This window comes from [Lactobacillus] rogosae (assembly GCA_900112995.1).
Classification (GTDB): Bacteria; Bacillota; Clostridia; order Lachnospirales; family Lachnospiraceae; genus Lachnospira; species Lachnospira rogosae.
Genome location: FONU01000013.1, coordinates 57,672 through 112,370 on the forward strand (window position 1 = coordinate 57,672; position 54,699 = coordinate 112,370).

General features: G+C 38.1%; 49 protein-coding genes, 1 tRNA gene, 1 rRNA gene, 2 pseudogenes and 2 riboswitches (1 of these 55 cut by a window edge). Of the genes and pseudogenes, 44 read left to right on the forward strand and 9 right to left on the reverse strand.

Features of this window, described 5'->3' with window-relative positions; translation table 11 throughout:
• Positions 1 to 175, forward strand: the 3' portion of a protein-coding gene (locus BM157_RS06855) for a hypothetical protein (protein ID WP_287711283.1). The gene continues 236 nt to the left of window position 1, outside the view; only the last 175 of its 411 coding nucleotides appear in the window; its start codon lies off the left edge, out of view; the stop codon is at positions 173 to 175.
• Here the strand turns inward: BM157_RS06855 and BM157_RS12990 are convergent.
• Positions 120 to 632, reverse strand: a complete 513-nt coding sequence (locus BM157_RS12990; RefSeq protein ID WP_270187184.1) for a hypothetical protein — start codon at positions 630 to 632, stop codon at positions 120 to 122. The two genes, BM157_RS06855 and BM157_RS12990, sit on opposite strands and share 56 nt — an antisense overlap.
• A gap of 73 nt (positions 633 to 705) precedes the next feature.
• Here BM157_RS12990 and BM157_RS06865 point away from each other — a divergent pair, with 73 nt between their 5' ends.
• From BM157_RS06865 to BM157_RS13215, 8 genes and pseudogenes are all read left to right on the forward strand, one after another.
• Entirely contained in the window at positions 706 to 1,104 is a 399-nt protein-coding gene (locus BM157_RS06865) for a plasmid mobilization protein (RefSeq protein ID WP_015527902.1), read from the forward strand.
• Positions 1,076 to 2,698, forward strand: a complete 1,623-nt coding sequence (locus BM157_RS06870; protein WP_090140473.1) for a relaxase/mobilization nuclease domain-containing protein — start codon at positions 1,076 to 1,078, stop codon at positions 2,696 to 2,698. The genes BM157_RS06865 and BM157_RS06870 overlap by 29 nt, the downstream gene beginning before the upstream one ends.
• 184 nt (positions 2,699 to 2,882) lie before the next feature.
• Positions 2,883 to 3,095 carry a hypothetical protein gene (locus tag BM157_RS06880; RefSeq protein WP_005927784.1) on the forward strand — a complete coding sequence of 71 codons (213 nt, stop codon included), beginning with the start codon at positions 2,883 to 2,885 and terminating at the stop codon, positions 3,093 to 3,095.
• The gene (locus tag BM157_RS06885) at positions 3,085 to 3,834 is read left to right on the forward strand and encodes a phage replisome organizer N-terminal domain-containing protein (RefSeq protein WP_005921277.1); all 750 of its coding nucleotides are present in this window, start codon (positions 3,085 to 3,087) and stop codon (positions 3,832 to 3,834) included. Before BM157_RS06880 ends, BM157_RS06885 begins: the two co-directional genes overlap by 11 nt.
• On the forward strand, positions 3,831 to 4,688 hold the full coding sequence (locus tag BM157_RS06890; RefSeq protein ID WP_055650756.1) for an ATP-binding protein: 858 nt from the start codon (positions 3,831 to 3,833) through the stop codon (positions 4,686 to 4,688). Before BM157_RS06885 ends, BM157_RS06890 begins: the two co-directional genes overlap by 4 nt.
• Positions 4,685 to 4,873, forward strand: coding sequence for a transposon-encoded TnpW family protein (locus tag BM157_RS06895; RefSeq protein WP_002569233.1), 189 nt, complete (start codon positions 4,685 to 4,687; stop codon positions 4,871 to 4,873). The genes BM157_RS06890 and BM157_RS06895 overlap by 4 nt, the downstream gene beginning before the upstream one ends.
• 111 nt (positions 4,874 to 4,984) lie before the next feature.
• Entirely contained in the window at positions 4,985 to 6,595 is a 1,611-nt protein-coding gene (locus BM157_RS06900; protein WP_090140438.1) for a recombinase family protein, read from the forward strand.
• A gap of 21 nt (positions 6,596 to 6,616) precedes the next feature.
• Positions 6,617 to 6,688 (forward strand): annotated as a pseudogene (locus tag BM157_RS13215) (Maff2 family mobile element protein); the annotation flags it as partial.
• Here the strand turns inward: BM157_RS13215 and BM157_RS12995 are convergent.
• Complete coding sequence (locus tag BM157_RS12995; RefSeq protein ID WP_318255847.1) at positions 6,680 to 6,913, reverse strand: hypothetical protein; 234 nt, start codon at positions 6,911 to 6,913, stop codon at positions 6,680 to 6,682. The pseudogene BM157_RS13215 and the gene BM157_RS12995 sit on opposite strands and share 9 nt — an antisense overlap.
• Before the next feature lie 154 nt (positions 6,914 to 7,067).
• On the opposite strand from BM157_RS12995, the gene BM157_RS06905 reads away from it, so the two are divergent.
• Positions 7,068 to 7,379, forward strand: a complete 312-nt coding sequence (locus tag BM157_RS06905; RefSeq protein ID WP_090140439.1) for a hypothetical protein — start codon at positions 7,068 to 7,070, stop codon at positions 7,377 to 7,379.
• 483 nt (positions 7,380 to 7,862) lie between these two features.
• Here the strand turns inward: BM157_RS06905 and BM157_RS13220 are convergent, their stop codons facing one another.
• Both BM157_RS13220 and BM157_RS06915 read right to left on the reverse strand, forming a co-directional pair.
• Entirely contained in the window at positions 7,863 to 7,973 is a 111-nt protein-coding gene (locus tag BM157_RS13220) for a helix-turn-helix transcriptional regulator (RefSeq protein ID WP_090140441.1), read from the reverse strand.
• Positions 7,974 to 8,248: 275 nt separating this feature from the next.
• Positions 8,249 to 9,226: an AEC family transporter gene (locus BM157_RS06915; protein ID WP_318255848.1), complete on the reverse strand. Its 978-nt coding sequence runs from the start codon at positions 9,224 to 9,226 to the stop codon at positions 8,249 to 8,251.
• Between the two features lie 275 nt (positions 9,227 to 9,501).
• Between BM157_RS06915 and BM157_RS13225 the strand changes: the two genes are divergently transcribed.
• On the forward strand, positions 9,502 to 9,666 hold the full coding sequence (locus BM157_RS13225) for a DUF7724 family protein (protein WP_456361688.1): 165 nt from the start codon (positions 9,502 to 9,504) through the stop codon (positions 9,664 to 9,666).
• Between the two features lie 105 nt (positions 9,667 to 9,771).
• Here BM157_RS13225 and BM157_RS06920 read toward each other — a convergent pair whose 3' ends face one another.
• On the reverse strand, positions 9,772 to 10,212 hold the full coding sequence (locus tag BM157_RS06920) for an Hsp20/alpha crystallin family protein (RefSeq protein ID WP_055177205.1): 441 nt from the start codon (positions 10,210 to 10,212) through the stop codon (positions 9,772 to 9,774).
• A 628-nt stretch (positions 10,213 to 10,840) separates the two neighbouring features.
• On the opposite strand from BM157_RS06920, the gene BM157_RS06925 reads away from it, so the two are divergent.
• The 7 genes and pseudogenes from BM157_RS06925 to BM157_RS06955 all read left to right on the forward strand — a co-directional run bounded on the left by BM157_RS06925 (position 10,841) and on the right by BM157_RS06955 (position 21,167).
• Complete coding sequence (locus BM157_RS06925) at positions 10,841 to 12,103, forward strand: extracellular solute-binding protein (RefSeq protein ID WP_022503067.1); 1,263 nt, start codon at positions 10,841 to 10,843, stop codon at positions 12,101 to 12,103.
• 54 nt (positions 12,104 to 12,157) lie between these two features.
• Positions 12,158 to 13,891, forward strand: coding sequence for a methyl-accepting chemotaxis protein (locus BM157_RS06930; protein WP_090140445.1), 1,734 nt, complete (start codon positions 12,158 to 12,160; stop codon positions 13,889 to 13,891).
• A gap of 228 nt (positions 13,892 to 14,119) precedes the next feature.
• Positions 14,120 to 14,219, forward strand: a riboswitch (Fluoride riboswitch).
• Between the two features lie 155 nt (positions 14,220 to 14,374).
• A pseudogene (locus tag BM157_RS06935) lies at positions 14,375 to 14,644 on the forward strand (cation:proton antiporter); the annotation flags it as partial.
• 101 nt (positions 14,645 to 14,745) lie between these two features.
• Entirely contained in the window at positions 14,746 to 15,933 is a 1,188-nt protein-coding gene (locus BM157_RS06940) for an MFS transporter (RefSeq protein WP_090140447.1), read from the forward strand.
• Positions 15,934 to 16,052: 119 nt separating this feature from the next.
• Positions 16,053 to 18,329: a GGDEF domain-containing protein gene (locus BM157_RS06945; RefSeq protein ID WP_055306830.1), complete on the forward strand. Its 2,277-nt coding sequence runs from the start codon at positions 16,053 to 16,055 to the stop codon at positions 18,327 to 18,329.
• A 125-nt stretch (positions 18,330 to 18,454) separates the two neighbouring features.
• The gene (locus tag BM157_RS06950) at positions 18,455 to 19,720 is read left to right on the forward strand and encodes a M26 family metallopeptidase (RefSeq protein WP_022503062.1); all 1,266 of its coding nucleotides are present in this window, start codon (positions 18,455 to 18,457) and stop codon (positions 19,718 to 19,720) included.
• A gap of 118 nt (positions 19,721 to 19,838) precedes the next feature.
• Positions 19,839 to 21,167: a M18 family aminopeptidase gene (locus BM157_RS06955; protein ID WP_055177225.1), complete on the forward strand. Its 1,329-nt coding sequence runs from the start codon at positions 19,839 to 19,841 to the stop codon at positions 21,165 to 21,167.
• A gap of 72 nt (positions 21,168 to 21,239) precedes the next feature.
• Here the strand turns inward: BM157_RS06955 and BM157_RS06960 are convergent, their stop codons facing one another.
• Positions 21,240 to 22,289 (reverse strand): tRNA-dihydrouridine synthase family protein, encoded by a 1,050-nt coding sequence (locus BM157_RS06960; protein WP_090140450.1) that lies wholly within the window; start codon positions 22,287 to 22,289, stop codon positions 21,240 to 21,242.
• A gap of 20 nt (positions 22,290 to 22,309) precedes the next feature.
• Positions 22,310 to 23,101: an SDR family NAD(P)-dependent oxidoreductase gene (locus BM157_RS06965; protein ID WP_090140452.1), complete on the reverse strand. Its 792-nt coding sequence runs from the start codon at positions 23,099 to 23,101 to the stop codon at positions 22,310 to 22,312.
• 139 nt (positions 23,102 to 23,240) lie between these two features.
• Between BM157_RS06965 and BM157_RS06970 the strand changes: the two genes are divergently transcribed.
• From BM157_RS06970 to BM157_RS06990, 5 genes are all read left to right on the forward strand, one after another.
• Entirely contained in the window at positions 23,241 to 23,786 is a 546-nt protein-coding gene (locus BM157_RS06970; protein ID WP_090140454.1) for a YcxB family protein, read from the forward strand.
• A complete protein-coding gene (locus BM157_RS06975; protein WP_318255850.1) occupies positions 23,779 to 24,402 on the forward strand; it encodes a GNAT family N-acetyltransferase in 624 nt (207 codons plus the stop codon). The genes BM157_RS06970 and BM157_RS06975 overlap by 8 nt, the downstream gene beginning before the upstream one ends.
• Positions 24,403 to 24,617: 215 nt before the next feature.
• Complete coding sequence (locus tag BM157_RS06980; protein ID WP_022503056.1) at positions 24,618 to 25,994, forward strand: citrate/2-methylcitrate synthase; 1,377 nt, start codon at positions 24,618 to 24,620, stop codon at positions 25,992 to 25,994.
• Between the two features lie 30 nt (positions 25,995 to 26,024).
• Positions 26,025 to 27,320, forward strand: coding sequence for a 3-phosphoshikimate 1-carboxyvinyltransferase (gene aroA, locus BM157_RS06985; protein ID WP_090140458.1), 1,296 nt, complete (start codon positions 26,025 to 26,027; stop codon positions 27,318 to 27,320).
• Positions 27,321 to 28,023: 703 nt separating this feature from the next.
• The gene (locus BM157_RS06990; RefSeq protein ID WP_318255851.1) at positions 28,024 to 29,193 is read left to right on the forward strand and encodes a DUF3880 domain-containing protein; all 1,170 of its coding nucleotides are present in this window, start codon (positions 28,024 to 28,026) and stop codon (positions 29,191 to 29,193) included.
• A gap of 209 nt (positions 29,194 to 29,402) precedes the next feature.
• Here BM157_RS06990 and BM157_RS06995 read toward each other — a convergent pair whose 3' ends face one another.
• On the reverse strand, positions 29,403 to 30,893 hold the full coding sequence (locus BM157_RS06995; RefSeq protein ID WP_090140462.1) for a serine hydrolase domain-containing protein: 1,491 nt from the start codon (positions 30,891 to 30,893) through the stop codon (positions 29,403 to 29,405).
• Positions 30,894 to 31,206: 313 nt separating this feature from the next.
• Between BM157_RS06995 and BM157_RS07000 the strand changes: the two genes are divergently transcribed.
• Entirely contained in the window at positions 31,207 to 32,373 is a 1,167-nt protein-coding gene (locus BM157_RS07000; RefSeq protein WP_318255852.1) for a cation diffusion facilitator family transporter, read from the forward strand.
• 21 nt (positions 32,374 to 32,394) lie between these two features.
• Here BM157_RS07000 and ymfI read toward each other — a convergent pair whose 3' ends face one another.
• Entirely contained in the window at positions 32,395 to 33,135 is a 741-nt protein-coding gene (ymfI, locus tag BM157_RS07005; protein ID WP_090140466.1) for an elongation factor P 5-aminopentanone reductase, read from the reverse strand.
• A 632-nt stretch (positions 33,136 to 33,767) separates the two neighbouring features.
• On the opposite strand from ymfI, the gene hpf reads away from it, so the two are divergent.
• The 20 genes from hpf to BM157_RS07105 all read left to right on the forward strand — a co-directional run.
• Positions 33,768 to 34,298: a ribosome hibernation-promoting factor, HPF/YfiA family gene (gene hpf, locus BM157_RS07010; protein ID WP_022503050.1), complete on the forward strand. Its 531-nt coding sequence runs from the start codon at positions 33,768 to 33,770 to the stop codon at positions 34,296 to 34,298.
• Between the two features lie 306 nt (positions 34,299 to 34,604).
• Positions 34,605 to 37,172, forward strand: a complete 2,568-nt coding sequence (gene secA / locus BM157_RS07015) for a preprotein translocase subunit SecA (RefSeq protein ID WP_055177274.1) — start codon at positions 34,605 to 34,607, stop codon at positions 37,170 to 37,172.
• A 310-nt stretch (positions 37,173 to 37,482) separates the two neighbouring features.
• Positions 37,483 to 38,607 (forward strand): peptide chain release factor 2, encoded by a 1,125-nt coding sequence (gene prfB, locus BM157_RS07020; RefSeq protein WP_022503048.1) that lies wholly within the window; start codon positions 37,483 to 37,485, stop codon positions 38,605 to 38,607.
• Positions 38,608 to 38,664: 57 nt separating this feature from the next.
• The gene (locus tag BM157_RS07025) at positions 38,665 to 39,141 is read left to right on the forward strand and encodes a chemotaxis protein CheW (protein ID WP_022503047.1); all 477 of its coding nucleotides are present in this window, start codon (positions 38,665 to 38,667) and stop codon (positions 39,139 to 39,141) included.
• Positions 39,142 to 39,183: 42 nt separating this feature from the next.
• On the forward strand, positions 39,184 to 40,803 hold the full coding sequence (gene malQ, locus BM157_RS07030) for a 4-alpha-glucanotransferase (RefSeq protein ID WP_090140467.1): 1,620 nt from the start codon (positions 39,184 to 39,186) through the stop codon (positions 40,801 to 40,803).
• Positions 40,804 to 40,862: 59 nt separating this feature from the next.
• A riboswitch (cyclic di-GMP riboswitch) is annotated at positions 40,863 to 40,956 on the forward strand.
• A 531-nt stretch (positions 40,957 to 41,487) separates the two neighbouring features.
• Positions 41,488 to 41,937: an ACT domain-containing protein gene (locus BM157_RS07035; RefSeq protein WP_055177278.1), complete on the forward strand. Its 450-nt coding sequence runs from the start codon at positions 41,488 to 41,490 to the stop codon at positions 41,935 to 41,937.
• Positions 41,938 to 42,025: 88 nt separating this feature from the next.
• Complete coding sequence (locus BM157_RS07040; RefSeq protein WP_055177280.1) at positions 42,026 to 43,249, forward strand: homoserine dehydrogenase; 1,224 nt, start codon at positions 42,026 to 42,028, stop codon at positions 43,247 to 43,249.
• 157 nt (positions 43,250 to 43,406) lie between these two features.
• On the forward strand, positions 43,407 to 44,726 hold the full coding sequence (locus BM157_RS07045) for an aspartate kinase (RefSeq protein WP_055177283.1): 1,320 nt from the start codon (positions 43,407 to 43,409) through the stop codon (positions 44,724 to 44,726).
• 32 nt (positions 44,727 to 44,758) lie between these two features.
• The gene (locus tag BM157_RS07050) at positions 44,759 to 45,232 is read left to right on the forward strand and encodes a hypothetical protein (RefSeq protein WP_022503042.1); all 474 of its coding nucleotides are present in this window, start codon (positions 44,759 to 44,761) and stop codon (positions 45,230 to 45,232) included.
• Positions 45,233 to 45,501: 269 nt separating this feature from the next.
• Positions 45,502 to 47,820: a Tex family protein gene (locus BM157_RS07055; protein ID WP_055177285.1), complete on the forward strand. Its 2,319-nt coding sequence runs from the start codon at positions 45,502 to 45,504 to the stop codon at positions 47,818 to 47,820.
• A 106-nt stretch (positions 47,821 to 47,926) separates the two neighbouring features.
• Entirely contained in the window at positions 47,927 to 48,499 is a 573-nt protein-coding gene (locus tag BM157_RS07060) for a YcxB family protein (RefSeq protein WP_022503040.1), read from the forward strand.
• A gap of 12 nt (positions 48,500 to 48,511) precedes the next feature.
• Positions 48,512 to 48,949: a tRNA (adenosine(37)-N6)-threonylcarbamoyltransferase complex ATPase subunit type 1 TsaE gene (tsaE, locus tag BM157_RS07065; RefSeq protein WP_022503039.1), complete on the forward strand. Its 438-nt coding sequence runs from the start codon at positions 48,512 to 48,514 to the stop codon at positions 48,947 to 48,949.
• 1 nt (position 48,950) lies between these two features.
• Positions 48,951 to 49,652 (forward strand): tRNA (adenosine(37)-N6)-threonylcarbamoyltransferase complex dimerization subunit type 1 TsaB, encoded by a 702-nt coding sequence (tsaB, locus tag BM157_RS07070; RefSeq protein ID WP_022503038.1) that lies wholly within the window; start codon positions 48,951 to 48,953, stop codon positions 49,650 to 49,652.
• Positions 49,653 to 49,654: 2 nt separating this feature from the next.
• Positions 49,655 to 50,092 (forward strand): ribosomal protein S18-alanine N-acetyltransferase, encoded by a 438-nt coding sequence (rimI, locus tag BM157_RS07075; RefSeq protein WP_090140469.1) that lies wholly within the window; start codon positions 49,655 to 49,657, stop codon positions 50,090 to 50,092.
• Positions 50,093 to 50,120: 28 nt separating this feature from the next.
• Positions 50,121 to 51,035 carry a ribonuclease Z gene (locus BM157_RS07080; protein WP_055177292.1) on the forward strand — a complete coding sequence of 305 codons (915 nt, stop codon included), beginning with the start codon at positions 50,121 to 50,123 and terminating at the stop codon, positions 51,033 to 51,035.
• Positions 51,036 to 51,038: 3 nt separating this feature from the next.
• Positions 51,039 to 51,623 (forward strand): DUF6715 family protein, encoded by a 585-nt coding sequence (locus BM157_RS07085; protein ID WP_022503035.1) that lies wholly within the window; start codon positions 51,039 to 51,041, stop codon positions 51,621 to 51,623.
• A 182-nt stretch (positions 51,624 to 51,805) separates the two neighbouring features.
• Complete coding sequence (gene tsaD / locus BM157_RS07090; protein ID WP_022503034.1) at positions 51,806 to 52,837, forward strand: tRNA (adenosine(37)-N6)-threonylcarbamoyltransferase complex transferase subunit TsaD; 1,032 nt, start codon at positions 51,806 to 51,808, stop codon at positions 52,835 to 52,837.
• Entirely contained in the window at positions 52,834 to 53,571 is a 738-nt protein-coding gene (gene ispD, locus BM157_RS07095; RefSeq protein WP_022503033.1) for a 2-C-methyl-D-erythritol 4-phosphate cytidylyltransferase, read from the forward strand. Before tsaD ends, ispD begins: the two co-directional genes overlap by 4 nt.
• A gap of 412 nt (positions 53,572 to 53,983) precedes the next feature.
• A tRNA-Ser gene (locus tag BM157_RS07100) sits at positions 53,984 to 54,069 on the forward strand.
• A gap of 457 nt (positions 54,070 to 54,526) precedes the next feature.
• A 16S ribosomal RNA gene (locus BM157_RS07105) occupies positions 54,527 to 54,699 on the forward strand; the annotation flags it as partial.

Below are 54,699 nucleotides of genomic sequence, written 5' to 3' on the forward strand. Positions count from 1 at the left end.
GCTTGCTATTAGCAATATGGATGAGCAGAAGTTGACTGTTTGTGAAGAACTGATGAAAATACAAATTGCCTTTTTTGAAGAACTCGGAATGCAAAAGATAGCAGATCATTGCGTTAGGATTATGGAAGATTACAGAAAAGGAATTGGAAAGCAGAAAGAAAGCGATTGCAGATAAATTCCATTTGAAAAACGGCTGACAATTTAATACCGCCGCCCATCACAGCGGCAGATAAGCAGTAAATCTTGAAAAGGTTTACTGCTTTTTTTGCGCCCATTTTCAAAAATCTTTGGCAAACCACACCGCCGGATTGTTGTAGGGAGCAGACAGGGAAAACAAAAAAATTTCCGCTGCGTTTGCCAAAACGACCCCTTTTCACCGTTGTAGTGGTGAACAGCGGGCAGAACACGCCGCCGCAATCGCTATATTGGTGGAGCAAGCCAGTATATCCGCAAACCAGAGCCGCCGAGGAAAGCGGTAGTTTTTTAGAGCAAGATTCTACCGCAGTACCAAAATTCGCTTTTTGCTCATTTTGCCCCTGCGGGAATCTTGTTGGGGAGTGCCTTCCCCAAACCCTGCTTATGCGGCTTGCGCCGCTTAAAAATCCCTCAAAATATTTTTTCGGATTTTTCAAAAACAGTTCCGCTTCACACCCCGTTTTTCTCCTATTAGTGAGAGGACGCCACGCACAGAAAGGAGGTTTTACCATGCGAAAACGATACAACACGCCGCACCGCAGCCGGGTAGTCAAGACACGCATGACCGAGGAAGAATACGCCGAGTTTGCGGAAAGGCTTTCTGCCTGCAACATGAGCCAAGCCGAGTTTATCCGGCAAGCCATAACCGGGGCAGCCATACGCCCCACCATAACCGTTTCCCCCGTCAACGACGAGCTGCTTGCCGCCGTCGGGAAGCTAACCGCCGAATACGGCAGGATCGGCGGCAACTTAAACCAGATAGCCCGGACGCTGAACGAGTGGCACAGCCCCTACCCGCAGCTTGCCGGGGAGGTACGGGCGGCGGTTTCCGACCTTGCTGCCCTAAAGTTTGAAGTCTTGCAGAAAGTGGGTGACGCTGTTGGCAACATTCAAACATATCAGCTCTAAAAATGCTGACTATAGCGCAGCGGAAGCCTACCTCACATTTGAGCATGACGAGTTTACCATGAAGCCCACCCTTGATGAAAATGGGCGGCTGATACCGAGGGAGGATTACCGCATTTCTTCCCTCAACTGCGAGGGCGAGGATTTCGCTGTTGCCTGTATGCGGGCCAATCTCCGCTATGAGAAAAACCAAAAACGGGAAGATGTGAAAAGCCACCACTATATCATCAGCTTTGACCCACGGGACGGGACAGACAACGGCTTGACCGTAGACTGGGCGCAGGAGCTGGGCGAGCAGTTCTGCAAGGAGCATTTTCCCGGACACCAAGCCCTAATCTGCACCCACCCGGACGGGCATAACCACAGCGGCAATATCCATGTGCATATCGTCATCAACTCCCTGCGGATTTATGAAGTCCCGCTTCTGCCCTACATGGACAGACCAGCCGATACACGGGAGGGCTGCAAGCACCGCTGCACCAACGCCGCTATGGAATATTTCAAGAGTGAAGTCATGGAGATGTGCCACCGGGAGGGGCTTTACCAAATCGACCTCTTGAACGGCAGCAAGGAACGGATAACGGAACGGGAATACTGGGCGGCAAAGAAAGGGCAGCTTGCCCTTGATAAAGAGAACGCCGCCAGAGAAGCCGCCGGACAGCCGACCAAGCCCACCAAGTTTGAAACGGACAAGGCGAAGCTGCGCCGGACGATACGGCAGGCACTTTCCCAAGCTACCAGCTTTGACGAGTTTTCTTCCCTTTTGCTGCGGGAGGGTGTGACTGTCAAGGAGAGCCGGGGGCGGCTTTCCTACCTCACGCCGGACAGGACAAAGCCTATCACAGACCGGAAGCTGGGGGACGATTTTGACAAGGCTACTATCCTTGCCCTGCTTACACAGAACGCCCGCAGAGCCGCCGAACAGACCAAAGCCATACCCGAATACCCTGCCGCAGTTAAAAAGCCGTCACAAGGGGAAAAAACCACAAAAACCACCCCGGCAGACAACACCTTGCAGCGCATGGTTGACCGGGAAGCCAAGCGAGCCGAGGGCAAGGGCGTGGGCTATGACCGCTGGGCGGCAAAGTACAATCTAAAGCAAATGGCGGCTACCGTTACCGCCTATCAGCAGTACGGCTTTTCTTCCCCGGAGGAACTGGACGAAGCCTGTTCTGCCGCCTATACCGCCATGCGGGAAAGCCTTACAGAGCTGAAGCAGGTGGAAAAGACGCTGGACGGGAAAAAGGAGCTGCAACGGCAGGTGCTTGCCTATTCCAAGACCCGCCCTGTCCGGGACGGGCTGAAACAGCAGAAAAACGCCAAAGCAAAAGCAGCCTACCGACAGAAGCACGAAAGCGACTTTATCATAGCAGACGCAGCCGCCCGTTATTTTAGGGAGAACGGCATTTCCAAGCTGCCAAGCTATAAAGCCCTGCAAGCAGAGATTGAAACCCTTATCAAAGAGAAAAACAGCGGCTACAACGATTACCGGGCAAAACGGGAGGAATACCGCCGCTTACAGACTGTCAAGGGCAATATCGACCAGATTTTACGCCGGGAGCGCAAGCCTGTGAAAAGGCAGGAACAGGAGCGATAAAAACCACCCCAAAATGTACCCGAACCCATACAGAACAAGGGGGCTGCCCCGTACCCTATCCCCAATACCAAAGGATTTTTTAACGGGCTTACAGGGCAGAAAAACCCCGAAAATGATACCGAGATGATACAGAATTACCGCCGATACCGCCACACCAGCGGAAACGGCAGAAAGGAGCGCACCCATGCCAAGAATGAGCAAGAAACGGCGGCTGGAATGGTCTTTTTTCCTGCGGCAAGTGAAAGTCGGAAATACCACCTGCGACCGTATCACATACAACGACCTCTGCCGGGGCTGTACCCATAGCTGCAAGCAGAGCTTCCGGGCGGTTATCATACTCTGCCCCCGCTACTACTCCAAACGCCGGAAAAAGGAGGACAGGGACAATGGCAGATAACCGCAAGTATTACTACCTCAAGCTGAAAGAGAACTTTTTTGACAGCGACTCCATTGTGCTGCTGGAAGATATGAAAGACGGAATTTTATATTCCAATATCCTCTTGAAGCTGTACTTAAAATCGCTGAAAAACGGCGGGAAGTTGCAGCTTGACGAGCATATCCCCTACACAGCGCAGATGATAGCGACACTGACCCGCCACCAGATAGGGACGGTTGAGAGGGCTTTAGAGATTTTCCGGCAGTTGGGACTTGTGGAGCAGCTTGACAGCGGGGCTTTCTATATGACCGACATTGAGCTGATGATAGGACAGTCCTCTACCGAAGCCGAGCGAAAACGGGCTGCAAGGCTGGAAAACAAAGCACTTTTACCGCCCCGGACAAAAGGCGGACATTTGTCCGACATTCGTCCACCAGAGATAGAGATAGAGTTAGAGAAAGAGATAGAGATAGAAAAAGAGAGAGAGGGAGAAACGGGACACCCCACCCCTGCCGCTTATGGCAGATACAACAATGTGATACTGACCGATACAGAGCTTTCCGGGCTGAAAACAGAGCTGCCCGACAAGTGGGAGTATTATATTGACCGGCTTTCCTGCCATATCGCTTCCACCGGGAAGCAGTACCACAGCCATGCAGCCACCATTTACAAGTGGGCGCAGGAGGACGCTGCCAAAGGCAAGGCTGCCCCGAAACAGGGCATACCCGATTATTCATGCAAGGAGGGCGAGAGCTTATGAGAAACGGGATTGAAGCTATGATTACGGACATTACAGCCACTACCGCCGAAGCGGAGGACTACACAGGCGAGGACGGGCTTTTATACTGCGGCAAGTGCCATACGCCCAAAGAAGCCTATTTTTCAAAAGAAACCGCCCAATGGTTAGGGCATGACCGACACCCGTCAGAGTGCGACTGCCAGCGGGCAGCCCGTGAAAAACGGGAAGCCGCTGAAAGCCGACAGAAGCACCTTGAAACAGTGGAGGACTTGAAACGCCGGGGCTTTACCGACCCTGCTATGCGGAACTGGACATTTGAGCATGACAACGGCAGAAACCCGCAGACCGCAACCGCCCGTTTTTATGTGGAGAGCTGGGAAACCATGCAGGCTGAAAATATCGGCTACCTGTTCTGGGGCGGCGTGGGGACAGGAAAAAGCTACCTTGCCGCCTGTATCGCCAACGCCCTTATGGAAAAAGAGGTTGCCGTCTGCATGACAAACTTTGCAACAATACTCAATGACCTTGCCGCCAGCTTTGAGGGCAGGAATGAGTATATTTCCCGCCTTTGCAGCTACCCCCTGCTGATACTTGATGATTTCGGTATGGAGCGAGGGACAGAATACGGGCTGGAACAGGTTTACAGCGTGATTGACAGCCGTTACCGAAGCGGCAAGCCGCTGATCGCCACGACCAACCTCACGCTGGAGGAATTGCAGCACCCGCAGGACACGCCCCACGCCCGTATCTATGACAGGCTGACTTCCATGTGCGCCCCCGTCCGCTTCACGGGCAGCAACTTCCGAAAGGCAACCGCACAGGAAAAGCTGGAACGCTTAAAGCAACTGATGAAGCAGCGAAAGGAGAGCCTATGACAGAAACCAAACAGACAAGCACCACCAAAACAGACCGCCGCCCGGACTGTGTAACGGAAATCCGCATGGGCAACTCCGTCCTTACCGTTTCCGGCTTCTTCAAGCAGGGTGCAACCGACACCGCAGCCGACAAGATGATGAAAGTGCTGGAAGCGGAAGCTGCTACACAAAAAACGGCGATTTGACCGACCATAAAGAAGCAGATTTGACGCTTTTGCCGCTATACAGACAGCCGCCCCATGTGGTACAATCAAGGTACGGAATAGTGGGGCTGGCTGTCGGAAACGGAGGATTTTATGTTAAGACAGACCAACCAACAACCAATTACCGCCCTTTACCCAAGACTTTCCCATGAGGACGAGCTGCAAGGCGAGAGCAATTCCATTTCCAATCAGAAGCGTATCCTTGAAACCTATGCAAAGCAGAACGGCTTTTCCAATCTGCGCTGGTACACGGACGACGGTTATTCTGGTGCGAACTTTCAAAGACCCGGTTTTCAAGCCATGCTTGCGGACATTGAAGCCGGAAAAGTCGGGACAGTTATCGTAAAGGATATGTCGAGGTTAGGGCGAAACTACCTGCAAGTGGGAATGTACACGGAAATGATTTTCCCACAGAAAGGTGTCCGCTTCATCGCTATCAATGACGGAGTGGACAGCGCACAGGGCGACAATGATTTTGCCCCGCTGCGGAATATCTTTAACGAATGGCTGGTGAGAGATACGAGCAAGAAAATCAAAGCAGTGAAACGCTCAAAAGGCATGAGTGGCAAGCCTATCACAAGCAAGCCTGTGTATGGCTACCTCATGGACGAGGACGAAAATTTCATCATTGACGAGGAAGCTGCACCCGTAGTCAAGCAGATATACAATTTCTGCCTTGCCGGGAATGGTCCGACCAAGATAGCCCGTATGCTCTCAGAGCAGCAAATCCCCACGCCGGGAACGCTGGAATACCGCAGGACGGGCAGCACCCGCCGCTACCACCCCGGCTATGAGTGCAAGTGGGCGACCAATACCGTTGTGCATATCCTTGAAAACCGGGAATACACGGGCTGTCTGGTAAACTTCAAGACAGAAAAACTTTCTTACAAAGTCAAGCACAGTGTAGAAAATTCCCCGGAAAAGCAAGTGATTTTCGAGAACCACCACGAGCCTATCATAGACACGCAAACATGGGAACGGGTGCAGGAGCTTCGCAAGCAGCGCAAACGCCCCAACCGCTATGATGAAGTGGGCTTGTTCTCCGGCATACTGTTCTGTGCGGACTGCGGCAGCGTCATGTATCAGCAGCGATACCAGACAGACAAGCGCAAGCAGGACTGTTATATCTGCGGCAACTACAAGAAACGCACCCATGACTGTACGGCGCACTTTATCCGCACCGACCTCTTGACCGCTGGTGTACTCTCCAATCTGCGGAAAGTGACAAGCTATGCGGCAAAGCATGAAGCCCGGTTTATGAAGCTCTTGATTGAGCAGAACGAGGACGGGGGCAAGCGCAGGAACGCCGCCAAGAAAAAGGAACTGGAAGCCGCCGAGAAACGCATAGCCGAGTTATCCGCTATCTTCAAGCGGCTGTATGAGGACAGCGTGACCGGGCGCATATCAGACGAGCGTTTCACAGAGCTGTCGGCAGACTATGAAGCAGAGCAACGGGAACTGAAAGAAAGAGCCGCCGCTATCCAAGCGGAGCTTTCCAAAGCACAGGAAGCCACCGTGAACGCAGAAAAGTTTATGAATGTTGTCCGGCGGCATACCAGCTTTGAAGAACTTACCCCTACTCTGCTGCGGGAGTTTGTAGAGAAAATTGTTGTGCATGAGTGCAGCTATGACGAGAACAAGACCCGCAGACAGGACATTGAGATTTATTATTCTTTTGTTGGCAAGGTGGACTTGCCCGAATAACCGCCCGACCTATCCGACACAATGCGCAAGTGCCGGATAGGAACGGCAAAATTTTTTACACTTCTATTGCTTCTTTATCACACATCAATAAAAGGTCTGGTGATGTAATCCAAGAGGCATTGTTCCAACATATCCTCTGAGAATATCCCACTCTCCATCAGTTGAGTATACATGATGACTGCCAGATATCTGAAAACCAATCTCATAATGTTTTATACATGCACTCATTGATGGCATATGAAAATTAATATCTTTTCCGTTATAAACGATACTTCTGTTTATTTCAAAATTATTACCATCTTTTATAGGTCTTGGCATGCATTTTACTTCCTTCTAATGATATTAAATATAAAAATAGCATAATATCTTAAATCCTATTTGTAAAGTGATATTTTTTATAAAGAAAGCGACAAATTAATAATGTATAATACATATGTAACTAAGCAGTTGTTTTTTTGCGGAGGGATTAGTAATGAATGATGAGAGAATGCCAATTAACATTTATAAACTTGATGCTGGTTATAATGATAAGGGAATGAATAGTAATGAACTTATTAAAGATTATAAACGGAATATACATAAATGGTATTTTATAGCTGCTGCCGACATTGTGTTTGCCTTGATTATAGCATTTGTTAATTTTAAAGTTCCTGACACGGTAATGATGAGCCTGATTATTTATATTGTAGTATTGGCACTGCTTATAGTAAGTATTGTCAGGATTCATGGATATCGTTTACAGTGTAGAAATATAAAGGGAGATTTAACAGATGAAAAAATATAAGCTGAGCACGAGGATAAGTGCTTATATAGCTGTGATTTTATCGCTGGCTATGAGTGGCCATCTGATGAAGAGGCAAAGTTTAAATGGATATCATCTGAGCTTCTAAGCCTTAATAAGGAAGGGGCAAAAGTGCGGGTCAAAGCTCAAATTGATTTTATAAAATATCATTATGAAACAGAATGTACAGTCAGGTGGAATGAAAACCTATCAGAGACTAAAATTAAAAATGCTAGTATTACGGCGGTGTAAGCATTTGTTGCGGATGGTTGATATATTAGAGTTAATATGATACTTGCGGATTTAGAAGTCGACACATTTAATAACATTGGCATTGAGATGGAATAATATTCTTTCTTCAATAAAGTAATGAGCAGTTCTGGAAATCTGTGGGTAGTGCTACGCATACAACAGATATGTAACACTACCAGATATAAATCCCCTATTTATGGGCTTTTTAGGATATCAAAACGATAATTCTAGTTCTCAAAGAGATAATTCCCCTGTATTCTGCTTGAACAATCTTGAAAAGTGAGACTGGGAAAAGCCAAATTTTTTACAGATAATATCTGCATTAATATCATCCTGATAATCCACAAGAAACTATTAGAGCATGTATTTATAAGAAAATAGGTGTTAAATCTGAGAGAGTGGAAAAGGGTGTATATCCAAGTTTAAAACAGGTTAAGTCAAAGTCTGATACTGCAAGGAGACAGTCAAGAGCAAGTGCTGCATACATAAGTATTTGCCAAAATCATTATTCCAGTAAGTAGTTCTAAGACTTCATAAAAAGACTTCACAGACATACCTTATAGACAGGCTTTACAGACGTGCTTCATAGATAGACTTTACAGACAGGCTTCATAATTCACTTACAGACCAAACAGCTTTATCGCAAATATTGACAACAAAGGTATTGTAATGAGTGACAATATAGTTGTAAGCACGAATATTTCTGTCGCGTAAAGTGAATCCTTGTTATATCTTTCTGCAAACATAATAGCAGATGCTCCGGCAGGGCAGGCCATTCCTATGAATACGGTAAACGGTACATTAAAATCAAAGCTCTGGAAGTTGAAAATATAAAGAATAATCATACCGATTACAGGAAATATGATGAGCTTAAGAGCACAAAGATAGTACATACGCAGGCTCTTGAGGCTGCTTACAATATTGCTCTGTGCAAGATTAGAACCAGCTATAAGCATAGCAAGTGGCGTATTCATATTGGCTATGTATTGAATAGGATTATCTATAACAGCAGGTATTTTTATGCCGGTAACGAAGCATATAACACCAGCGAATATGGCTATAATGGTTGGTGTGCAAAGATTCCTGCATATAGTTTTTAAGTCACCTGCTCCACCCATGACTATAACGCCGTGTGTCCATAATAACAGATTGAATACAGTAAGGTAAGCTGTCATATAGAAAACCCCTTCCTGGCCAATGACGCCATTGATAAGAGGTAGTCCTATAAAACCACTATTTGAATATATAAGGGCAATTTTCTCAACTGGAATTCTGTTTTTTTGCAGGTTATAATCAGAACTTATACTTATACCGTTTTTGCTATATTCAGTATTTCTGATTAGTATATTTGTTAATATTATAATAACTGTAAATGTTGTTAAAGCTGCAATGAGTGTAAGACCAAGCCCCCACATAAGATGTCCATCAAAGTCCATCTGGTAAGATTGGAATATCATAAGAGGTGAAACCAGCATAAGAAGAATGTTTGACAGCCTTGGAACAGTCTTATAATCAATCAGACCAGTTTTATATAGAACTATTCCGCAAAGCATTATAAAAACCATTTCAATTATTTTTTCAGCAACAACAATAGCCATACTGCCCTCCATTTTCACAATACTGATTCTGCTAAAATTAAATATAATAGTGCGTAGCACGGAACAATCCGTAGGCGTTAAAGCCGTGGATTTTTGACACCGGCATCATTAAATCTAATGATACAATATAAATGATGAGAGTGTCAAAAGTAAATTTTGCTACTCGCTGATGTAACCGGATTGCTTCATTGCTATGCAATTCCCGCAATCCTCGAACATCTCAAACTCCTATAAAATAGCGTGTTCACACCATTATATTCCGTTTTAGGTGTTCTGTGTGTACAATTTTTGAATTTAATAATCAAAGAGTTCGTTTTATCATTTCTGATAAATTGGAGAGATATACGAAAGTAGTTGAGTGGGATAATGGATATCTTGTTATGGCAAAATATAAAAAATGCCAGTCTCTAAGTTCAACCTTAGTTACTGGCATTTCTTAATTATTCAATTACAACTCATATCTTGGCTAAGGACTACATTAGCAACAGCAGTCACAGATGCTAAGTGCACTATCAATTAGTCCAATTCACACATTTCTGTACGGATTATCCCTCAATAGCAATCCTCTTAGCACTTTCAATTTCCTCAGCAGCTTTCTTTGGTACAGAAAGTCTTAAAATACCACTTTCATATTTAGCCTTTATATCGTCCTGAGTAATTGCATTACCAACGTAGAAGCTTCTGCTCATAGAGCCGGCATAACGTTCCTTTCTGATATACTTGCCTTCCTTGTCCTGTTCGTCCTTATCAAGACCCTTAGCGGCACTGATTGAAAGGTAACCATTATCAAGCTGTATATTGATTTCGTCTTTCTTAAAGCCAGGTAAATCAATATCAACTTCATAGCCGGAATCAGTTTCTCTGACATCAGTCTTCATTTCGTGGCTGGCGTGTTTACCATATAAAGCTTTTTCAACTTCAGGAAATCCGAAGTTCATCCAATCATCATTAAATAAATTCTCTCCAAAAATACTAGGCATTAACATAAGTCATCGCTCCTTTTTTAATAAACTATTTGTTCGGCTGAACCTTTCGTTCATTCAGATTGGATATATAAATAACCAATCCCCAGGATTACATATTCATCTGAACTATTACCTTGTTTCTTTGGAACATCTGGAATGGCGTTATCTTAATTACTATTTCTTAACTCCCTTTCCTTTGTTCTGGCTATGTTATACACCTGATTATTAGCACTGTCAAGTGGTGAGTGCTAATAATTTATAAATAGTTTATAATTATTCTAATTTATTCCTCTTCGACCTGAGTTTAATGTGTTTTGTATACACACCCTTGACAACAACAGACAATAAATATAATAAACGCTAAGGAAGTTTATTATAAAAAATCATTATCTCAATTCTTACTATTTTCAGAAGTGTTGAAAAGACTGTACAGGATAAGCCGGTCAGCAGGTAAATTGATTGACAAATACTGTTATAAATACTAAAACATATATAATATATTAGTACGTTAATTAATTTCTATTATGATTTGTCAAATTCGTGTGAAGTAATCTAAAGGAAATTGGATTGTGATTTCGATTTTACATTTATTATTAGATTCTAATCGGTATATTAAGAACGTAAATTTATACAAAAGGGGTATATTAATATGAACAAAAGAATAACAAGGAAATTGTGCATTGTTGGCTTGATATCTTCTATTGTCTTATCTGGATGTGGTAATGCAGGTATAACAGGTGGCAACAGAGAGGAGTTATCAGGTGGTACAGATAAAGTTGTCTCTTTAAAGGTGTGGACAGAAAAGGATGGTCTGGATGTCATGAACAAAATGCTAGACAGCTTTAAGGAACAATATAAAGATGAAGCAGAGTTTGATATAACGGTTGAAATCCAGGCAGATTCACAGGTTCGTGATGTTATGCTTACAGATGTACACAATGGTGCAGATGTGTTTTCATTTCCAGATGATCAGATTATATCATTAACGGCTGGCGGAGTTCTGACAGAGGTACCCAATGCAGATGAAATAGCAGCAGCTAATGTAAAGGAGTCAGTCGAAGCAGCGACTCTGAATGATACATTATACGGCTATCCTATGACAGCAGATAATGGATATTTTATGTATTATAATAAAGAATATTTTTCAGAAGACGATGTTAAGTCATTAGATAAAATGTTGTCAATTGCAGCAGCTAACAATAAAAAAGTTGCTATGGAGTTTGATTCAGGATGGTATCTTTATACATTTTTCGGAAATACAGGACTTAGTCTTTCTATTAAACCAGATGGTATAACTAATGAATGTAACTGGAATTCGCAGACAGGTGATATAACTGGAGCAGCTATAAAACAGGCTCTCAATAGTATAGCAGCTAATCCAGGGTTTGTAAGTATGCCTAACGGAGATATAGCTGAACACATTAAAAGTGGTGATGTTATAGCAGGAATAAGTGGTGTATGGGATGTTATGAATGTAAAGGAAGCCTGGGGAGAGAATTATGGTGCCTGTAAGCTGCCAACATATACAGTTGCGGGAAAGGAAGTTCAGATGTCTTCATTTACAGGCTATAAGATGATGGGAGTGAATTCTTATTCAAAGAATAAAGAATGGGCATGCAGGCTTGCTGACTGGCTGACTAATCAGCAGAATCAGGAACTTAGGTTTAAAGAGAAAAATCAGGGACCATCTAACAGTAAGGCAGCAGAATCAGAAGAAATCAAAAAAGTGGCTGCAATACAGGCAATCATTGCACAGTCCCAGTATGGAACATTGCAAAGAGTAGGAAACAGCTACTGGGATGCCTGTAAGAAGTTTGCTAATACCGTACTTAGTGGTAATAACGGTGGTTTATCAGATCAGGAAGTTATGGATACATTAGTTAATGAAATTACAGCTTCTGCTGTTAAGTAGCAGTAAGATGATCAAAGTTGATTTACTGTATGTGAAAAAGATTGGAGAACAAGCATGAATAATAAAAAAAGGACGAGCCTGAAGACACTGATATTATTGCCGGTATTTATACTAGGTGCTTTAACAATAATATGTAATGTTATGGCTATAAACAATATAAGAACTGTTAACTCTAATGCCGCTGATATAACAGATAATTGTATGATGAGTGTTTCAGATCTTGGTGAAATAAAGAATGATATACAGGTTATTCATACACTTGGATTATCACATATTATTGCAACAGATCTTAATACTATGATATCAGTGGTAGGTGAGATTAATGATAATCAGGAAGAATTAGAGAAAAAGCTGGACGAATATAAGAAATATGTCCAGAATGATGATATGGATACATATAATTCATTAGTAAGTAATTATAATACTATGAAATATGAACTTGGAAACATTATGGCATACAGTGCTTTAGGCAAGAATGAGGAAGCATATGCTATTGCTAACGGAGTCGTAAGTGATAGCAGCACAGCAATCCAGAAGGATATTGAGGTGCTAAGCACACATGCCAATGATACAGCTTCTGAGGCAAGGGAAAGGCTTGCAAGTGTGTATATAAGCTCACTTGTCAGTAATGGTATAGTTATTATTATAAGCGTTATATTAATTATTGTAGCAATATACTGTGTTATGAAGTATGTTATCAAACCAATTATTGCAACCAATAAAGATATCAGGGATATTATTGATGGAATCGATAATGGAGAAGGAGATCTGACAAAGCGCGTAAGAGTCATATCTAATGACGAGATAGCAGACCTTGGTAACGGTATCAATCTTTTTATGGATAAGCTGCAGGAAATACTAAAGCTGATTATAGAGAATACTAACTATATGGAAAATGTTGTTGCTGAGGTTGATGGCAGTGTTGTCAAATCCAATGACAGTGCTTCTGATTTATCTGCTATGACAGAGGAATTATCTGCAACTATGCAGGATGTAGGGCTTTCTGTTAATACTATTAATGATAATGCTGATAATATACTAAAAGATGTCGAGATTATAGCGACAAAGTCAGATGATATTAATCAGTTCTCAAAGGAAATGAAGGCAAATGCAGAAAAAATAGAGAGTGATGCAAGATATAATATGGTTCAGACAGGTGAAAAGGTTGGGAATATATTAGATGTTCTTAATAAGGCAATAGAAGATAGTAAGAGCGTTGACCAGGTAAATAACCTTACGAATGATATTCTTAATATATCAAGCCAGACGAATCTGTTAGCACTCAATGCTTCAATAGAAGCTGCCAGAGCAGGTGAAGCGGGTAAGGGCTTTGCAGTAGTGGCAGATGAGATTCGTCAGTTAGCAGATTCAAGCCGTGAAACTGCCAACAAGATACAAAGTATTAACTCGGTTGTTGTTGCTGCTGTTAATAATCTATCGGATAATGCTAATAATCTGGTTTCGTATCTTCAGCAGACTATTCTTCCTGAATTTCAGACATTTGTTGATGGCGGCGTGAAATATAAAGAAAATGCTTCATATATAGAGAATGCAATGGATGAATTCGTTGAGAAAACAGATGTCCTGAAGAAAAATATGGATGAAATAGCTCATTCCATCAATACGATAACAACAGTAGTTGATGATGGTGCTGCTGGAGTTAATAATGCGGCTATAAGCACACAGGATCTTGTTGAGGATATAGTCAATATCAGCAATAAAATGATAGAAAACAAGGGTATTGCCCAGAATCTTAAGAATAGTACTAACATATTTGCAAAGTTCTGATTTTGAATATTGGGGAGAATTGTGGGAGTGCGTAGCACGGAACAATTCGTAGGTATCAAAGTCGTGGGCTTTTGCCCCCGACATCATCATATAATAAATATTTACAATTTTCATCTGCCAGTTTTAAAAAATGGGCAGACTATAGAATAAATTTACCTTTCAAAGCCTATATATTACTACGAATATTGACAGTATTCCAACAATATTGTATACTTAACAAGTTGATGAAATATTACTGGGAATGAGGTTCTCCCAGGAACGAGATAGCAATAGCTAAATCTTTCGTTCATAACTGCTTGATTATAAAGCTGATGACTTCTGCAAAGTGCAGGAGCTATCAGCTCTTTTTGCGCTAATATTTATTTAGAAAAGAGGATTGTTATGTTAAAAAGTATAGCGCTGATAATGTTAATTGGAATGTCTGCAGGCTGGGTATGCCGCAAGGTAAAACTGCCGGGACTGCTTGGAATGTTATTTACAGGTATTATATTAGGAGCGTTAATTTTCAGAATGGCAGGAGTCGCTTTGTGTATGGCAGGAACTAAGCTGAAGCTGAAAGAAAGGGTATTCTGTATGCTTGCATACACACCTAAGGCAACCGTTCAGGCGGCGATAGGCGGAGTTCCATTGTCAATGGGACTTGCGTGTGGCAATACAGTACTTATAGTAGCAGTATTAGCAATAATAATAACAGCACCGCTTGGGGCATTTGCCATTGATATGACCTATAGAAAGCTGCTTAAGAAAAGCTAGGGAGAATTAAGATAAATTAGATAGTCTATTAGAAATAGGGAAGACTCATAGCAGCTAATAGTGGTTAAAAGAAGTTTAATACAAAATAGAATGGAGAAAATATGGATACTAAAGCAAAATCACAATTCAGATTATTATTTCCGTGCTACTTCTCATTTTTTGTAAATGGGGCAATGGTATTATTAGTTGGAGCAATACTTCCATATATTATAGAAGAAGCAGGAATTAATTACAGCGTAGCAGGAGGTTTTTTATCGGCATTTGCAATAGGCAATCTTCTTGCGAGCTTTGTCAATCCGCCGATGGCTTCACGGATAGGAAGAAAAGCAACAATTGTTGTATTTTCAGCATTTATACCAGTAATGCTGCTTGTTATAACATTTCTTCCACCAGTGCCGGTTATATATGCAGCATTTATACTTATTGGAATAGGCAGAGGCTCAGTAAGCATAATCAATAATGCAGTTGTTAATGATAATTCTAACGGCAGACCAGCCGCACTTAACCTTTTACATATGACATTTGCGGCAGGTGCATTTATTGCACCATTTATTACATCGCTTTACACGAGTTTTGGTCTGGGCTGGAGAGCAGCTGCATATACAATAATTATAGGCTCAACATTATCAGTTATATTATATGTGTGGATGAGAATAGACTATAACTGGCCGCTGGAGTCTAAGAAGGCTAAGGAAAATGCTTCTGACAGCAATGCAAAGCCATTTTATAAAAATAGCATTTTTTATATAATGGGCTTTTTATTATTCTTATATCTTGGACTTGAGAACTGCGTAAATGGATGGTTTGTAACATATTTTAAGAGTATGGATATAATGAGCAGTACATATGCAACTAACCTTGTATCGGTTACCTGGATAATGGTTATGCTTGGAAGACTTCTCACAGCTAAGATATCATCAAAGGTTGATAAGAATAAGCTTATATCTGGATACTGCGTTGCTACAACAGTATTCTTTATATTACTTACAGCAACCCATAATCTTGCAGTTATTACTGTAGCTATTGCAGGACTTGGCTTCTTCTTTGCGGGAATATATCCAACAACAGTATCAAGTGTTGGCAATATAATTAAAGGTTCAACAACAGGAATGTCATTATTCCTGGCTATTGCTGCGTTAGGCGGAATTGTTACACCACAGATAGTAGGTTTCCTTGCTGACAGAATAGGAATGACAGCGGCAATACTTGTATTAGCGTTCAACGCTGCAGGTATGCTTATAATGTCAGGAACTAATGTGTTGATGAGAAGAAAAGAAACACATATATAAATGACTATATGAAATATAATTTTATGTGATTTTATATTTACAAATTAAAGCATATAAATGTATAATAATGGTAGTGAAGAGGTATATTTATACTGACGGTGAGGAAGTGCAGATTACAGATGAGAATAATGTATGGATTGTTAATTGCTATTGAGATTATTCTTATGGGAATATGTTCATATAAAGCAATGAATAAGAAAGGCAGACTGGCAAAGATAGTATTTATATATGAAGCTGTTGCAGCATTTTGTGGCATAGTATTTCTTGTGTATATATATGTTCCAGGAATAACTATCACAACGCTTTGCAAGAGCCTTACATTGATATGCTTTGACTGGATTCTTATTCTTCTAATGTACTACACGCAATATTATACAGGATTGTTTCATGGAGTTAAGATTATTAAAGAGGCAATGATTGCCTTTTCAGCAATAGACAGCGTTATGCTTATTGCCAATGTATGGAATCATCAGATATTTACTATAACAGAGATTAATGATTATGAGATTGTAACAGAATTTGTGAAGACCAATTTCTTTTATAAGGCACATTTTATATATAATTATCTTGTTATCTTATTATTGCTTTTATCCTTTATGTTTATGATAGCGAACTCGTCTAAGTTCTACAGTTTCAGATACGAGATAATATTTATAGCACTTCTGATTGGATTTATTCTTGACATTGTGACAATAAGGTCACAGTCAATATATGATGTGTCTATGCCGGCATACGGAATTATGTGTATGCTTATATACTATTTCACGTTAAGATATATACCTAATGAGCTTATAGAGAATACGCTGTCCCTTATTATTAAAGATATGAATAGTGGAATTGTGTGCTTTGATAACAGGGGAAGATGTATATACTGTAATGACATATTAAAGAATATTTATAATATTGGAACAGAATATATTGATGTTGAGAGAAAATATTCAGAATGGCTTAATGAGCGTGGAAGTGACAGAAAAGATACGATGAAGACTGAAACAACAGTATCTTTTCACGATATTAAGAAATATTATGAGGTTGTATATAAGAGAATATTTGATGATAAGAATAATTTTGTATGCGATTATTTTATATTTAATGATAAGACAGAAGACATACAGTCACTTGAGAAAGAAAAGTATAAAGCAACCCACGACAGGCTTACGGGACTTTATAACAAGGATCAGTTCTATGTAGAAACATACAAGATCCTTCATAGAAATGCAGATGTGCCATATTGTATGTTATGCAGTAATATAAGGGACTTTAAGTTCGTTAATGAATTATTTGGAATAGAAAAAGGTAACGAAGTTCTTGTAAAGCAGGCAGAGATAATGAAAGAATATGCCAGTGATGATATCATAGCAGCAAGAATTAACAGTGACCGTTTTGCTATGCTTATTCCTAAGAAGAGTTTCAGTGTAGATATGATATTATCCATAATTCACAGAATGCAGGATTATTTTAAAGATAGTTCATTCCATCTGCACATTTTTACAGGTGTGTATGATATAAATGATTTGGAAGAGCCTGTAAGTATTATGTGTGATAAGGCTAATCTTGCAAGTGAAACTATTAAGAATGAATATAAGAGCAATATAGCTTATTATACAGAAAGACTTTTTGAAAGCTCTATTGAAGAAAGAAGAATTATAGGAGAATTCGAGAGGGCAATAAGTAATAATGAGTTTGAAATGTACTTACAGCCACAGGTAGACTCTAGCGGTAATTTATACGGAGCAGAAGCACTTGTGCGTTGGCAGCACCCTGAAAGAGGACTGTTATCTCCGGCAATATTTATTGATGTTCTTGAAAAGACAGGCTTTATATATAAGCTTGACAGATATATGTGGGATAAAGCAGCTAAGAAGCTTGGAGAATGGAAGAAAGAGGGAAAAGACCAGTATCACATATCGGTTAATATATCGACTAAGGATTTCTATCTTGTGGATGTATACGAAACATTTGTCGGGCTTGTTGATAAATATGACATTGACCCTGTTAATCTTAATATAGAGATTACAGAAACAACATTAATGTCCGATTTTGACAAGAATATGGGTATAATCAGGCTTTTGCAGAACTACGGATTTAATATAGAGATTGATGATTTTGGAAGTGGATACTCATCACTTAATATGTTAAAGGACATAAGTGCAGATGTATTAAAGATTGATATGGGCTTCTTAAGAGCCTCAGAAAATGAGGCGAAAGGGCTTGATATTCTTGAAAGTATAATAACACTTGCTGGAAAGCTTGGAATGAAAGTTATAACAGAAGGTGTTGAAACAAAAAAACAGCTCTATATGTTAGTAGAGATGGGGTGTGATATGTATCAGGGATATTATTTCTCTAAACCAATACCGGTTGATGAGTTTGAGAAGAAGTATAACATTAAGTAATAAGTAAATTGTATTCTGGGCTGCTGCATTTTGTGGCAGCCTAATATAATGATAGGCGTAAGTGTCACGGCGCACTTGATACAAGCGTTATATAAGCCAAAATGTGCGTAGAAATGAGGATATATATGATAACAGGCACAATAAAGAAGAATTGGAAAATGTTAATTACAGTTCTTGCAGCAGTAATAGGCGTACTGGCAGTATATCAGCCAGAAAATGCTGTGTGTTACGCAGCAGATAATGACACATCGGCTATAGAGATAAGAACCTCAAAGGATTTGTTGGAAGCCTCTAAGAATAGTGATGGCAGTTATGTCCTTATGGCTGATATTGATATGTCAGTATTTGGGGTGGACGGCTGGAAGCCTTGGAATTTTAATGGAACATTTGATGGCAATGGACATACACTTTACAATATGGACATTAATACTGTTACAGATGTTACAGAAAAGGCTTATGATGGCAACCTTAAAGAATATGATACTTATTATGCCGGACTTTTTGGGATAACGAAGAATGCGGTTATTAAGGATCTTAATATAAAAGGTGCATATGTAAATATAAGCGAGAATGAGGATGGTAATCGTAATAAAAGCATATTAGCTGCTATATTGGCAGGTTATATGGATAATACGACAATCACAGGCTGTAAAGTGGAAGGTTATGTATCCCTCAAATCAACAGCAGCTATGTGGGGAACTGCGGGTATTGCAGGCTTTGGTAACGGAAATATAAGTGGTTGTGAGGCAGATGTTACACTTGTATGTACAGATGCAGATAAGAATTCTGCTGACAGAGATGAGCAGTTTATGGGTGGTATATATGCCGATGGCTATATCAATGTAAGTGACTGCGTAGTTAATATTGACGGCTATATATCAGAACATGGATATGTTCATTCAGGCGGAATCACAGGACTTTATATATTATATCCAGTTACGGGAAGTTATGTTGCTGATATTGCAGGCAATACAATCAATGGAAAGATAACATTTTTTGAGGATAATACAGACAGACGTGCATATTGCAAGGCTGTTGCCGGTGAAAGAATGAATCTTTATTCAACTTCTGCTGCTAATACAGATAATTTTGTAAGAAATGAGGTGTATGATTATACAGTAGATTTAAAGCCTGACAATTATGTAAGAAAGACATATTCTGTAGATAATCCATATGAGAATGAGCAGAAGCTTGTCAGTTCAGAGGATAACAGTACAGAGAGCAGTGATAATGGACTTATTAAGACAGGAAGCACTAATAATGCTTCGCATAGCAATGTATTAAATATGAGCATGCCAGTAAGGGTTATTGTTATTGTAGTAATGATAGCAGCAGCGGTTGGTATCTATTATTATATAGCAGGAAAGATAAGGAAAAGCAGAAAGAAATAAAAATATCATTAAAGAAGTAAAAAAAATAGCACAAAGAAACAGTACAGGGAAATTCAGAAGAAATAAATAAAAAACAGGCACTGAATAAAAATGTATAGTTGGAATGGAGATGTAAAAAATGCAGTTTACAGATGAACAGTTTAAGAAAGACTCTGAACAGTTGATAGACTTTATATATAAAAGTCCAAGTCCATACCACGTTGTTAATAATATAGCGGCAGTTCTTAATGAAAACGGATTTATACGCTTAAGTGAGGGTAAAGCCTGGAAGATTAATCCGTCAGGACGTTATTATGTAATAAGAGGTGGTTCTTCAATTATAGCTTTTAATATGCCAAAGGCAGAAAGCTATAAGGGTTATAATATAACAGCCAGCCACAGTGATTCTCCATCTTTTAAGATAAAAGAAAATCCAGAGATAACAACAGATAAACATTACATAAGCCTTAATGTAGAGAAATACGGCGGAATGATAATGTCAACATGGCTTGACAGACCATTGTCAGTTGCAGGATATGCAGTAGCAATTGGCAGGTCAGGCATTAAAGAATATCTTGTAAATGCAGATAAGGACCTGCTTGTAATACCTAACCTTGCAATACATATGAATCGTAGTGTCAATGATAACACAAGTCTTAACCCACAGAAGGATATGCTTCCTTTATTTGGTGATATTAATGCCAAGGATAACTTTGATGAGTATATAAAGTCTTGTATACAATCTGAAGACAAGGATAAAGAAAGCGTTGCAGATGAAAGCCTTACAACAGAACTTTTCTTATATAACAGGGAAAAAGGCAGAATATGGGGCTGCAACGATGAATATATATCAGCACCAAGATTAGATGACATACAATGTGCGTATTCATCTTTAATGGCTTATATTAAGGCATTGGGTGAGATTTCAGATGATTATGATAAAGTAAATGTATGCTGTGTATTTAATAATGAAGAAGTCGGAAGTACAACTATGCAGGGAGCAGACTCTACATTTTTATCAGATGTGTTAGAACGAATAAGCATAGCTTATGGTCTGGACAGGGAAAAGTATATGATGGCAATAGCTTCATCATATATGGTATCTGCTGATAATGCACACGCTGTACACCCTAACCACACAGATAAGGCAGACCTGACAAACAGACCATATATGAATGAAGGAATTGTTATTAAATTTAATGGCAATCAGAAATATACGACTGACAGTGTATCTTATGCCATATTCAAGGACATATGTGACAAAAGAAATGTCCCATACCAGACATATGCTAACAGGTCGGATATAGCCGGCGGCTCAACACTTGGCAATATATCTAATTCACACGTATCAGTTAATACTGTCGATATAGGGCTTGCACAGCTTGCAATGCACTCAGCATATGAAACAGCAGGTGTGAAAGATACAACTTATATGATAGAGGCACTGACAGGCGTATTTTTAAGATAGTAATTTAATAGTTTAATAACTGATATATGTAAATATATATTAATCATACAGAATATAATATATATTTTAATGTTAGAATTTTTTGGAAAATAGAATATGTGCAGGCTCAGATAAATGGCAGTTAGTAAAGAATACATTTACAGCATCTTTATAATCGCTCATTTTCTGAGCCTTTTTAATAGCCTTGGCTTCTTTTTTGCAGTCACCAAATGCGTATTCCATATAGCACCACATTTCTTTCATACGGTGGATAGCGTGCTTATCACCTGACATTATCTTAAGGCGTTCTTCATACACATAGTTATGGAGCTTTCGCATATTATCTTTATCCTCTTTAAGGTTTCTTGCATATTCATAAGGATTATCACTTACAAGTACATTGATAAGTCCTGGGTCAGCGACAAGTCCGCGTCCAAGCATTATGCAGTGTGGTAGTGGTGATTTTCCATTTTCATCTGTATAAGCATAATCTTTAAGAAATGCAATATAATCATTTCGAGTAAATATGTCACCATTGTAACATACAGGGTTGCGGCTTTCTTTAATTGCCAGCCTGAAAGCTTCCTTATTAACATCACCACGGTAATAATCAGTTCTTACTCTTGGGTGGATAATTAATTCCTCAAGGCTGAACTTATTATATACTTCAAGAATATTGTACCATTCATCAGGTGATTCAATTCCGATACGTGTCTTTACAGATACTTTTATATTGTTGTCCTGAATGTAATTATCGGACATTATTTCATAAAGTATGCGTTCAAGCCTGTCAGTATCTGCAAGCATTCCTGAGCCTTTTGATTTGGAAACGACTGTTCCAGAGGGACAGCCTGCATTAAGGTTAATTTCATTATATCCGAAGTTATCAAAAAGCATATGGGCTGTCCATATGAAATCCTCTGAATTATTAGTCATTATCTGTGGTATTGAATTGATTAAATTATTATTTCTGTCAATATCACGCATTTCCTTTGCTAGAAATTTTTCTGTCTGGTTAGGTGATATAAATGGCATAAAATATTTGTCAATTTTGCCGTTTCCGAAGAATTCATCGAAGGCATTACGGAACATATAATCCGTAAGTCCCTCCATAGGGGCAAGATATACTTTGGTGTTAGACATATTTCCTCATTTCCTGTACATTACATAATTTTCTTTTTCTGCTGTCTTGCAGTTATGGCAGTAACCATTTGTCTAGGTACACATTTTGCAACAGTTGTGCCAAGCTTCATCATTAGAGTAGGAACAATTGTGACTTTGCCCCGAAACATCTGTCTTAATGCATAAGAAGCGCAGTAAGTGGCTGATATTCCCGGAAGTGCAAAGGTTACATTAGCTACATTATTAAAGTTGGTGTTAACAGGGCCGGGACATAACATACATATGTGAACCCTGCTCTTAGCCTCACGGAGTTCCTCATTAATGGCACTGGTAAGACTTGTCACATAGCTTTTAGTAGCATAATAAGTAGACATATATGGACCTCCCGGAAGAAGTCCTGCACTAGAAGCCACATTCATAATGTAACCACGGTTTCTTTTCTTGAAAGTCTTAACCATATATTTGGTAAGAATATGGGTTGCCTTGATATTTACATTAATCATAGATAATTCTTTATTAAGGCTTGTTTTATCAAAGCTTCCAAGGTCGCCAAATCCAGCGTTATTAATTAAGATATATATATCCTTCTTTGCCAATGTCCTGCCAAGCTTAATGCAGGCATTTTCATCAGATAAATCACAGGTTATTATTTCACATCTTGTAGATAACTGCTGTGAGAGAAGAAGCATTTCTTTAGTATTTCTAGATACAAGGATAAGGTCATAGCCTTTCTTGCTTAAAAGCTTTGCCATTTCACGGCCGATACCAGAGCTTGCACCGGTTATGCAGGCAACGGCACGGCTGGATTTATTGGAATTATTAATATTATTCATATTAAACCTCATTTCTGCGCACAGATTAAAGCATAACAGTTTAGTGTCAGGTGCGCACAGACACGATTACTCCACTTGTAAAATTAAATGGACTGCATTACAATAGAAACATTATAACATAAAACAATAGGAGAGAAGTATGAAAAATCGAACCTTATTTAAACAAGAGTACATTGATGCGGCAATGAGAGCCAGCAATTTTGATAATAATAAGTACAAAATATTTAAAATGATATACAACATCTTCGGACTTTTATTTGGAATGGGCTGTATAAGATATCTTATATTCCAGATTATGGGGAGCGAGGAAGCCGACTGGTTTATGGTAATATTTTATGCGTGTGCTGCGGCTGTATTCCTTTATATAGGAATGATTGGAATGGACAGAAGCAGTAAAAGAAAGTACCATAATATATATTCAAGAATGGTTGGAATTACATTTACATATGATATCGACTCAGAATATATTGTTGTAACCGATGAGGAAGACGACAAGGACACATTCAGCTGGGACGATATAATTAAATGGAATCAGGATACGGAAAATATATATCTTTTTGTGTCTGCTGATGACTGCCTTGTAATTAATAAGGAAGGCTTTGTTGAAGGGACATATAAAGATTTAATCGAACTTGCAACAGCAGTTATGGGACTTAGGGATGATGAGGAGAATATTAATGAATAATATAAGCGTTAGAATTAATAACACAGATACACAGGATAATGCAAATGGTCTTTACATAAGAATATTAGAGGCTGACGAGATTACAGACATATATAATGAACATATAGTAACAGACTTTCCGGCATCAGAGGTTAAGCCTCTTAGTCAGATGTTAAGAAAGAGAGAGCAAGGACAGTATTTTGTATATGGAATGTTTGAGGATAATGGAGAGCTTGCAGGATATGCGTATTTTATAAAATGCAGTAATAAAGATGTATATCTTCTTGATTATCTTGCGATAGTTAAGAATAAGCGTTCAAAGCATTTAGGTTCAACATTTTTACAGGAGTTAAAGAATATTGCAGTAAATGATGACAGGCTCTTAATGTTAGAGGTTGAAAATCCTGACTATGCAGATGAGGGTGCAGCTAAGGATTATATGATTAAGAGAATAGGCTTTTATAAGAAGAATGGAATGAAATTAAGCAATACAAGCTGTTATTTCCTTGGTAATGAATATAGAATATTGTATGCAGGCGATGAAGTAGAAGATGACTATATGGATGAGATAACAGATACTGTATACAGGGATTTCTTCGGAGATCAATTCGTGGATATGAATGTAAGATTTCATTAATAATAATAAGTAAAAGCTTTGATTGAGTTAATAATCTTTTGAAAATGTAATAACACCTTAAAAATAATAAGTGTACTAATTGACAAAATATGATTAGTTATCGCATAATATGACGTATGAATATGTATAATTATTCATATTCTGGCAGGTATATGTCTAGCGCATCAGGCATTTATCAGGCAGGTACTAAAGATTGCGCAGAAAAGAGGATTACAATGAACAATCAGGAAATGATGGAACTAACAACGGTTGATAAAAGTGAATTTGAAGAACTCGTTAAAGAGTGTACAAGATCAGGCTCCATTGACCAGAATTTATATATCGAATATGATGTTAAGAGGGGTCTTCGTGATAGTAATGGTAATGGTGTTCTTACAGGACTTACAGAAATATCTGATGTATGTGGTAATGAGAATGTTCATGGTAGAAAGATACCTGTCGATGGACAGTTATATTTTCAGGGATATAATGTCCAGGATATTATTAAAGGCTCTACAAGAGATAGATTCCGTTTTGAAGAAGCAACTTACCTTCTTTTATTTGGTAATCTTCCTACAGAGAAACAGCTTGACAGTTTCCTTAGAATACTTGCTGATTTACAGGAACTTTCAGGTGCATTTATCAGAGATGTAATTATGAAGGCAACAAGTACTAATCTTATGAATTCACTTATGAAAAGTATCTTAAGCCTTTATTCATATGATGAAAATCCGGATGACATATCAATTCCTAATGTATTAAGGCAGTCGTTACAGCTTATAGCTAAGATGCCTTTGCTTACAGTATATGCGTATCAGTCATACAGACATTTTAAATTAGACGGAACGCTTATGATTAAGAATCCTAGGAAGGGATATTCAACGGCAGAGAATATTCTTTATATGTTAAGAGATGATGGACAGTTCACAGAGCTTGAAGCTAAGGTTCTTGATATCTGTCTTGTACTCCACGCAGAGCATGGTGGTGGTAATAACTCAACATTTACTAACCACGTTGTAACATCATCAGGAACTGATACATATTCAGCTATGGCAGCTTCAATCGCTTCCCTTAAAGGTCCTAAGCATGGTGGTGCTAACCTTAAGGTTCAGGAAATGTTCGCTGATATAAAAGCTAACTGCAAGGATTGGGATAATAAAGAAGAAATCTGTGCATATCTTAATAAAATTCTTGATAAACAAGCATTTGATGGTGCAGGTCTTATATATGGTATGGGTCATGCTGTATACACTAATTCTGACCCAAGAGAAGTTATACTTAAGAGCTTTGCGAAAAATCTTTCTGTTGAAAAGGGAATGGAGAAGGAGTATGCTCTTTATGAGACAGTAGAAAAAGAAGCAGGACAGCTTATTATGAACAAAAGAAAAATGTTCAAGCCGGTATGTGCCAATGTCGATTTCTACAGTGGATTTGTATATTCAATGCTTGGTATTCCAGAAGAAATGTTTACTCCTATGTTCGCAACAGCTCGTATTTCAGGCTGGTGTGCTCATCGTCTTGAAGAGCTTGTCAATGCAGGAAAGATTATTCGTCCTGCTTATAAGTATGTAGGCTGGCATAGGGATTATCCTAAGATGGAAGAACGCAAATAATAATTAGCAATTAAAGAGGTATTAATCAAAATGTCACAATATAAGGTAAGAAAGTTAAATAAGCCAATTAACTGTGTTGTTGAAGTGCCAGGTTCTAAGAGTATTACGAACAGAGCACTTCTTATGGCAGCGTTATCAGATGGGGAGTGCAGACTTAATGGAGTGTTATTCAGCGATGATTCAAGACATTTTCTTTCAAGTCTTATAGCATTAGGTTATGTTATACAGGTAAATGAAGTTGACAAATATGCAATCATAGAAGGACATAGTGGCAATATTCCTAAGAAAGAGGGCGTTATCAATGTAGGCAGTGCAGGAACAGCAGCAAGATTTCTTACGGCAATGTTAGCTTTTTCTGATGGACAGTATACAATAGAAAGTTCTGAGCAGATGAAGAAAAGACCAATGCTTCCTTTATTTAATGCACTTGAAGATATGGGAGCACATTTTGAGTTCCTTGAAAAAAACGGACATCTTCCAGTAAAGGTAACAGGTGCAGCTTTTGGCGGTAATAAGCCTAAGGCAGAGGTATCAATTGACATAAGTGAGAGTACACAGTTCTTAAGTGCACTTATGATGACAGCACCAATGCTTGACAGTGGTCTTAAGATTAATATTACAAGCAAGAAGACAGATGGCTCATATATAAGAATAACATCTAATATGATGAAGCAGTTCGGCTGTGAGGTTGTACACGAAGGGGCTGTATATCAGATACCTGCTGATGACAATTATGTTGCAGGTACATATCAGATTGAACCTGATGTGTCAGCAGCCTGCTATTTCTATGCGGCAGCAGCACTTACAGGTGGTTATGCCCTTGTTAAGAATGTAAGATATACTTCAATGCAGGGTGATATGAAGTTCCTTGAGGTGTTAAAGCAGTTAGGCTGTAAAGTTGAGGAAGAGCATGAAGGAATAAGTGTTACAGGTCCTGCTAATGGTGAATACAATGGCGTAGACGTAGATATGAATGACTTCTCAGACCAGACAATGACACTTGCGGCAATTGCTCCATTTGCAAAGACACCAACAATTATAAGAAATATTGAACATATAAGACTTCAGGAGTCAGATAGAATAGAGGCTATTGCTAATGAACTTAACAGCCTCTGCATAGATATTAAGAAGGGAAGAGACAGAATAGAAATTCTTCCAGGACATGTTAAACCAGGCGTTGTAAAGACATACTCCGATCATAGAATGGCTATGGCATTTGCACTTATCGGGCTCAGAGTGGATGGCATTATAATTGATGATTATGAGTGTTGTGCGAAGACCTTTGAGGATTATTTTCAGGTGCTTGACAGGGCTACACGAGAGTAATGCGAGAGGGGGCAGCTTTTGGTTAGTCGGATTTCGGACGATATAAGGCACGATATTAAGGTGTTAAGCTGGAGGTTATGGATTAGCCGGACTATATAAGGCTCGAAAAAAGGGAGGGCTGCTGGGATAAGGTGATGGTCAGGTAAACAGATTGGATATTTCTAAGATTTTCTGTGAAGGTTGTTGATAGGGACACAGCCGTTCAGACGAAACATCCGTGTTTCGTATTCGCTCACTCGTACATCCTTGTACGAGTGCTGTTGGACGTAGAGGGAAAGCCTAAGAAATATCACAATATGTTTAAAGGACCACCTCCTCACCCCAGCCACCCTCCCTTGATTTTTTTCGTTCCTTATATCTGGGTACTGCTTAATTTACACACGTTGATAAGTCCTACTTAGCCGAGAGAACAACAGCCCCACTCCACGAAATAAATTACGGCAAGCACTTACAAAACTTCCGGCTGGCAATCGCAGTTGTGTGGCATTAATATATTGCAAGCTGGGTACTGTTGAAGCCGCCGGCACTTAGCGGCTGTCCTTTAGCCGCTTAGTGTCCGCTGCGGCTTCAAGTAGCGGGAGCGTGCCCAGCGGTAATATATTAATGCCGCACAACGTCCGTCCACCACCGCCACCACAAAAGTTTTGTAAAGTACTCCCACAAATTAAAAGAAAAGCAGGTGACCCCCAATTTGAAAATCCTAATGTACAAATGGAAAGTATACAATCAAAGCGATGTAGCCGAAGCGTTTGAATATTTCGGATATACCGTTGATATGTATGAAGAAAAGCCTGTCAACAGTAACAGTATCACAGGCTATAAAGAACACGATATGAAAGAGATATCAGATGTGATTTCAGAATATGATATAGTATTTTCTCTTAACTACTTTCCGCATATATCAGATGTATGTGAAAAGCTTGGAAAGAAGTATATTGCATGGACAGTAGACAGTCCACTTATATCTCTTTATCACCAGTCTGTATTTAATTCGTGTAATTATATATTTATATTTGATAAGTTTTTTTATTATGAATTAAAGCAGATGGGTGTCCGAAATGTATACTATCTTCCGCTTGCTGTTAATACAGAAAGGCTTGATAAGCTGATTGGTCAGCAGAGCAAAGAAGACCGGCAGAGGTTTGCAGCTGATGTTTCATTCGTTGGAAGTATGTACCATAAGAATTCTTATGATGATATTAAAGATAAACTGCCGCCATATATGAAGGGGTATTTTGATGCGGCAATGCTTGCACAGCTTAATATATATGGGGATAACATAATAGACGATTTGCTGACAGTAGATATATTAAAGGAATTGTCGGAGATAATAGATTTCAGGCAGGGGGACAGGGCATTTTCTGATATACGGCTTGTGTTTGAGTCTACATTTCTGGGCTTTAAGCTTGCTAATATAGAACGTGTAAGTACGCTTAACAGGTTGTCAAAGACGTTAAGGGGTCATAATACTGCCGTGTATACAGACACGATTGATAGTAAGCTGGAAGGAGTTGACTACAGGGGTGCAGTAGCTTATATGACACATATGCCGCTTGTATTTAACAATTCGAGAATTAATCTTAATATGACAATAAGAAATATAAGGACGGGTATACCATTAAGAGTGTGGGATATATTAGGAGCAGGAGGTTTTCTGCTTACGAATTTTCAGGTGGAACTCCCGGATTATTTTGAAAATGGAAAAGATATCGTGTACTATGAGGACATTAATGACTGCTGCCGTAAAGCTGAATATTATCTGGCACACGAAGATGAGTGCAGACAGATTGCACTTAACGGCTATAACATAGTTAAACAAAGGCACAGTTATACACAGAGAATTGCCACAATTCTTGATATAGTAAATTATTAATAAAATGTGATTATCACGATTGCGGTAAGGCGTGAGTATTATCATTATAATATGATGTGATAGTTAAAAAGAAATATCGCCACTGGTATTATAATAATTAAAGATTGTAATAAGAATGACATAGAAGCAGTGAACTAATAAATCACTGCCGCTATGTCATTTTATTATATGATTCGTTAGTTATGTTACTGTAATAATATTCAATCAGGTTACTGTAGGCTTCTGATTGCACCAAACACACCATTGAATTCATTGAAAAATGTTTCTTCATATTTCTTTAAGAATACAGAAGCATAATTATCCTTATAAGATAAAGATATATAGAGGTTGCCAATAGCAGAGTCTATAATCTGTATTTTAATAAGAAGGTTATTGTCACATTTCCAAACAGCAGAAGCAGCACATCTGAAATTGTATATAGGAAATTCAGATACGATGTTATAACCAAATCCAAAGTCAATGCTATGTGTGCCTGTTTCGTTAGTATAGGTTATTGTTCCCCATTTTCTGGTAGTGTTATTAGTGTCCGTGCTGGCATTGTCTGCATTATGAATTGTAACTTTTACAGCGGTCATGTTACATACATTTTCATCACATACATATGTAACATTATTGATTAAATTCTCATATGAGGAAGCCGTGCTGTCCTTAAGGCAGAACAATTCACGGCTGTTAATAAAGGTATTGTATTCTGCAAGCTGTGCATCAGTTTCGTTATTAACAGATGTTTCGTCATCGATTTTATTATAGATTTCTTCCCAGAAGGCATCATATATGCACTGTACGCCGCCTTGACGTCCAAGGGTATCAGCGGTTGTTACCATATAGATGTCCTTATCAGGAACATAAAGCGCAAGCTGTCCCGCCATACCATAGAGGGCATATCCGCCGTTGCGTGTGATCCATATCTGATAACCATAACCCTGCATTTCCTCCAAGGTACCGCTCTTTCCATAAGGATCGCTCTGCTTCATTCTTGCGGCTTTGATGTAATCTGCTGGAATAAGCTGCTTGTCGTTGTATACACCATCTTTAGATATAAGATAGATTATTTTAAGCATATCAACAGGTCTTGCACATATTCCAGAACCGCCCATAGGAATTCCACAAGGGTCAGGAAGAATAAATGTATCTTCAGAAAATCCCAGTTCATTAAGGAACTTTTCTTTAAGATAGTCAATAAGTCTCATTCCAGATAATCTTTCAATAAGAGCACCAAGAACGTGAGTTGATGAAGTGTCATAAGAGAATTGTGTGCCAGGTGCGTGAACAGGCTTGACTGTAAAGAATGAGCCCACCCAGTCGGTTGTGCCAGCAGTTTTATAAGTGGTGCTGTCGTGGCACGTTCTCATAGTAAGCATATCCCTTATAGTAAGCATTTTCATATAATCATAAGCTCCATTTTGGGGAAGTTTATCTTTAAAATAATCAACAATATGGTCATCTAATGATAACTTGTGTTCGCCATACAGACAGCCAATGCCCAAAGATACTAAAGACTTTGTCATAGAAAACATACGGTGAAGTGAATTGTTGTCGTAAGGCTTGTAATAGCTTTCCATACATATATTGTTTCCACGCATAATTATAAGGCTGTGCATAGGAATATCCTGATTTTCAAGACGTTTTGCATAATTAATAAGATTGTGGTAGTCGATATTACATTCGCTTGGTTTAACATAATTAAATTTAGTCTGCATAATTAAATCCTCCGTTGGTTAATTATTTTACAAGTGTTCGTTCATTAATAAGCTTAATATAATATATATTACAATACAAATATGAGAGTGTCAAAAATGTATCAGCTGTCTATATGATAATATAATTTTTCAAAATTTAACTTCAAAAATGTATTCAAATCATATATAATGTAAGGAATTATTGAGGTATAGAATGTAGTATAAATTCACAGGAAGGATAGTAATATTAAGAAAATGTAATAGTATACGGATTATTATTGTTTAAATTGTTATTTAAGTTATTATGTGGATTTATAAAAAAGGGGGAACAGAGTTGATTAACGTATTATGCAGAATATTTGTTAAGAATTATAAAGATACGAAAAATCCCAAAGTAAGGCTGGAGTATGGAATATTTGCAGGAATTGTTGGAATTATATGTAATATTGTACTGTTTCTTACAAAGCTTACGGCTGGATTTCTTACATCATCATTGTCAATTATGGCAGATGCAATTAATAACTTATCAGATGCAGGTTCATCAATAGTAACACTTGCGGGCTTTAAGCTTGCATCCAAGCCGGCGGACTCGGAACATCCATATGGGCACGGAAGAATAGAGTATATATCAGGCTTTATTGTATCAATGCTCATTATTGTAATGGGTGTTGAGCTGTTAAGAAGCTCAGTTGAGAAAATATTCAATCCACAGCCTCTGGAATTCAGCTTTATTTCAATTATAATACTGATTTTTTCTATTCTTTTAAAAATGTGGATGGCTAAATTTAACAAACGGCTTGGAGATAAAGTAGATTCTGCGGCAATGAAAGCCACAGCAACAGACAGCTTATCAGATTGCATAAGCACTACCGTTGTATTGTTAGGCGTGCTTATTACACAGTTTTCCAATGTAGATATCGATGGCTATGCAGGAGCGTTTGTCGCATTATTTGTAATAATAGCAGGATTTAAAGCAGCTAAAGAAACGCTTTCGCCACTTCTTGGCCAGCCGCCATCAAAGGAATTTGTAAAGGAGCTGGAAAGATTAATATTAGAGGACGAACATATCATAGGTGTCCACGATTTAATCGTTCATAATTATGGACCGGGAAGAGTATTCGTATCAGTACACGCAGAAGTTCCGGCAGATATGGATATTCTTGTGGCACACGACTGTGTGGATATGGCAGAACGCCGCATAGAAAAACGAATGGGTTGTTTTATAAGCATACATATGGATCCTGTAATAACAGATGATGAGGTTATTAATGAACAGAAAGCGGTTGTTCAGGAGATAATTGATGATATATCACCGGATATAAGCATGCATGATTTCAGAACAATAAAAGGACCACATATAACTAATCTTATATTTGATGTGTTAGTTCCATTTGGATTTGATATGAAAGACGATGAGATAGTTAGCAGGATAAAAGATGCACTCCGCGATAAGCACGAGAACTGGAGAGCAGTAATACAGGTTGATAAGAAAATGTTCTGAAATTAATGATGGAGACTGGGATTATATCCAGCCTCCATCATATTGTATTATCTGTCCGGTAAGGTAGTTGTCGGAGTTTAAAATAAGCTTTGCAAGATTGGCAACCCCATAAGGTGAGCCAAGTGTTCCACAAGGAATTTCTTCTGCTAATTCTTGAAGCTCCTCAGGGCTTAAATGTCCATTCATCTCAGTGTCTATAGCTCCACAGGCTATTGCATTAACCTGTATGTTACTTGGCGCAAGTTCTTTAGCTAAAGCTTTGGTAAAAGAATTGATTGCCCCCTTGGTAGCAGAGTAGGCGACTTCACAGCTTGCACCATACAAGCCCCACACTGATGATATGTTGATGATTTTTCCGCAATGACGTCTTAACATATCCTGCACTGCAAAATGGCAGCAGTTGTATACAGAATTGAGATTGACAGACATTATATTATTCCACATATCAGGTGTCATATCCTGAAATAGTCCTATAGATGCAATTCCTGCATTATTAATAAGAACATTTACTTTTCCATAAATGCTTATGGCAAGGTCAAACATTTCATTAACTGTTGAATAATTGCTGACGTCCCCGACAAAGGTTTCACATAATGCTCCCTTTTTAATAATTTCTTCTTTGACAAGTTCAAGCCTGCCAGCACTTTTGGAACAATTGATAATAAGTGCTGTATCAGGTGCTGCTAGGCTTAAAGCAATAGCTTTGCCAATTCCGCGTGAAGCACCGGTTACCACTATGACAGTGGATACATTAGTTTCCATAATAAATCCTCATTTCTATGAATGATTTTTGCACACATCAGCACTTATTGTGTCAGAATAATCTGATATTTAAACATAATAATGCAAATGTGAGCATATACTATATTTATCATTCTATATCAAAAAAATACATTGGGCAAGCTTGACATTTAATGATTTGTGCATACTTACTAAATTTGTAAATGCTTACAAAAAACTCAGAAAGTTATTCGACACAAATTGACAGATAATCAAGAAGTTATCCACAGATAAAAAGTGTGGAATTGCTTAGAAAAATAGTTATACACCGAGTTATCCACATTATCCACAATTTGATATGGGGATAAACACTGTGGATTATATCGTGGATAATAGAATAAATGTTTTGTTCAATTATACAAAATTTAAAATTGTTAAAAAAATACCAGTATTAGTGCTTGACATTTGAAATGCCAGTATTACAGGGGGTTCACGGCTCTTTGACTACTAAATTAATAAAATATCTGTAAATTGTGTGAACTTACTTGTCTAAATGTGAAATTGTGTTATAATAACATTATCAAAAGTCGTGAAGCACAATGAAGCACAATTGAATTGGCAACATTCCTTGATCAGGCAACACGATAATAAAGTGATAGAAGGAGTTGGACATCATGCGTTTTATTATTACAGGAAGAAATATTGATGTAACAGATGGTTTAAGATCAGCAGTGGAGGAAAAGTTAGGTAAGCTGGATAGATTTTTTGCACCAGAGACAGAAGTCAATGTAACATTAAGTGTTGAGAAAGAAAGGCAGAAGATAGAAGTTACAATACCTGTTAAAGGTAACATTATAAGAAGTGAACAGGTAAGCAGTGATATGTATGTGTCTATAGATCTTGTTGAGGAAGTAATTGAGAGACAGTTAAAGAAGTATAAGAACAAGATTGTAGATAAGCATCATAATGAAGCCGCATTTGCTAAGGAATATGTAGAGAATGAATATGAGCCAACAGATGAGGTTAAGATTATAAGAACTAAGAGATTTGGTATCAAACCAATGGATCCTGAAGAGGCATGTGTCCAGATGGAATTATTAGGTCATAATTTCTATGTATTCTTCAACTCAGAGACAGAAGAAGTTAATGTTGTATACAAGAGAAAAGGCAATACATATGGTCTTATAGAGCCAGAACTTGACTAATTATAATGCAGCTGATTATGAATTATAGTTGATTTATATAATTATATTCAAGTCTTTATGGTGTGATTAATGAATTATATGTAATGTATTATATTAGATATAGTTGATGAATTTACATTAATTATAAGGTATAAGTTTATAGTAATTTAATTAATTAAAGATTATCTAAAAGAAGTGCAGTATCTTAGTATATCTGCACTTCTTTCTTGTTATGGGTGATGCTTGCCTAATTATATAAATGGTGATACAATTACAATAATTTCAGCTTTTCGTAGTGTGGAAAAGGTAAAGTAAGGAGAGTATGTAATGGGTTTAGTTCAGAAAATATTCGGAACACATAGTCAACATGAGTTAAAGAGAATTTATCCTATTGCTGATAAAGTAGAAAGCTATAGGGAAGAATATGGTAAGTTAAGCGATGAACAGCTTAAAGGAAAGACTAAAGAATTCAAGGAAAGATTATCTAAAGGCGAGACTTTGAATGATTTGCTTCCGGAAGCATATGCAACTGTAAGAGAAGCTGCCAAGAGAGTTCTTGGGATGGAACATTACAGAGTACAGATTATCGGTGGTATTATTCTTCATCAGGGACGTATTGCAGAGATGCGTACAGGTGAAGGTAAGACACTTGTATGTACACTTCCGGCATATCTTAATGCACTTGAAGAAAAGGGAGTATTAGTAGTTACAGTTAATGATTATCTTGCTAAGCGTGATGCTGAATGGATGGGACAGGTACACAATTTCCTTGGACTTTCAGTAGGTATAGTTCTTCACGATATGAAAGATGATGAAAGAAGAGCGGCATATGCAAGTGATATTACATATGTTACTAATAATGAACTTGGATTTGATTATCTTAGGGATAATATGGCTATATATAAGGAGCAGCTTGTACTCCGTGACCTTCATTACTGTATTATCGATGAGGTCGATTCAGTACTTATTGATGAGGCACGTACACCTCTTATTATTTCAGGACAGAGCGGCAAGTCAACTAAGTTATATGAACTTTGTGATGTACTTGCAAGACAGCTTGTAAAGGGTACTTACCATGGTGAACGTACTAAGATGCAGGTTATGATGCAGGAAGAGATAGAGGAAGATGGTGACTTTATCGTTAATGAGAAGGATAAGGTTGTTAATCTTACAGAACAGGGTGTCCATAAGGTTGAACAGTTCTTCCATATTGATAACTATGCTGATATTGAGAACCTTGAAATACAGCACAATGTAACACTTGCATTAAGAGCACATTATCTTATGTTCAGGGATAAGGATTATGTTGTCAAAGATGATGAAGTTCTTATTGTAGATGAATTTACAGGACGTATTATGCCAGGACGTCGTTATTCAGATGGTCTTCATCAGGCTATTGAAGCTAAGGAACACGTTAAGGTTAAGAGAGAGAGTAAGACACTTGCAACTATTACATTCCAGAATTTCTTTAATAAGTTTGATAAGAAAGCTGGTATGACAGGTACTGCTCTTACAGAAGAGAAGGAATTCAGGGGAATATACAATATGGACGTTGTAGAAGTCCCTACTAATAAGCCAATAGCAAGAATTGACCATAATGATGCTGTATTTAAGACTATGAAGGGCAAGTTCAATGCTGTTGTAGAAGAAGTTGTTGCGGCACACGAAAAAGGACAGCCTGTACTTGTTGGTACAATAACAATTGATACATCAGAACTTTTAAGTGAAATGCTTAGAAAAAGAGGAATACCTCATAATGTACTTAATGCCAAGTATCACGAGCTTGAGGCTCAGATTGTAGCCGATGCAGGTAAGCACGGAGCTGTAACAATAGCTACTAATATGGCAGGACGTGGTACTGATATTAAGCTTGATGAGGAAGCAAGAGCGGCAGGAGGACTTAAGATTATTGGTACAGAAAGACACGAGTCAAGACGAATTGATAATCAGTTAAGAGGTCGTGCAGGTCGTCAGGGTGACCCAGGTGAATCAAGATTTTATATATCTCTTGAAGATAATCTTATGAGATTATTCGCTCAGGAGACTCTTATGAATACATTTAACAGATTAGGTGTTGGTGAGAATGACCAGATTGAGCATAAGTTGTTAAGTAATGCTATTGAGACAGCACAGAAGAAGATTGAGACTAACAACTACGGAATAAGATTACATTTGCTTGAATATGATCAGGTAATGAATGAACAGAGAGAGATTATGTACGCCGAGAGAAAGAGAGTTCTTAATGGCGAGAGTATGCGTAACTCAATTATGAAGATGATAACTGATTTCGTTGAGGGCGTTGTTAATAGAAGTGTCAGCGAAGATAAGAGTGCTGATGAGTGGAATTATGATGAGATTAACGAGCTTTTACTTCCAACTATACCTATAGCACCAGTTGCGTATGATGAGAATATAAAGAACAAGAATGAACTTATTCATGCATTGAAAGAGAAAGCTGTTAAATTCTATGAAGATAAGGAAGCTTTATTCCCAGAACCAGAGACAATAAGAGAGATTGAACGAGTTGTTCTTCTTAAGGTTATTGATAGAAAATGGATGGATCATATTGATGATATGGATCAGCTTAAGCAGGGAATTGGACTTCAGGCATATGGACAGAAAGATCCTGTTGTACAGTATAAGATGATGGGATATGATATGTTTGATGAGATGACAAGAGCTATTACAGAAGATACAGTAAGACTTCTTATGCACATTCAGGTAGAAGAAAAGGTTGAAAGAGAGCAGGTAGCTAAAGTTACAGGCACTAACAAAGACGAAGGACCTTCTGTAAAAGGACCTGTAAGACGTACAGATAAGAAGATTTATCCTAATGACCTCTGCCCTTGTGGAAGTGGGAAGAAGTATAAGAATTGTTGTGGACGTCAGGCATAATGTCCGGGAAGTGATATAGTAATTTATAGATTATAATATTTGACGGATTGGGGCTGTCACACTATGCGAATATGACATTTTGTGGTATTATAATATGATGTAAGTGTTAATATATTATGTTAATATATTAAAAGAGTTAAGGCTTTGACACTTAATCATAATACTTGGAATGTTTAACATAGTGTGCAGCTCCTTTTTTAATATAGGACCTTAATATAGAATGGTGATTTGTAATTATATACGGATAGCAATGAGCCTGTGAACAAGAGCGTTAATAAGAGAATAAGTAAGTTAATAAAAGAGGTATATAGTGGTAGAATTAGATCAGTTTAAATATAGGATTTCAGGGTATGATGCACAGATTGAGAATATAAAACAGTCGCTCGACCTTGACAGTAAGAAGAAAAGAATAGAAGAACTGGAAGCAGATATGGAAGCACCCGGATTTTGGGACGATCCAGATAAATCCAATAAGGCTATGAAAGAGCTTAAGACTTTAAAGGACTCATTTGAAGGTTATAACAGCTTAAAGTCAGGGCTTGAGGATATTAATACACTTATTGAGATGGCAGATGAAATGCAGGACGACTCATTAATTTCTGAGATAGAAGATGAGATAACTGTATTCGAGGAGAAAATGGACTCAATAAGGACAGAGACACTTCTTTCAGGAGAATATGATAAATGTAATGCAATACTTACATTACATGCCGGAGCAGGCGGAACAGAGAGCTGTGACTGGTGTCAGATGCTTTTTAGAATGTATACGCGATGGGCAGAAAAGCACGGCTATTCAACGCAGACAATTGATTATCTTGAAGGCGATGAGGCTGGAATAAAGTCTGTTACTATAGAGATTTCAGGAGATAATGCATATGGACATCTTAAGTCAGAACATGGGGTTCACAGGCTTGTAAGAATATCTCCATTTAATGCGGCCGGAAAGAGACAGACATCGTTCGTATCGTGTGATGTAATGCCTGATATAGATGAGGATATTGATATACAGATTAATGATGATGATTTAAGAATTGATACATATCGTTCAAGTGGAGCGGGTGGACAGCATATCAACAAGACATCATCAGCAATCAGAATTACACATCTTCCAACAGGAATAGTTGTGCAGTGCCAGAATGAGAGATCACAGCACCAGAATAAAGATAAGGCAATGCAGATGTTAAAGGCAAAGCTTTATATGATGAAGCAGGAAGAAAATGCACAGAAGTCATCAGATATAAGAGGTGATGTTAAAGATATTAATTTTGGCAATCAGATAAGAAGTTATGTATTACAGCCATACACAATGGTAAAAGATCATAGAACTAATAAAGATATTGGTAATGCAGCAAGTGTGTTAGATGGCAATATAGATCCATTTATTAACGCATATCTTAACTGGATATCGACAGGAAAGAAAGCTGATGAAGAATAATGAGATAATTAATTTATAATAACTATAAAATGCAGTGGCATTAAGAAAGGAGTAATTATGGCAGATTATATCAGACCGGTAGTATTTACACTTGGAGGTCAGAAGTTTGGAGTGGATATTAACCTCGTTCAGTCAATTGAAAGACAGGTAGATGTTGTTCCAGTTCCTAATGCTATGAAGTACATAAGTGGAATTGTTAATCTTAGAGGAGAAGTAATACCAGTAATGAGTCTTAAGAAGAAGTTCTCTATGGATGATACCGCTGAATCTAAGGGTAATAATACAGTTATCGTTAATCTTCCGGATATGAAGATAGCACTTGAGGTTGATGAGGTTCTTGAAATTGGTGAACTTAACGCAGAGAAGATTGTTGATATGCCAAGACTTGCTAAGAATGAGGAAACAGAATACCTTGACAGAGTTGCAAGTGTAGATGGTGATTTAGTTATTCTTCTTGATATTAACAAGATATTATCAGAGGATGAAGCACAGGGCGTTAGGGAATTTGCTGAACAGATGAGCAGGAACGACTAATACAGTAACTGTTAATTAAGTGTATAGCGAGAAGGAGTGTATATGGGTAATAGCAATGTATTTAAAAGAAATGCAGGTATTCTTATGGCAATCAGTTCGCTTCCATCACCTTATGGAATAGGAACATTAGGAAAAGATGCCTATGAGTTTGCGGATTTTGTAAGGGACAGCAATCATAAATACTGGCAGGTACTTCCGGTAGGACCAACAACATACGGTGACAGTCCTTATCAGCCATATTCGGCGTTTGCGGGTAATCCTTATTTTGTCGATCTGGATATGCTGATAGAAGAAGGACTTCTTCTTAAATCAGAGGTTATAGCAGTTGACTGGGGAGATGGAATAATACCGGTTGAGGTGTCAGAAGATGATGCGGTCAATAACCGATATCCAGTCAACCATGACGGCTATCTTGGTGATGACCGATATGTAAGTTATGAGAAAATGTATAATGAAAGATTTAATGTACTTAGAAAAGCATATGAGCGTTTTAAGGGAAAATGTGTTTCAGCAAAGCTTACCCTTGATAAGGGACTTCCACTTTACAAGCGTTTTGATAATTTTGTTAAGGATAATGCATATTGGCTTAAGGATTACGCAATGTTTATGTCTTTGAAAGAGTATTTTAACCAGAAAGCATGGGGAGAATGGGACAGGGATATTAAGTTCAGAGAACCAGAGGCTATGCAAAGATATGAGGACGAACTTTCTGATGATATAGGATTTTGGAATTTTATCCAGTATGAGTTCTATACACAGTGGGGTAAGTTAAAGGCATATGCTAATTCTAACGGAATTGAGATAATTGGCGATATACCTATATATATGGGCTACGACAGTGTTGATGTATGGGCCAATCAGGCAGAATTCCAACTTGATGAGAATCTCACACCGGTAAAGGTAGCAGGAGTTCCACCAGATGCATTTTCAGATATGGGTCAGAAGTGGGGCAATCCATTATATGACTGGGCTAAGATGGAGAACAGTGATTTTGGATGGTGGAGAATGAGAATGGCTAATTCTGCACGCCTGTATGATATTATAAGAATAGACCATTTTCTTGGTATTATTAAATATTATACTATTCCATATGAAATGCCTGATGCAAGACAGGGCTCATATGAGCTGGGGCCAGGGCAGAAGCTTCTTGATGCTATTAATGAATCAATCGGCGATAAGAAGATAATAGCAGAGGATCTTGGAGTATGTATGCCGGAGGTTGACCAGATATTAAAGGATAATAATTATCCGGGAATGAAGGTGCTTGAATTCGCATTTGGTGGCGACAGAAAGAATCCACATCTTCCATATAATTACACTAATAATTGTGTATGCTACGGTGGAACACACGACAATGAAACACTTCTTGGATTTTTTAATGACAGAAATGATGGCGAGTTAGGTTATGCATTTGATTATCTTGATACAAGGGATAAGTACAGAATGGTAGATATGGTGTTCAGAGCTGCATATTCAAGTGTTGCTGTGCTTACAATATTTGCTGTTCAAGATATATTAAAGCTTGATAATTCAGCAAGAATGAACTTCCCATCAAGCTTTGGTAATAACTGGAAATGGCGTATGCAGAAAGGGCAGCTTAACTGGGATCATCTTAATGCAATGAGATATCTGGCAAGTGTATTCGACAGAGAAAGAAACTGATGTGGTACTAAGGTACTATTTACAATTAAAAGTAAAATGTATATAGTCTACTTCATAAGTTAATATTTTAGCAAAGCAGTTGAAAAGCTGTGACGCAAAGCCAAAGGGTCCTCACCTTTATAGCAGTATTTATATGGCAGCCTGGTAACACCAGCAGGAATATTAATATTGCTTATGTTAAGGAAAGACAGCCGGTTGCACTGTTTATTCATTGAGTTATTATAATGGTTTAATTAACATTTGCCTGTAATATTATTAGCGTGGCTGATGTTAGTAAGGTCTGTTTGATATATTATGAAGTATACATTTAAAGCATCCGGTAACGGGTGCTTTTTGTTTTGCGTTTAATATCTGGTAAAGATGATGCATAAGCATTATTTTTATATACTAACCCTCGCATTCCTCTCCCGTTGTGCGAGGGTTATTTTTATTGTAACAGGAAATTCTTATAGAATTTCCTGTTACAATAAAGGTACTATGTGCTGGTGATGCACACTCGCGTGAAGATGCAATTTGGCGCAAGCGACCACGCTCGGCGCGGGAATGTGCAAAGCACATTCTTTTTTGTAATAGAAAATCTCTTGCAATTAAGTGTAATTTATGATACCATTCTTTGTGCGTAGCACAATTGTCTTTCTGAGATGAACAATTTGCTGCAGCAGGACTATATATATAAGGAGAAGTATGAAAGAGAATATTAAGTATTATGTTGTTAAGCAGAAAGCTCTTCCAGAGGTACTGTTGAAGGTAGCAGAAGCTAACAGACTTATAGAAAATCAGAATATCTCCATAGCAGATGCGACAGAAAAAGTGGGAATAAGCAGAAGCTCTTATTATAAGTATAAAGATGATATATTTCCATTCAGGGACAATTCTAAAGGTAAGACAATAACATTTGTATTATCAATGGAAGATGAACCGGGGCTTTTATCAGTTGTGCTTAAGAAAGTTGCAGAATTTAAGGCAAATATACTTACAATTCACCAGACGATTCCTGTTAATGGCATTGCTTCTCTTACGCTTAGTGTTGAGATACTTCCAACGACAGGTGATGCTTCTATGATGATAGAAGAGATTGAACAGCTTAACGGAGTAAGATATTTAAAGATATTAAGCAGTGATGCGTCACTTTAATATATTGGTGGGGAACTGATATATTAGTGAACATATTAGTTTCTTGAACCTGCATAATGAAGAACAATAAGATTAAATGGAGGATAATATGGCGAAGATAGCAGTTTTAGGTTATGGTACTGTTGGATCAGGTGTTGTAGAGATACTTGATGCGAACGCAGAGTCGATATCAAAAAAGGCAGGCCAGCCTATTGAGGTAAAGAGTGTATTAGATTTAAGAGATTTCCCTGGTGATCCAATTCAGGAAAAGATTGTACACGATATAGACCTTGTTATTAATGATGATGAGATAGATGTAGTAGTAGAAGTTATGGGTGGTGTTGAACCGGCATTTACATTTGTTAAGAGAGCACTTGAAGCTGGGAAGAGTGTCTGTACATCTAACAAGGCGCTTGTTGCGGCACACGGAGCAGAGCTTCTTGCTATGGCTAAGGAACGCAGCCTTAACTTTATGTTCGAGGCATCAGTAGGCGGTGGAATTCCTATTATCAGACCACTTAATCAGGCACTTACAGCAGATGAGATAACTAAGATTACTGGTATTATGAATGGAACAACTAATTACATTCTTACAAAGATGAGTAATGATGGAAGTTCTTATGAAGAAGTGTTAAAGGAAGCACAGGCATTAGGTTATGCTGAAAGAAATCCGGAGGCAGACGTTGAAGGATATGATGCCTGTAGAAAGATAGCTATTCTTACTTCTTTAGCAGATGGCAGGACGGTTAATTTTGAGGAGATAACAACAGAGGGAATTACTAAGATTTCCAATGAAGATTTTGCATATGCCAGAAAACTTAATAGCGTTATAAAGCTTTTGGCAACAAGTTACAGAAAAGACGGAAAGGTATATGCTATTACAGCACCATTCCTTATTGATACAACACATCCGCTCTACAATGTAAATGGAGTTCTTAACGGAATATATGTTAATGGTAATATGGTAGGCGATGTTATGTTCTTTGGTGCTGGTGCAGGAAAGCTTCCAACAGCAAGTGCTGTAGTTGGAGATATAATAGATTGTGTTAAACATAAGGGAACTAATGTCTGTGTAATCTGGGATGATGAAAAGCTCGAACTTGCACCTACCAGAGATGAAGTCAGAAGCTTCTTTGTAAGAGTTAAAGGTAATGCTTCTGATACAGCTATGGTTAAAGAACAGTTCGGTGATGTAGAGATTATCACAGTTGATGGTCTTGATAATGAATTCGGCTTTATAACCGACAAGATGACAGAAGAAGCATTTGATAAAGCAGCAGCTAATGTAGATATGATTTCAAGAATAAGAATAGACGATACAAAGCTTCAGTGATATCAATGGGTGTTAATATAGTCAGATGATAGATATATGAAAGTGCTGAATATATAAGAGTGCTAAAAGTATGAGAGTGCTGAATATATAAGAATGCCGAGATATTTAGAGTATAAATACTAAACAATTAAGATATAATTATAAGGGAGAATTAGTAATGGTTAAAGTAGTTAAATTCGGTGGAAGTTCACTTGCAAGTGCAGATCAGTTTAAGAAGGTTGGTAACATAATAAGAGCTGAGGAAAGCAGAAGATATGTAGTTCCATCTGCACCAGGAAAGAGATTTTCAGAGGACACCAAAGTAACAGATATGCTCTATAAGTGTTATGCAGAGGCAGAAGCCGGAAAGAATTTTGACAAGCAGTTAAAGGCTATTGAAGAAAGATACAATGAGATTATTAAAGGACTTGGCTTAAAACTTTCATTAAAGGAACAGTTTGAAACTATCAAGAAGAACTTTGAAAGTAAGGCGGGCAAGGACTATGCGGCTTCAAGGGGTGAATACCTCAATGGTATAATAATGGCTAATTATCTTGGTTATGAGTTTATAGATGCAGCAAGTGTTATCTGCTTTGACCCAGAAGGAGAATTTGATGGTGAGAAGACTAACAAAGTTATGGCTGACAGATTAGCTAATGTTGAGAAAGCTGTAATTCCAGGCTTCTATGGTGCTATGCCTAACGGAGAAGTTAAGACATTCTCAAGAGGTGGTTCAGATGTTACAGGTTCTATTGTTGCAAGGGCAATAAAGGCTGATGTATACGAGAACTGGACAGATGTATCAGGATTTCTTGCAGCAGACCCAAGAATAGTGGACAATCCAAGATCAATTGAAGTTATTACATACAAGGAATTAAGAGAACTTTCTTATATGGGTGCTACAGTTCTTCACGAATCAGCAATATTCCCGGTAAGAAAGGAAGGAATTCCAATCAATATCCGTAATACTAATGCACCACAGGATAAGGGTACAATGATTGTTGAGACAACTTGTAACAAGCCAGACTGCATAATTACAGGTATTGCAGGTAAGAAAGGTTTTGTATCAATCACAATTGATAAGGATATGATGAACTCGGAGATAGGATTTGGACGTAAGGTGCTTCAGGTGTTCGAGGACAATGGAATATCATTTGAGCATATGCCATCAGGAATTGATACAATGACTGTATTTGTACATCAGGATGAATTTGTTGAGAAGGAACAGAAGGTTCTTGCACAGCTACACAGAGCAGTTAATCCAGATAGCATTGAACTTGAATCAGATCTTTCACTTATTGCTGTTGTTGGACGTGGTATGAGAAATAACTCAGGTCTTGCAGCTAATATATTCTCGGCTCTTGCAAAGGCAAAGATTAACATTAAGATGATTGATCAGGGTTCTAGTGAACTTAATATTATTATTGGTGTAAGAAACAGATACTTTGAAGATGCTATTAAGACTATTTATGATGTATTTGTTCCTAATAACAAATAATAAATAAAACATAATATAAGGGGGTTTTACATATGAAGGAAGCAAAGAATGAATTAATGCAGTTTGTTGCAGGCATAATAATGCTTGTTGTAGGCTTGTATATATTCTCTCAGAAGGTAATTGTATTTTCAGGCTTTTTCTCATTCGGTGGAGGAAGATTTTCTTCCGGTTTAATAGTTGTGCCATTGATAATAGGCATAGTATGGATGTTTGTCAGCGGTGCGAATTTCGCCTCAAAGGTATTTACAGTATTAGCGGCGATTATAATAATTGCATCAGTTGTTATGACAACTAATATACATTTAAGTGCAATGACACTCTATGACTGGATACTTATACTTGTTCTTATATTCGGCGGTGCCGGACTTGTTGGAAAAGTGCTTTTTGCTGGCAATTTCTCAGATGACAAAGGCAGAAAAGGCGGAAATAAGAAAGCTGATGATGTTTCATCAAGCGTAAAGAATATTGATGATGAGCTTGAGCAGTTAAAAAAGAACATAAAGTAAATACAGGCTCACAACCAATATTGGTGGAATGATAAATATTTATTAAGGGATAATATATTTACAATAAAAAATGCCTCAAACGGCATAAAACAGCACCATATAAGCTGTATCTTAAATCATACTGTATACACGGTATAATAAGATATTGCTTATATGGTGCTTTTTCATTTAAGGCTTACAATTTAATGTGGCTTGATAATAGATTGCTCAATTGGTATAATTAATCGTTAGATAATTATTATAAATATATAGTTGAATGGAGTTTAATAATGGATATTATTAAGAAAATTGCGGAAGAACTTGAAGTTAAGACATCACAGGTAGATGCAGCAGTCAAGCTTATTGATGAGGGCTGCACAATACCATTTATTGCAAGATACCGAAAGGAAGTTACGGGTGCATTGAACGATGAACAGCTCCGTGCTCTTGATGACAGACTTAAATATCTTCGTAATCTTGAGGATAGAAAGACACAGGTTATAGCAAGTATAGAGGAGCAAGGAAAGCTCACGGAGGAGTTAAAGGAACAGATTATAAAGGCTGAAACTATGGTTTTAGTCGAGGATTTATATAGACCATATAAGCAGAAGAGAAGAACAAGAGCAACTATTGCCAAGGAAAAAGGTCTTGAGCCATTAGCAGCTTATATTAAAGAACAGAATGCTGTTAAAGATATATTAACAGAAGCTGCTAAGTATATATCTGATGAAGAAGGTAAGGAAGTAAATTCGGCAGATGAAGCTGTTGCAGGAGCACTTGATATAATTGCAGAGCAGATATCAGATGTCGCTGATTACAGGACATATATAAGAGATATAACATTTAAAGAGGGCAAGCTTGTAGTAACTGCCAAGGACGAAAATGCAGACTCGGTATATGAGAATTACTATGATTACAATGAAGCTATAGCCTCTATTCCAGGACACAGAATACTTGCTATCAACAGAGGAGAGAGCGAGAAGTTCTTAACAGTAAAGGTCGAAGCACCTAAGGACAGAATATTAAGATATCTTGCTAAGCAGGAGATAACAGCAGATAATGAATTTACAACACCATATCTTACAGCATGTATAGAAGACTCTTACGACAGACTTATTGCACCAGCAATAGAAAGAGAGATAAGAAGCACATTGACAGATAATGCACAGGACGGGGCTATCAAGGTGTTCGGAAAGAACTTAGAGCAGCTTTTATTGCAGCCACCAATAGCAGGCAGGGTTGTGTTAGGCTGGGATCCGGGCTTTAGAAATGGCTGTAAACTTGCTATAGTTGATGCCACAGGAAAGGTGCTTGCAACTAAGGTTGTATATCCAACAGAGCCATTTAACAAGGTTGAGGAGACTAAGAAAATAGTAGCAGACCTTATTAAGAAATATGGTGTTACACTTATATCTTGTGGAAATGGTACTGCTTCAAGAGAGTCAGAACAGATAATCTCAGATATGATAAAGGAATATAATCTTGCAGGCGTAGATTATGTTATAACTAATGAGGCAGGAGCATCTGTATATTCGGCAAGTAAGCTTGCTACAGAAGAATTCCCTGATTTTGATGTGAACCAAAGAAGTGCCGTATCAATAGCAAGAAGAGTGCAGGATCCACTTGCAGAGCTTGTTAAAATTGATCCTAAATCAATAGGTGTAGGACAGTATCAGCACGATATGAACCAGAAGAAGTTAAGTGAGACGCTTGGAGGAGTAGTTGAAGACAGCGTTAATAAGGTTGGTGTAGATCTTAATACAGCTTCAGCTTCACTTCTTGAATACATTTCTGGAATATCTAAGTCAGTTGCCAAGAACATAATTGATTACAGGGAAACTAACGGAAGATTCACTAACAGAAAGCAGCTTTTAAAGGTTGCCAAGTTAGGACCTAAGGCATTTGAACAGTGTGCAGGATTTATGAGAATAACAGGCGGTGATAATCCTTTTGATGCAACAAGCGTTCACCCAGAAAGCTATGAAGCTGCTGCTAAGCTTTTAAAGGTTATGGGCTATGATATTAACCAGATAAGCTCAGGAGAACTTATCGGTCTTAAATCAAGAATTGAAGATATGAGTAAGCTTGCAGATGAACTTGGAATAGGAACTATGACATTAGAGGATATCGTTAAAGAGCTTGAAAAGCCGGGAAGAGATCCAAGAGATGAAATGCCAAAGCCAATACTTAGAAAAGATGTTCTTGATATGAAAGATCTTACACCGGGTATGATACTTAAAGGTACAGTAAGAAATGTTATAGATTTCGGTGCATTTGTCGATATCGGAGTACATCAGGACGGACTTGTACATATTTCACAGATGAGCGCAGAAAGAAGAATTGAACACCCTCTTGATATCGTGAGCGTTGGAGATATTGTAGATGTCAGGGTTATAGATGTTGATACTAACAAGGGTAGAATATCATTATCTATGATTTTAGATGAAAAGGAAGCTGCCAATAGAAGCTATAAGAACAATTCAGACAAGAATGGCGACAAGAAGAATAATAAGAATAATGGCAGCAGGAATAATAAAAATAATGCTGGCAGAAAGTCATCTAAACAGCAGGGGCTTAATTTAAGAGGCCTTGAGAAGTTTATGCACTAATTATCCTGCACTGACAGCAAAGAAAGTATACAGAAAGCCGTAAACAGGCTTATAGGCAGGTTGAAATTTAAGATGATTGGAATGCGTTTTGTTAAGGAGAAGGTGTATGGCTGATAATATTATGAATGATAATGCAAAAGATAATAATGCAGACAATAATGTAATAGAATTTGACAGCAAGGTCACAGAAAAGGATTTACTTAGATTTAAGTTTTATCATAAGTATCACACAATATCAGGTATGGCAGAGATAATGCTGGCCCTGATAATGATAGTTCTCTGTGTTATATCAATAGGCAGGGTTAACGCTTCATATTCACTTATGGTAGGTGTGTTTGGTGTATTCTTTCTTGTGTTCCCATCGGTTGATATGAAGCACAGGGCTAAAAGACAGATGGAAAAGGTTGTTACATTTAAGGAGCAGGTGCATTATAGAATAGATAATAAAGGCATAACTGTGAGTCTTAATGATGTAACAGAAACACTTGGCTGGGACAAGATTTACAAGATTAAATTTGATGGTGCTAATATCGATGTTTATATGACAACAGTCAATGCCAATATTATTCCTGTAAGGGATTTTAACGGCAGGGCAGATGAGTTTATAAGAATGGCACAGCAGCATCTGAAGCCATTCCAGATAAAAGTTGATGTTAAGAAAATGAATAAAGTAGCATAAAAGGAATTAAATATGATAATAGAGACATTTGATTCAAAGCAGACATATGAACTTGGCTATAAGCTTGGCTGTGAGGCAAAGGCAGGAGATATATATTGTCTTGACGGCGAGCTTGGAGTTGGTAAGACAGTATTTACACAAGGCTTTGCCAAGGGCCTTGGAATAGAAGAACCTATTAATAGTCCGACTTTCACAATAGTACAGGAATATACACAAGGACGTATTCCATTATACCATTTTGATGTATACAGAATAAGTGATGTGTCAGAAATGGACGAAATAGGATATGAAGAATACTTTTACTCAGACGGAGTGTGCCTTGTTGAATGGGGAAAGCTTATAGATGAGCTGTTTCCGGACAATACAACATATATCTCAATAAGTAAAGATTTATCAAAAGGTTTTGATTACAGAAAGGTAGAAGTAGCCACTAAAGAAATGGAGGATTAGTATGAAGGTTTTGGCAATTGAAAGTTCTGCTGTAACAGCTTCTGTTGCAATTATGACGGAAGATACGCTTATAGCAGAATATACAATTAATTATAAAAAGACACATTCCCAGACATTGCTTCCTATGATAGATGAAATATGCCGTATGACAGAAAATAATGCGGCGGACTGCGATATAATTGCAGTATCCAATGGTCCGGGTTCATTTACGGGTTTAAGAATTGGTGCGGCAACAGGGAAGGGTCTTGCACTTGCACTTGATAAACCAATGGTGGCAGTTCCTACGCTTGAAGCTATGGCATACAACTTTTATGGTGATGACAGGATTATATGTCCTGTTATGGATGCAAGAAGGGCACATCTGTATAGTGGTCTTTACCGTTTTGAGAATGGAAAGCTTATAACTGTCCACGAACAGTGCCTTATATCATATGGAGAGCTTGCAGGAATCCTTAATGAAGTAAAGGAAAAGGTTGTGTTCGTTGGAGATGGAATAGCGGCAGCTAAGGACTATTTTAAGGATAATCTTACCTGCAATTACACATTCAGCCCAGCCGGTTTAAGGACACAGAGGGCTTCATCGGTTGCCCTTGCAGCTATTGATATGGCTAATGAGGGAAAGACAATCGGATCAGATATGTTAAAGCCAGATTATCTTCGTCCATCACAGGCTGAAAGAGAACATAGTGGGAAGAGGGCATAATTATGGAATATCATATAAGACCAATGGAAGACAGAGATATTTCAACAGTTGAACAGATAGAAAAAAGTATATTTTCCCTTCCGTGGTCGGCTAAATCCTTTGCAGATGCAGCTAATACACCAGAAAATGTATATCTTGTATGTGAGTGTACAGGAGAGATAGCAGGTTACTGTGGTATGTGGACTGTGTTAGGAGAGGGCAACATAACCAATATTGCGGTTTCTCCTTCATATAGAAGAAGTGGTGTTGCAGAAGCACTTCTTAAGGAGCTTGAAAGACGGGCAAGATTAAAAGATGTGACTGTATTCTTTCTTGAAGTAAGACAGAGCAATGAAGCAGCCAAGAGGCTTTATGAGAAATTAGGTTATTCTCCAATCGGTGTAAGAAAGAGATTTTATGAAAAGCCGGTTGAAGATGCAATAGTTATGTCCAAATCATAATATTATTAACAAGATGGAAGGAGACGATATGTTAGATGTATGTTTATTAGGAACAAGCGGAATGCTTCCTTTGCCTGGAAGATGGCTTACATCTTTAATGACACGCTATAACGGCAGCAGTCTTTTAATAGACTGTGGTGAGGGAACACAGATAGCTATCAAAGAAAAAGGATGGAGCTATAATCCGATAGATGTTATATGCTTTACACATTACCACGCTGACCATATAAGCGGACTTCCGGGTCTGCTGCTTACAATAGGCAATTCTGACAGGAAAGAGCCATTGACGCTTGTAGGTCCTAAGGGACTTAACAGAGTAGTGTCAGCATTGAGAGTTATTGCACCGGAGCTTCCATTTGAAATAAAGACGATAGAACTGACAGGGCAGCAGGAACATTTATCAGTCAAGGGCTATGAGATTGATGCATTCCGTGTAAACCACGCAGTTACCTGTTATGGATACTCAATTAATATTCCGAGAATAGGCAAATTCAATGCTGATAAGGCGAAAGAGCTGGGTATTCCGTGCAGGGTCTGGAATAAGTTACAGCATGGTGAAGAAGTTACTATGGAAGGGGTTACATATACTCCGGATATGGTTATGGGAGCACCAAGAAAGGGTATTAAGCTTACTTACTGTACTGATACAAGACCTGTGCAGTCAATAGTAGATAATGCAGCAGGTTCAGATTTATTCATATGTGAAGGTATGTATGGAGAAAAAGATAAAGAGGCAAAGGCTAGGGAATATAAGCATATGACATTTTATGAGGCGGCAGATATAGCAAGGAAAGCAGAAGTTAAGGAAATGTGGCTTACACACTATAGTCCATCGCTTGTCCGTCCGTCAGATTATGTAAAGAATATCAAGTCTGTATATTCAAATGTATGTGCGGCTAAAGATGGACAGAGCGTGACACTTACGTTTGAAGATGAGGAGTAGCCTATGAAAAAACATTTAAGATGGATAATTGCGATTATTGTATTAGCGGTTATGGGTGTTGCGTACTATTATTATCTTGCCAATAAACCAGCAGATAAGGATGCAACAGAGTCTGTTGCAGATAGTAATAGTGAGTTGTCATATCTTGTATCCAGAAATATTGAAGATAACTATCCAGAGTCAGTAAGAGATGTTGTAAAATTGTATGCAAGAATAACAAAAGCTTATTATGAGTCTGATGTGTCAGAAGAGAATATAGAAAAGCTTGGCAGACAGGCACGCATATTATTTGATGACGAATTAAAGAATACCCAGACAGAAGATGAATTTTTAAGTGCTTTAAAAGAAGATATAAGCATTTACAGAAATAATAATGCCAAAATAAGCAGTTTTAATATACAGACGGCTAATAATACCAGATATACCAAATTTAACAACAGAGAGTATGCTTCTATAGAGCTTGTATACTATATTCGTGAAGGCACACAGCTAAGAACATCAGGCACTAAATTCACGCTTAGAAGAGATAACTCAGGTAAATGGAAGATACTTTACTGGGAATTAGTGGACTCAGTGGATTTAAGCTGATTTTAGTTAGACTTTAATGGATTAAGCTTGAAATTAATAAATTAGGTATAATCTTAATGGATTGAGTATGATTTTAATATATTTAAGTTCAATTTTAATGGTTATAAGCAGAATTTTGGACGATTCAATTATTGATTAATCAATATATAGAAGGTATTTTTGGGCAGATGAGAGGTAATTCAATGAAAAATGAGAAAGATGTACTGATACTGGCAATAGAGAGTTCTTGTGATGAAACTGCAGCTGCAGTAGTAAAGAACGGAAGAACAGTATTATCAAATGTAATAAATACTCAGATAGCAATTCATACTGAATATGGTGGAGTTGTGCCTGAAATAGCATCAAGAAAGCATATAGAGAATATTAATCCGGTAATACGAGAAGCTCTTAAAGAAGCAGATGTCACATTAGATGACATAACAGCTATAGGAGTAACATATGGACCAGGGCTTGTTGGTGCTTTACTTGTAGGTGTGGCAGAAGCTAAAGCTATAGCATTTGCAACAGACAAGCCATTGGTAGGAGTTCATCATATAGAAGGACATATTGCGGCTAATTATATAGAGAATAAAGAGCTTAAACCACCATTTGTTGCACTTGTAGTATCAGGTGGACATACACACCTTGTAAAGGTTGTTGATTATGGCAGATATGAGATAATAGGAAGAACAAGAGATGATGCGGCAGGAGAAGCATTTGACAAGGTTGCAAGAGCAATAGGGCTTGGATATCCTGGCGGACCAAAGATTGATAAAATAGCTAAAGAGGGCAATCCTGATGCTATAGTATTCCCAAGAGCACATGTTGATGATGCACCGTATGATTTTTCGTTCAGTGGAATTAAATCGTCAGTGTTAAATTACATTAATTCAGCGGAGATGAAAGGTGAGACAATTAACAGGGCAGATGTGGCGGCTTCATTCCAGAAAGCTGTTGTAGAAGCACTTGTAACAAGAGCAATCAGTCTTGCTAAAGAAACAGGAATGAACCAGCTTGCAGTAGCAGGAGGAGTTGCGTCTAATTCTGCACTTAGAAAAGCATTATCAGAAGAGTGCGATAAGAACAATATCAAGTTCTATTCACCATCACCAATATTATGTACGGATAACGCAGCTATGATTGGTTGTGCAGCTTATTATGAGTATATGGCAGGTACAAGACATGGATATGACCTTAATGCAGTACCTAACCTTAAATTAGGAGAACGAATATGAATTGCGCTATAGTTCTTGCTGGTGGTAAGGGAACCAGAATGAATAGTGAGATACCAAAGCAGTTCCTTGTGGTTGGTGGAAAGCCTTTGATAAGCTACAGCCTTGATGTATTTGAGAAAAGTCCGTTTATAGATGCTATAATAATTGTCACATCCCAAGACTATACAGGTTATATGAAAGCCCTTGTTAAAGAAAATGGCTATAAAAAGATAGCAGGTATAGCCTTGGGCGGCAAAGAACGCTACGACTCTGTACATTCAGGACTTGAGCTTATACAAACACTGATGAGCAGTGGGGCTGGGCAGTTATCAAGGGATGAAGAATGGTTATCAGGCGAGGACTATATATTTATCCACGATGGGGCAAGACCCTGCGTAACTGCACAGATAATATATAATTGTATGCAGGATGTAATGGAATATAAAGCGTGTGTGGCAGCAGTACCGGTAAAAGATACAATAAAGGTGGCTGATAAAGCTGGAATGTCTGTTAATACACCAGATAGGAGCACACTGTGGCAGATACAGACACCACAGGTGTTTGAAGCTGGCCTTATAAAAGAAGCATACGAAAGGCTGTATAATGATACGACAGCAGGCAACATAACAGATGATGCTATGGTTGTGGAGCACTATATGGATAGGACTGTGAAAATGACAATGGCAGACTATAAGAATATAAAAGTAACAACGCCAGAAGATATGGACATAGCAAGGATATTTTTAAAGGCATAGGCAAATTACCTGTGCCAGACAATATGTAGTGATATGGTAATATGTAGTGGTATAGTATTATGTATTGATTATTATGTGTTATATATTAATTATAATATATAGATTTATATTGTTTCACCAGCCTGCCTTCAGGATTTGTCTTAAGGTGTTTAGCAGATATATAGATTTATATTATTTTTATCAGTCTTTTTGCATTGGTATCTCTGAAAACAGATTGGAAAGCTGAAATGGAAATATTGGTCTGAAACCCAGTGAAATAGCCACTTTTGAAGCTTGTAAAATGGTATTGAAGATGAAAAACATAAAAAAGTTTAAAAAAGTTTGAAAAATGTGTTGACAAAACATAATACGAATGATAATATAACTAAGTCGTCAGCGAGACGAACAAAACACAGATGAATATGTGGAATATGGAGAGGTACCGAAGTGGTCATAACGGGGCGGTCTTGAAAACCGTTTGTCTTCACGGGCGCATGGGTTCGAATCCCATCCTCTCCGCTGAAAACCATCTATCATAACTTAGATGGTTTTTTTATGCCAAAGCTTGCAGGTAACTGCTGGTGATGGAACGGATAACATAATTGATTATATATTGAAGGCATCTGATACAATGTGAGTACACATTAGTACAATACCAACAATATAGAAACTAAAGTTAAAAAGTTTAAAAAACTTGTTGACAAACATCAAACAAAATGTTATTCTATCATAGCTGTCAGCGAGAAACGCTGGTTGCTAACAGATAAGAAGCAAACGCTTCTTGATAATGAACTTTGATAACTGAACAGAAAGACAACCTTGAAAATTCTTTTTAGAATTTCGAGATGAGTACAGAATTCATTAGAATTAAGTATACATCTTTTGTGAACATCATTCAAGCAATTGAATGAATCCTTAAACACAGTATAAGGAAACTATTATTAAGCTAGTTAGTTTGTAACTGACAAGGCAAACTTTTTATGAGAGTTTGATCCTGGCTCAGGATGAACGCTGGCGGCGTGCTTAACACATGCAAGTCGAACGAAGCATTTAAGACAGATTACTTCGGTTTGAAGTCTTTTATGACTGAGTGGCGGACGGGTGAGTAACGCGTGGGTAACCTGCCTCATACAGGGGGATAGCAGCTGG

What these genes read in the sequence shown, in the direction of transcription:
- aroA (WP_090140458.1), top strand. Translation starts at nt 26,025, where the DNA reads ATGTCACAATATAAGGTAAGAAAGTTAAATAAGCCAATTAACTGTGTT.
- BM157_RS06945 (WP_055306830.1), top strand. Translation starts at nt 16,053, where the DNA reads ATGAGAATAATGTATGGATTGTTAATTGCTATTGAGATTATTCTTATG.
- secA (WP_055177274.1), top strand. Translation starts at nt 34,605, where the DNA reads ATGGGTTTAGTTCAGAAAATATTCGGAACACATAGTCAACATGAGTTA.
- BM157_RS06950 (WP_022503062.1), top strand. Translation starts at nt 18,455, where the DNA reads ATGATAACAGGCACAATAAAGAAGAATTGGAAAATGTTAATTACAGTT.
- BM157_RS06890 (WP_055650756.1), top strand. Translation starts at nt 3,831, where the DNA reads ATGAGAAACGGGATTGAAGCTATGATTACGGACATTACAGCCACTACC.
- ymfI (WP_090140466.1), bottom strand. Translation starts at nt 33,135, where the DNA reads ATGGAAACTAATGTATCCACTGTCATAGTGGTAACCGGTGCTTCACGC.
- BM157_RS06885 (WP_005921277.1), top strand. Translation starts at nt 3,085, where the DNA reads ATGGCAGATAACCGCAAGTATTACTACCTCAAGCTGAAAGAGAACTTT.
- BM157_RS07080 (WP_055177292.1), top strand. Translation starts at nt 50,121, where the DNA reads ATGTTAGATGTATGTTTATTAGGAACAAGCGGAATGCTTCCTTTGCCT.
- BM157_RS06955 (WP_055177225.1), top strand. Translation starts at nt 19,839, where the DNA reads ATGCAGTTTACAGATGAACAGTTTAAGAAAGACTCTGAACAGTTGATA.
- BM157_RS06930 (WP_090140445.1), top strand. Translation starts at nt 12,158, where the DNA reads ATGAATAATAAAAAAAGGACGAGCCTGAAGACACTGATATTATTGCCG.
- malQ (WP_090140467.1), top strand. Translation starts at nt 39,184, where the DNA reads ATGGGTAATAGCAATGTATTTAAAAGAAATGCAGGTATTCTTATGGCA.
- tsaE (WP_022503039.1), top strand. Translation starts at nt 48,512, where the DNA reads ATGATAATAGAGACATTTGATTCAAAGCAGACATATGAACTTGGCTAT.
- BM157_RS07040 (WP_055177280.1), top strand. Translation starts at nt 42,026, where the DNA reads ATGGCGAAGATAGCAGTTTTAGGTTATGGTACTGTTGGATCAGGTGTT.
- BM157_RS07025 (WP_022503047.1), top strand. Translation starts at nt 38,665, where the DNA reads ATGGCAGATTATATCAGACCGGTAGTATTTACACTTGGAGGTCAGAAG.
- rimI (WP_090140469.1), top strand. Translation starts at nt 49,655, where the DNA reads ATGGAATATCATATAAGACCAATGGAAGACAGAGATATTTCAACAGTT.
- BM157_RS06965 (WP_090140452.1), bottom strand. Translation starts at nt 23,101, where the DNA reads ATGAATAATATTAATAATTCCAATAAATCCAGCCGTGCCGTTGCCTGC.
- BM157_RS06900 (WP_090140438.1), top strand. Translation starts at nt 4,985, where the DNA reads ATGTTAAGACAGACCAACCAACAACCAATTACCGCCCTTTACCCAAGA.
- tsaD (WP_022503034.1), top strand. Translation starts at nt 51,806, where the DNA reads ATGAAAAATGAGAAAGATGTACTGATACTGGCAATAGAGAGTTCTTGT.
- BM157_RS06975 (WP_318255850.1), top strand. Translation starts at nt 23,779, where the DNA reads ATGAATAATATAAGCGTTAGAATTAATAACACAGATACACAGGATAAT.
- BM157_RS06880 (WP_005927784.1), top strand. Translation starts at nt 2,883, where the DNA reads ATGCCAAGAATGAGCAAGAAACGGCGGCTGGAATGGTCTTTTTTCCTG.
- BM157_RS07085 (WP_022503035.1), top strand. Translation starts at nt 51,039, where the DNA reads ATGAAAAAACATTTAAGATGGATAATTGCGATTATTGTATTAGCGGTT.
- BM157_RS06940 (WP_090140447.1), top strand. Translation starts at nt 14,746, where the DNA reads ATGGATACTAAAGCAAAATCACAATTCAGATTATTATTTCCGTGCTAC.
- BM157_RS06865 (WP_015527902.1), top strand. Translation starts at nt 706, where the DNA reads ATGCGAAAACGATACAACACGCCGCACCGCAGCCGGGTAGTCAAGACA.
- BM157_RS07045 (WP_055177283.1), top strand. Translation starts at nt 43,407, where the DNA reads ATGGTTAAAGTAGTTAAATTCGGTGGAAGTTCACTTGCAAGTGCAGAT.
- BM157_RS07035 (WP_055177278.1), top strand. Translation starts at nt 41,488, where the DNA reads ATGAAAGAGAATATTAAGTATTATGTTGTTAAGCAGAAAGCTCTTCCA.
- BM157_RS06980 (WP_022503056.1), top strand. Translation starts at nt 24,618, where the DNA reads ATGAACAATCAGGAAATGATGGAACTAACAACGGTTGATAAAAGTGAA.
- BM157_RS06920 (WP_055177205.1), bottom strand. Translation starts at nt 10,212, where the DNA reads ATGTTAATGCCTAGTATTTTTGGAGAGAATTTATTTAATGATGATTGG.
- BM157_RS07060 (WP_022503040.1), top strand. Translation starts at nt 47,927, where the DNA reads ATGGCTGATAATATTATGAATGATAATGCAAAAGATAATAATGCAGAC.
- ispD (WP_022503033.1), top strand. Translation starts at nt 52,834, where the DNA reads ATGAATTGCGCTATAGTTCTTGCTGGTGGTAAGGGAACCAGAATGAAT.
- BM157_RS06990 (WP_318255851.1), top strand. Translation starts at nt 28,024, where the DNA reads ATGTACAAATGGAAAGTATACAATCAAAGCGATGTAGCCGAAGCGTTT.
- BM157_RS07055 (WP_055177285.1), top strand. Translation starts at nt 45,502, where the DNA reads ATGGATATTATTAAGAAAATTGCGGAAGAACTTGAAGTTAAGACATCA.
- BM157_RS06905 (WP_090140439.1), top strand. Translation starts at nt 7,068, where the DNA reads ATGAATGATGAGAGAATGCCAATTAACATTTATAAACTTGATGCTGGT.
- BM157_RS06960 (WP_090140450.1), bottom strand. Translation starts at nt 22,289, where the DNA reads ATGTCTAACACCAAAGTATATCTTGCCCCTATGGAGGGACTTACGGAT.
- BM157_RS06970 (WP_090140454.1), top strand. Translation starts at nt 23,241, where the DNA reads ATGAAAAATCGAACCTTATTTAAACAAGAGTACATTGATGCGGCAATG.
- hpf (WP_022503050.1), top strand. Translation starts at nt 33,768, where the DNA reads ATGCGTTTTATTATTACAGGAAGAAATATTGATGTAACAGATGGTTTA.
- BM157_RS06925 (WP_022503067.1), top strand. Translation starts at nt 10,841, where the DNA reads ATGAACAAAAGAATAACAAGGAAATTGTGCATTGTTGGCTTGATATCT.
- BM157_RS06995 (WP_090140462.1), bottom strand. Translation starts at nt 30,893, where the DNA reads ATGCAGACTAAATTTAATTATGTTAAACCAAGCGAATGTAATATCGAC.
- tsaB (WP_022503038.1), top strand. Translation starts at nt 48,951, where the DNA reads ATGAAGGTTTTGGCAATTGAAAGTTCTGCTGTAACAGCTTCTGTTGCA.
- BM157_RS06895 (WP_002569233.1), top strand. Translation starts at nt 4,685, where the DNA reads ATGACAGAAACCAAACAGACAAGCACCACCAAAACAGACCGCCGCCCG.
- BM157_RS07050 (WP_022503042.1), top strand. Translation starts at nt 44,759, where the DNA reads ATGAAGGAAGCAAAGAATGAATTAATGCAGTTTGTTGCAGGCATAATA.
- BM157_RS12995 (WP_318255847.1), bottom strand. Translation starts at nt 6,913, where the DNA reads ATGCCAAGACCTATAAAAGATGGTAATAATTTTGAAATAAACAGAAGT.
- BM157_RS06915 (WP_318255848.1), bottom strand. Translation starts at nt 9,226, where the DNA reads ATGGCTATTGTTGTTGCTGAAAAAATAATTGAAATGGTTTTTATAATG.